Here is a 57671-nt window from a genome sequence, read left to right as displayed (position 1 = left end):
ATTTTCGTTAATTTCTTCAATAAAAGTCTCGCAACTTGTCTGATAACTGTTTTCTAAAAATAGTTCTTTTTTCATGTTCAATTCCTCCTTATGAATGAATAGTTGAATACATAATAAAGATGGCAAAATAAATTAAAATTGCACCTAAACAGCGATCAAACCAATGACTGTATTTATCATAAAAGTCTCTGAATTTTTGATAAGAAATAACGGTTGAAAGGAATGTAAACCATAGTCCAACTGCTACAATAATTTCTGTTCCATAAATCCAACGCATCCAGCTAGCCGTATCAGCTGAAATAAACTGAGAAAAAATACTTAAGAAGAAGAGTGCAGCTTTCGGATTTAATACATTACAGATAAAGCCTTCACGGAAACCTTCTTTAACACTTTTATCAGTGCTTACTTTTAATCCATTTTCTTTTTGTTCCTTATTTTGTTTAACGGATCGAATAGCATGAAATCCTAACCATAATAAATAAAGGGATCCAGCTACTTTAATAGCTATAAATATACCTGGGAATTTTTCGATAATATAAGTAAAACCTAAAATTGTGTATGTGACATGAACAAATAAAGCTGTAGCAACGCCTAATGCTGTTGCAATCCCTATACGTCGACCAAAACCCAAACTATTTTTCATCACAAGAAAAAAATCTGGTCCAGGAGAGAGACCAGATAAGATTCCGATTAAAAATATTTCTATAAACATATTAGGCCTCTCCCTTGTTATTCTTTTTATTTAAAAGTTCATTTGTCACAATATAGAAAAGATCTGAATCACCTTTCCAAATTCGATTCATTTTCTCTTCTGAAGAATGCTCACTCATTACTTTCATCATAATGTCGTGACGGATATACTCTTTAGCCAATAACACTAACATAGGATCTTGTGTATGCACGGCTGATGGAACCGTCTCTTTTGAAAAACCTGCAATCATCACTTCCTTGTTGTCACAAACGACAATCGTTAATCGTTGATTCATACGCTGTTCTTCGATGTCTGCGGTAGAAGGATGATGATAAAAAGCGCGCCCAAGGTGATCAGTAGGCTGACAGTTAAACAAAAGTGAATATAATTGTACATTTGATTCTGTTGCTTTTTTTGCGTAGGGTTCTATCTCATGTAACTCTGAATCCCATACAGATAACCATACTTCTTGATTTGCTTTTGAAATAAGGTCATTCATTCGGTCAATCACAGCTGACCTTTCTTGAATATGACGAATGACATGAACTTCTGGAGGATGTTGAATTTGTTCAAGATTCTCTTGCAAATAATCAAATGTTTCCTCTTTCTCGTGTCGCAAACGTCCAATAAACTCGTTCGGTGGTACAGGTGTATAAGTTAATGAATCAGAACGAACTTCATTTATAGCACCGTGTGAAACCAACTTATTGATGGATTGATAAATCATAGATCGTGGAACTCCACTCTGCTTACTGATCTCATAACCAGTAAGAGGCGATTGCTTTAATAGTGATAGATAAGCCTTACTTTCATTTTTTGAAAAACCGATTTCCATTAGAGAATCAATTAATTTTTCCATGATAGCCTCCTCTTAGTTGTAATGACCCTTACTACTATAAAGGAAAACAAAAAAAATAGCAAACTCATCGAATTTGCATGGTTTTTCTAACAGTATAGAGTATTGATTTTCAGTTAATATAATATGGCTTATCGGCACTAATTATTATCAAACTAAAAAGGTTATCAGTATTTTAAAATGAATACATAAGGTAGTTATAAAAAACAATAGATGAGGTGAATATATGGCTACCTTCGTCCTTTGTGATGGAGCTTTTGGTGGAGCCTGGGCATGGAGAGAAGTTGAAAAAGAACTAATAAAACAAGGACACGCAGTTTTTTCCTTGACTTTAACTGGATTAGGCGATCGAAATCATCTTCTAACACCTGATATTAACTTAGAAACCCATATTACTGACGTAGTAAACACCATACTTTTTGAGGATTTAAACAACATCTACTTAGTAGGGCACAGCTACGGTGGTGGGGTTATTATCGGTGCTGCAGATCAACTACTAAATCGGATTTCCAAACTAATCTTTTTTGACGCTCTAATACTTGAAGATAATCAATCAATTAATGATTTATATTCAAAATCATTCGTAAAACAAACGAAAGAGATTGTTCAATCAAAAGGAGAAGGATTCAGACTTCCAAAACCTGATAGTGGACCGATTTATACCACAGATCATCCTTTTAAAACATTTGAACAAAAGATTAAATTAATGAATAAAGTAGAACTGAGACAAATTCCTTGTGCATTTATTAATTGCACCCAAAAAAGTAGTCATCCTGTTATGGAGCCCATCAATCAATTTGCCGATAGAGCTAAACAAGAAAAATGGGAATACATTGAAATTTCCGCCGGACATAATGCGCATTGGGAAAAACCGGTGGAATTAGCTAAAATATTTATAAATTTGGCTGATAAGAACGATGTATATGATATGCAAAACCGGTCGACATAATGTTGTTTCTCGGTATTAAAAAAGCCTTATATTTCTATTGACCTTTTATTTCGATGTATGTTTTATCTACTCCCCAAAAATCATTAGTTGGCTTAAGATGATGCTGTGCTTGCTCATCTAATTCAGGACCATACTGAGGAAGCCCACATATGATGTGGTTGTATCAGCAATAGAAAGTTCGCTATCTTCCATTGTTTCAACTAAATCATAAAAACCAGGATTGTACTGTAGGTACCATTTGACGGTTAATAAAATAAGATTAGGTTAATACTGTTTTCACTTGAATAAATTCTCCTATTTTATACTGATACACTTGGTTTACAGATTACTGACGAGAATTTTAAAGATAGAAGTTAGAGGGCATTCAAAATTCATTTCCTCATTAATACCCTCGGCAGCTAAAGCATCTCCTCATCTATTGACATCCATAACTATAGAGCTGAATTGAGAAAAAATCATGATGAAGGGATAGAGTGACGTGGACCTTTTTGAGATAAGTTGGCGTACCGTAGTATTGTACGGAATCATTACCGTTGTTTTTCGGTTTATGGGACAGCGAGGGATAAGTCAGTTAAATGTGATTGATCTTGTTGTGGTTCTTATGATAAGTGAACTTGCTGTTGTAGCAATTGAAGATTCAGAAAAACCTTTATTATATCAACTTGTACCGATATTTATCCTAATGCTTATAGAAATAATTCTGGCTTATATCCAATTAAAGAGCCAAAAATTACGTAAAATACTGGATGGGGAGCCGGCTTTCATTATAAAAAAAGGGGAAATCGATAACAAGCAAATGCAAAAACATCGTTATAATTTAGATGACTTACTATTACAGCTTCGAGATAAAGGTATAGGAGACATTCAGGACGTTGATTATGCAATACTAGAGCCTTCTGGTACCTTATCTGTACTTGAAAAGTCAGAAAAAAAGGGTTCGACGTCTGTTTTTTTACTTCCTCTTATTATCGATGGTGTAATTCAAGAAAAACATTTAGAGTTGCTGAATAAGAACAAGCTATGGCTCCTTCAGAGCTTAAAAGAACGAGGATATGAAGATGTAAAGCATATTTTATATTGCAGTTTTCTAAACGGGCAATTTTTCATCGATATAAAAAAAGGATAGGAGTGGTTGGAGGGGAGGAGGAGAAGTTACATTAATATTATTAGCTTCCTCAGTAGCAATGGCTTAGTATCCTCATATCGAACTTGAAAAGTCAGAGAATGTATTCCACGTTCCTCAAAAAAATGAATTTAAAAATATATTTAGAGCAAACTACTCAAGATGTATAAAATCATCACGATTAACTTCTAATTACGTCACGAAAAAAGCTACTGGTCCCTGATGAGCCAGTAGCTTTTTTCTATTTTTAAGCTGTATATTGTATAAGTCTTTAGTTAACATAATGTGGATTATAGAAGATATAAAACCTGAAATTCCTTGTTCCATAATGGAAGGTATCTCAGGTTCTGTTGAAATTTATTGATTTTGAAAAAGATAAAGGCCAAATCCTAAAGTATCTCTACCCCATGTAAGGTAAGTACGTTTCCATGACCTAATTTTATTTAACATACTGTCACAATCAGGGTCGTTCGGGTTTTCATAACAATATTTTTCCATAGACATAGCGTATAGTCCTTCATACTCATCCCAATCATCGTCACTTGCAACAACTGACCAAATCGGCACAAGCCCCATACTTTCTCCCATAAAAACATTCTCATGGTGTTCTTTTAATTCTGACTCATCTGCTCCACCAAGTGCTTCTAAATATGCCTGACTAGGTTTCTTCTTCCAGTAGCCTTCTCCTACTAGAATAAAGCTGCCCTTTTTAACATTTCTTTTAAGAGATTGTAACGTTAATTCCAGACTACCCAAAGCATGAGTAGAACCAACACAAATTCCTACATCAAAATGATTGACGTATTCACTTACCACTTGTTTGGCATCTTTTACAATGTACGTAATTTTTTCTTTAGGAATTCTTTTTTGGGCCTGTTGCTTTGCCTCTAAAATAGAACCTTCATATAACTCTAGAGCTGTTGCTTCAATATCATATTTTTCAACTAAACGTATTAACAGTTCACACTTCCCAGCCCCGATATCTAACACTTTTGCAGGAGGTTCTAACTGAAGAAAATCTATAATTCTATTAATTTTAGTATCACTTATCGGGTTACTAAATAAATGGTTACGGTGGGCAATTGATGAGAATTTATTTCTGTCCATTGGTTGAACTCCCCTTTGTCCTTTTTAGATACTCTTTTTCTCATTAAATTAGTTAAGATAGAAACACTCATAGTCCCAGCCCCTTTCAGAATAAATATCTGCATGTAACAATAATTAATTCAATTTTCCGTTTATTTCACTACTCTAGATACCTCTTTAAGTTTATTGCTACTGATAAGTAATTCCTTAAAAATTGGAGAAACCCTTCCTCACTGGAACATAATTAAATGGGCAAGGTGGACAACGTATAGCTAGTTAACGTAACAGGTATTATCGGAAATAAACCAGATATTCATTCGATAAGCCTTAGAAGATTATGATAATATGTATATCGTAAACTAAAAGTAGGTTAATAATGGATAATTTGCACAAAATTTCTATAATCATGATCGCTATCTTAATCATACTGTCATATATAATTGGCAGAAAGAACTCTACCCTAAAATATGTAGTACCTCTAATGGTAGGAATACTGAGTGTTATTGTTTTTATAGTAAGTTTCTTTATCGGAGGATGGACTGGTATGGGAGTAGGAGCAATTAGTTTTACTGCTTTCATCTCATCACTTATCTCCCTAATAATCATATCTGTAGTGGAAGCTTTAAAAGGAAAAGGTAATAAGAATATTCACCAATAAAGCATGTATATAATATACAAATTCAGTTAACATAATCACCATTATCGAAACAAAAAAATACTGATACTTTAGGAGGAAGATTTATATGGCAGAAAGACAAGTTGGAACAGTTAAGTGGTTCAATCATGAGAAAGGATTTGGCTTTATTACACCAGAAAATGGACCTGATCTTTTTGTCCATTTTACAGCTATTGAACGGACTAAAGGGGCTGAAGGGGTTGTTATTAAAAGCTTAAAAGAAGGGCAAAAGGTTACTTTTGTAGTAGTGAATGGCCAAAGAGGTATGCAAGCAGAAATGGTACGGGTCCTAGGCTAATATCCTAAGGGAATTATTACACAGTAAAAAATGAGGTAAAAAGTGTATATCACGTGCAAAATTAGTTAACATAATCACAGTTCTAAGAAACAAAAAAGGTGTCCTTTAGTAAGTTAGGACACCCTTTCATTATTTAATTAACTAATTCTTCTTCATGAAACAAATTAATTCTTTTCTGCTAAGATTATTAAAAACATCGGTCTTCTAGTTTCATGTACCATTTCAGGTATACTTTCTAACATTTCATCAGAAGGCATTGGTTCCTTCACTGCTTTGATTGTAAAACCTGTACGAATCAGATCATTCATATAAGTAGAAATCGTACGATGATATTTTATTACATCCTCGGTTAAAAAGGACGTATGACGAATCCCTTCCTCCTGATAATGATCGATAGGCCAATGCACAGGGTGTCCATCATGATCATAGTACCAGTCTTGTTCATTCCGAGAAGTGAAAATTGGATGCTCTACTGAGAAAAGAAATGTACCACCTGGCTTTAAAAAGCTGCCTACCTTTTTAGCAACTTCCTCAAATGACTTGATGTAGTGAAAAGCTAACGAACTAATGACCACATCAAATTCTGATTTCTTAAAATCAATATCTTCAATCGGCATTTGGATATATGAAATAGAAGGGTCCTTTGTTTTTTCACGAGCTTTTTCAAGCATCTTTTCAGATATGTCAACACCGATTACTGAACGTGCTCCTTGTTCATGTGCAAACTGGCAATGCCAGCCGAACCCACAACCTAGATCCAGTACTTTTTTGTCTTTCATATCTGGCATTAATGCTTTTAATACATGCCATTCACCAGCGCCTTCAAGCCCTTTAATAGAACGTGGCATCTGCTCGTAGGCAGAAAAGAATTTTTCAACATCATATTTATTTTGTTTCATTACTGATAACAACTCCTATATAGTAAAATAGCCTCCTAAGATCACTTAAACGTCTATTACAGGAGGCTACCTATCTTCTCCTTACCATTATGACCACTCCATTTCTGTTCTAGAATACTACCAACAATCATAACATAAAGGCTGACTATTTGAGGACAGAAAAATTAGTCCATACCTTTAAGGTAATAATAGAATCTTTTTTAATTTATACCATATACATATTTAGTTAACATAATACGGCTTTCCGGAACACATGAAAAAGGAAACCCTTTGGCGTAGAAGGATTTTACCTTTTTAAGTCCAAGTAAGATAGTAATAGTGACTTATAAAGCAGTTAAAGGATGCAGAAATGGAGGGAAGTAAGTTGCCTAACAGAGAGTATCCATACTATTTTATGAAGGTAGGTAAATTATATTACGTATACCATTCGTATAAGAACGTAAAAAGGAAAGAGGTATCCAGTTACGAATTTACTAATGATGAATCGTTAGCATTTCCCATTGATGAAGAGTCTGCTAAACAATTGGCAGATAAATGTGGAGGTCATATTGTAATGAAGAATGCTACGTTTAATGATTATATTAGCCAAGGAGAAAGATGGAGTCATTTTATAGATAGCAAAAAGAAGAACATATGGAGAATCTATATCATTAATTGAATGATAAAACCTTTTAACTACTATTTATTTTGAAGAACAAGTTCATATTTGTCGTCACTAAGTGTAAATAGTAAACATTAATAATATATTAAATAAATTAGTATTTACTCAACTAATAACATTACTTGAATAAAGGTATTTTCTAATAAAAGAGGCAATTACACCGTTTATTTTTAAAGATATATGTATATGAATCTACAAATCTGGCCAGACTAATAACGTATTCCCCTATTCCAATAAATTTAAAAAACCTTTGCTTATATAAGCAAAGGTTTCTTTTTTTATTAAGCACAATTCATTTTTGCCTAATGTACCTTACAGATAGTGAAATTAAATATTAATAGCCACACCTAGAACTAGAAATTAGACCTAAATTCATATCGAACAAACATATGCTGGGTAACAGAGGATAGTATACGGTTGATGCAAAAGGGGGAAATACATGACATATCTTAAAGTATTGAAGGTATTTTATGTGCTTTTGGCTGTAGTGGGAGCCATTCTAGCTATCGTTTCTTACTTTCAGCATTCACTTTATTTGAAGTCATTTGGCCTTGTTTTGTTAGGGTCATCGCTCGTTTTTAATAGTTACACTACCTATTTAGAGTGTAAAGAAAGGGGACCCTTTCTTTACATGGCCATAGGTCTAATAGTGATTGTAATAGCTATAGGTGGTTTTACTAATGCATGGTAACTATATTTGTTAATGAAGAAAAAATCTATATAGTTAATATTATAGATTGAACATTTTAGCTTCTAACATCTAAGAACAACCAAACTATCCTCATTTCTAATAAAGTTGTCTTTCTAGGATTAATTTTAGTTAAGTCGGGTAAGTTAGGGGCATCACTGCCCCTTCCTTCCCTAAGAACCGTGCGAGTCCCTTTCAAGACACATCGGCTCAAGCCTCCCATTGCAGGTCCATTTGCTGTCGTATCCTCATCACACACCATATCGGTAAGTAAAACGTACGCCGACGCTCCAAATGGAGGTATACATAACAGTACGTTTCTTTCGTCAGAAGATAGCCACAACCTTATGTGCCTACGAGAGACCAACGAGAAGTCAGCTCCCTTTCGGGCCTATCATGGGTTTGTCCGTAAGGACGATAGTATCCATCCAGTTATACATTTTCCTGCTTTCCTGTTCCCTTTCGAGACAATGGCATTCGCTTTCTCTCGTATCCTTTACCCTCTGTCACATCGTTTGATCTTACGATCTCCCTACTGTTTATACAGATGACAAAGGGCTTACCAAGTTCCGCATCTTATAGATACGACGAGGTTAGGTGGGTTCTTTACTCCGGGCAAGATACGGGACGCGTCACAGCAGCATTATGAATCTACTTTTCCTCTTACCAATACCCAGGCAAATCTGTGCACTATCCTGAGCTAAAATTTACGAAGCTTACAAACCTTCACTAATGTTCACCATACTCATCTTCCCCTAGCAGTGTTCCGAGTCGTGCACTAACTCTCTGTTTCCGCATTTCCGCATGCAACCCACGAGTCCGTTACCAGACCCGCAGTTTTGGACGGGGATAGTTTTTGCGTCTAAACCAGTGGCGTAAGCCACACTATATAAAAGCGACTTCTTGTCGCACCATAATGAATTTTATCGGCAACCATAAACAAATAGCAGCTTAATTCAAGCTGCTATTTGTTATACATAATTTCCCTTTATCTGAGCATTCTAATTAACAAAAGCTAAAATATTTACTCTAATATAAAGGTGGATTTATATAAATGAATGGTAAAATTCATAAAGCCTTTCTTGCAATGTTCGGTGTTTATGCTATTCTCTTTGCTATTTTCTTTCTTACTGACTATTTAATTCAAATAACCCGTAGGAATTAAATTACATCTTTTCTCTAATTACAAACGTATAACAATTAGCAACTTGAGCAAAGTACTAAAGTCAACGTGATCTGTTCTTTATAAGAACAGATCACAACAGGTAGCTTTTTTCTATTTTCAGGCTGTATATGATATACAAGGTTAGTTAACATAATGTCTCTTTCCGGAATCAAGCAAGCAAAAGAACCCTTGAGGCAGTAGGGTTCCACCAAGGATTCTTTTTCCGGAATATGCAACTTTTTATACATCGTTGATATGACCACATTTTTTGAATAGTTGAAAGAAACGAGAATGTATAAAAAGCACACCTTTTATACATATGCCATAACCTCTGCAAAATAGTATCAAATAAATTGAAAGAGAAGTAGATAAAAAACTGTACATTCGTTATTCAACAATATAATGAAATGTAACTCTAATGATTTAGCTACTGTCATTACAATCTTTAATAAAAATGTATTGACATTAGATATAGTTCAGGGTATCATATCGTTAATCGACGAAATAACGATGTGTAAATGTGATGCGTTACTTTTAACGATAGCATATCTACATTTTGTTTCATTGGAGGGAAGATGCACTTATAGACAGAAGTAAATATGGTTTTCTTATTAAGAATAGTTTTAAAAAATGTATTGACATTGTGCATTGTTCGGTATAATATATCGTTAATTAACGATTTTACGATCTTTTTATTTTTTTGAATCTATATATCGCTTTTTAGCGAAATAACGATATTCATATTTTTTTACACCTATATATCGTTAATTAACTATATAACGATATATTATACCTTATTTCAAATTAAATAAGTTACACAGAGAAAGAGAGTGATTTAGTGAACATCAAAGATTTACTTGTAGGAATATTATTTACAGTTTTATATGCATCAGGAGCTGTTGTAATGAAATTTGGTATTCATTCAGCTCCGCCATTAACACTATCAACTATTCGTTTTATCATTGCGGGGCTCTTATTGCTTCTTTACCTTTACGGGTTCCAAAAAGGCAAATATCGAATGCCCAATAGAAAAGAATTTAAGGTTTTATTTTGGTTAGGTTTATTAAACACCTCCATATTTCTAGGATTCGGGTTAGTGGCTCTTAGAACGGTATCATCAGGAATATTTAATCTTTTCATACCTATAAATCCATTTCTCTTTGCATTACTTGCTCTAGTATTCATGGGGCAATCTATTCGTCTTAGAGAATGGGGAGGAATGGTTGTATCATTTATCGGTCTAATCGTAGCTACTTATCCATCCTTGGCAGGAAGTCATTCGTCGATAGGTGGTATCTTATTAATTATTTTTGCAATGATTGCGATGGCTGTAGGAAGTCTTATTTACAAAAAAGTAGATCTACAGCTGCCTACTATAGTAGTTAACACCTGGCAAGTGATGATTGGGGGAGTAATCTTACTTATCCCAACGCTCATTTTAGATTCTGGAGAGCCTATCACTATCGATTTTCATTTTATAGGCTACTTACTTTGGTCTGTCTTTGCTCTTTCAGTTTTCAATGTAAACCTTTGGTTTTATTTACTAAAAAAAGATGCGCTCAAAGCAAACAATTGGTTACTTCTTAACCCTGTCGCTGGCTATATTTTGGCTGCAATCTTTTTAGGAGAACCAATTACGCTTTATGCAGTGATTGGGACAGTCGTTGTGCTATTAGGATTATATATTTCAGGAAGTTTTCGTACAAAACCATCTACAAATGTTACTGCAAACATAAAAGAAACATAACTCACAGGTAGTATGTGCAGTAAATCAAATTTTAATTGAAAATGATCCCTTTGAAAGGAGGTGACAACGTGAAATTGGAAAATGAAGTTGAAACTCTCTATCAAAAGATGGTTTCAGGCCAATCTTTAGATATTAACCATAAAATGATTCAACTGGTCGATAAAGAGAAGTCAGCAATCTATTTTGCTTCTCTTCAACAGGATTTTGATGATATTAAACGTGTGATTCAAGCAGTAAGTGGAAGCTTACTTCTTATGCAACTAGGTGTTAAACAGGATGTAAGTATGACCTTATCATCAGCCAAAGAGTCATTAGTCCAAACTACTGATCGAATTAAAGATTTAGTCGTTCCTCATGGACTAAAAATACACTTTGATCATTTGATGTATAGCGTTCAAGCCCTTAATAAAATGTTTGCTAAGCATTCTTTAGGCGAAGACATTTATTTTATGAATGACAAACAATTAGAAGACATTCAGCGTACGTTAGACTTAGCGAATTCATATTTGAAAAAATCATCTACTTTCTCAATGGGATTAGGGATGATCTCTCTAGAAACAAGTTGTTTCTGTGGTGCACATTAATCAACAATAACATTTAAAGGAGTTTAAATTAAACATGAAAAATTATTCTATCTGGGTATTAGAGTATTCTCGCGTAGTTGACTATCATAAAAGTGGTGTAGTTTATGGAGCACACAACGAAGGATATATAAGACTACCTTACAGTTATGTAGTTATAAAAGGAAATGGCCATAATATTATGGTTGATGTCGGATATAACCATAAAGAGTATGGAAAGGTTCTTGGAGAGAGATTTAACGTAGTTGATTGGCAAAGCCCTTCAGTAGTTTTAAAAGAAGTTGGCTTGACACCTGAAGATATTGATACAGTTATTATCACTCACGCTCACTTCGACCACTTTGGTAACGTAGAAGATTTCCCAAATGCAACTTTTTATATGCAAGAAAAAGAGTTGTCTAAATTTATCTGGGCAATGTCATTACCACATCAATTCCAGTTCTTGATGTCAGGGGTCGATCCTTCGGATCTTCTACGAGGAGTACAACTTGCAAAAGAAGGACGCATGAAACTTTTAGATGGGGACGTCGAAGAATTCCTACCAGGAATCGATATATTTGCTGCTTTTGATACTCACACTTACGGTTCTCAGTTCGTTCGAGTAAAACAAGGTGGTTCCGAGGAAGATAGTTGGGTTCTAGCTGGAGATAATGCTTACCAATTTGAAAATATTGAAGGGAAAAACCAAGATGGTGTTCTTCTTCCTGTTGGATTGGCTACAGGAAGTCAAACAGAAATGATATTCTCCTTAGATAAAATGTTGAAGTTGGTAGGAAGAGATTCAAAACGTGTTATTCCAATTCATGAACAAGGAATCACGGAAAGATTCCCATCTCGCACTTCTGACAAAGATCTCTTTATTGTAGAGGTTGATTTAGCAGATGATGAGGTATCTAAAGTACAAAAGTAAAATAACTTCATAACATTTATTCAAATGGAACCATGGGATTTATTGATCGGAAGCACATCCTATGGTTCTACTTTCATTCTTTTATATATTGGAGTTGATACAATTGTCGATGAATAACCAATTCAAACAACACCGTGGTTATAATCAAATGTTTAAGGAAAATGAATTAACACTTGGTCTTTTATTTCCATTAGAATCTTATCAAGGTGATACCCCACAAATGGATATAGCTGAACAGATGAATTTAGCTAAAAAGGCTGAAAATTTTAAATTTGCCTCTTTATTTGTCCGAGACGTTCCTTTGCATGATCGTTGGTTTGGGGATGTAGGACAAATGCATGATCCATTTGTTTTTCTAGGTTATTTAGCAGCTCATACGGAGAAGATATCGTTAGGTACATCAAGTATATTACTGACATTACGTCATCCTTTACACGTTGCAAAGGCAGCAGCTTCTGTTGATAAGTTATCAGGAGAACGCCTTGTGCTTGGAATAGCGACAGGAGATAGACCCATTGAGTTTCCAGCTTTTAAAATAGATCCCCTTGAGAAAGCAGAACGTTTCCAAGAGTCTGTTATGGTTATGAGAAAAGTCTGGGGAGAACAGTTTCCTCGTATTGATTCACTAAGGGTCCATATGGCTGAAGGAGATTTGCTTCCTAAACCTACATTTAATAATATTCCCTTACTAATAACTGGACACTCTTCTCAGTCAGTTGAATGGATTGCAGAACATGGTGATGGATGGATTTATTACCCTAGAAGCGTAAATCAACAATTAAATCGGATACAGACATGGCGTTCTTCAACGAATGAATTTAAACCATTCGTGCAATCTTTGTACGTTGATTTAACGGAAGATCCTGACCAAGAACCTACTCCTATACATTTAGGATTTCGTATTGGACGTAATAGACTTATTGAATATATCCATCATTTAAAACTTACTGGCGTTAACCATATTATTATCGTTCTAAAAAATTCGAGAAGACCAGCTTCCGAAGTTATTCAAGAGTTAGGTGAAGAAGTCGTTCCCTTTTTTCCTTCGTTAACCATGTAATCGACTTAACCTATAAAGGGGTTTACCAAAATCTAAATAGAAATCCTCTGTCTATTTGTACTATATGCTAATGATCCTTATTAAGATATAGAAGAAATATAGAGAGTTTATGTTGAATCCATGCCTTTTCCATTTATAAATTAGAGCCTCCTAAAACACTATCACACAATAGAGTAGAGTTATCTCGTGAAGGCTGTTTGACATTTCGTGAAAGGACGATATAATGAACAGTATGAAACCAGTTGAAATTTTTAAAGCATTAGGTAGTGAAACCAGACTGCAAATATTAGATTGGTTAAAAGAACCTGAGAAACATTTTACGCCGCAACCCGCAGAAGTGAGTGACTTTCAAAAATCAGGGGTGTGTGTAACGCAGTTCCATAAGAAACTAGATGTGACACAATCCACGGCTTCTCAGCATCTTTCCATTCTACATCGTGCTGGACTTGTGACAGCAAAACGTCACGGGAGATGGACATATTATAAAAGAAATGAAGAAGCTTTCCAACAGCTGAAAGAGATGATTGGAAAGGACATATAGAAATATGCTGAACCTCCTGTTTATTTTTAAGGAGTTCAGTTTTGTTTCACTAGAATTATGGCAATAACAAATGAAAGCAGCATTCCATGTTATATTGTGGAGCGCTGCTTTTTTAACGTTAAAAGAGCTATTGATTAAACAAGATTAAAATAATTTAAAGAAAAACCTTGACTTTAACGTTTTGAAACAGAATCAAATACACCGTCCGTAAAAGTATACCTTTACGGACTTTTTATTTATATAAGAAATCTATCAGTTTTATCGTTCATTTAAGTTAGAAAACAAATTACGAACGTCTTGTGAAAATCACACACTTTTACGAACGTTTTTAATGGAATAATAGGGATAGAAGCACATACAGGAGGACTGGTTTCAGACTTCTTTCATTAGATTCCCACCTTTGCACCAGAAGCCTTCCATATTTCCATCAAGGATTATGGTATACCGTAAACAAAAAAAGACAGTCATATTGACTGCCTTCCATTATTATCTTTCGCAAGCGAAATTATCCTTATCTCTATCCATTTTCGCCTGATAAGCAGGGTGACTTGAAGGAACACCATTTGGATAAACGGTTCTCATATCCGTACAGTTTTGGAAAAACTCTGTAGATGGCGTTGGTTCCGTTTCTGATTTAGGTTGAGGTACAGGGTCCGGTTTTGGTATTGGCTTCTGAACAGGAGTTTGTACTGGCTCTTCTTTCTTCTCTTCCTGATAATGATATCCATGATTATGGTCAACATGAGCATAGCCAGGGATTGACCACACGCCAATTCCTTGATCCTTTGCAACATCTTGTGCTTTATGGAATTGATCTAACATCGATGTATCATTATACAGATAAGCTGTTCTCCCTAATCCTTTTTCCAGTACCATTTCCTGGTACGTTTTATCGCCTACCCATACATAAGCTAACAGGCGGCCATACTTATCTCTTTCTTCTGATCCAACCTGAATGCCAACTGTTTTACCTGATAATGTTTGTTTAGCAAAATTTGAAGCATCTTTTCCGAATGGCTCAACAGGTTTATTCGGCGCCACGGTCTCGGGTGTGTCTAATAATAACATTCTCACAGTTTCATCTTTTCCATTTAAAGAGACATGTATCGTATCTCCATCAACGACTCGTGTTACTGTAGCTTGTTCGCCATGAGAAGATGCAGGAGATTCTTTTTCATCTAACTTCACAACTTTTTTAACTGTATCCTTTGACTCTTCTTTTGTTTCATTAGTTGTTACTTCTTTTGAATCATCTTCTTTTATAGCTTGCTGTTCTTTCTCTTTATCAGCTTGCTTCTCTTCTTCTTTTGGAGATTCTTTCTTTTCGGCTTTTGAATCATCTTTTACATCTTCGGTTGCAACCTGTTCTTTCTCTTTCGTGACCTGTTTCGGGTCATTCGAACCATCGATAGTTGCCATTACAGCGAATAGAACAAATGAAGCAAGAGCAATCATGAAATCTTTCTTGAAATTCTTCTTTCTGAATACCGAAATAAATCCTTTAACAAGGAACATGATAAACAATAAAAATCCAATAATGCCAAAAAACATTAACATCTTTTCAATCCCCCTATATTTTATCTGTCAATTTATTGTACTATATTCTCAGAACTTTATTTGTAATTTATCCCTATGAAATAAGACTATCGAGTAGCATAGAAGAGATGCATATGATTAAAAAGAAGCAGGTTCATCAAGGGATGAAATCTGCCTACAATCAAAAAGAACTCATTGATAAAGTGAAATAGGAAAATAAAGAAAAAATAAGTGGCACCATTTTTACACCATATTGCTTGTAACAGTGTAACTGGAAGTGGTGCGGATAAAAACTAGCATAATTTTTGCGCACAAGTAATTATAAAAAAATAAATATATATACTAAGAGTAAATAAAAAACTAGCTTTTAATAGCTAGTTTTTTTGTGTGTTATTTAAATTCCTTTAGCTCAGTTATTAGCAAAGGGCCTACATGTAAGGCAAATTTAATTTGAGTTTCATCTAAGTCTCCACCATGTATCCCTCTTGAAGTTATTGCATATACTTCCTTAATAGCTTTGGTCATAGCAGAACCGATAATTCCATTTTCCTCTAATGTACGTACAAGTTTTGCGGGTGCAAATGTTTTATCCATATCAATATTAGGAAGGTATTTTGAAACCATCCGCCTTATCTCATTTTCAAGAGAATAACGAATCGCAAATAAAGATTTAAGGTGATCCTTATCTTTTAAATATACATCCTCAAGTTTCTCAGGGGGTATAGATGTCTTCTCATTCTTTAAGTTCAATCCTTCCTGTAAATCCTCTAATTGTTTGTCATTTAAAGTAGGTTGAGTAGACAAATAAATAGTATTGTTATTGCTAATAGTGGCAAGTAGGTTTCTTATATCTTGCATCCCGGTGTTAACACTATCTTTAACCTCTTGTATCTCTTTTTTTACCTTAAAGCCAAACATACTCATTTCAGAGAAGAAGGGCAGTATAGCTAGTACAATAAATACCGTGAAAATAATATAATCAAATGGTTTTATTTGATCTGTAGTAATGTAATCAAACCTTTTATATATTAGGCTTAATAAGACTATTAATAAAACAGCCCACCAAACAATTTTAAATTTGTTATTAAGTTGCATATTTTATTCCCCTTTAAATTTTTTAGTGCCATAACATAGATTTATAGCGCTAAAATATCTCCGATTACAAGATATGTATAGATAATGTATCGTTCAGCTTCATCTAACGTTACTTCTGCATGAGTACCCTTATTGGCAGCTTCATGAACACCGTCTAACCTTTCACCTATAAACTTTAAATGAGAACCCACAATAGAAGAAAACTTATCACTAGTTGATTTGCTATTAATATACTGAATTAACCTATTTATATATTGGTCTTCACCAATTTTAATAGGGTTTCGTCCTGGAACTCCAACAGGAATATCAGAAGAGGGATAAAGGGAATCAGCAACTTCTTTTATAATTCTTCTGCAGGTATGGACAGCATTAGCCCAGTCTTCGTCATTGTTTGATTTTAAATTTTCGTAGACAGAAATGAACTTTTGGATTGCTTCAGGGCATATGTCCTTAAGGTTAGTATCTACCGATTTTCTTTTACGTGTAAATATGTCTTCTGTAATTTCACCAAATTTCAATTCGTAATTTAGGTTAAATACATACTGATATAGCTTTGATTTTACCTTTTCAATCTTTTCGGTGTTCGATCTAATTAACTCTAGCAAATCTCTTCTTTCCCTTTGGTTTCCAGGCGGTACTGTGGGAAGATATGTGGAATGGGAAGAAATAGAAACGTCTCTATCATATGCAACTGCCATTCTTGCCTTTGCCCCATCTACTGCCGCCTCCATCACAGCTATACTTTGTGTAAAGGCCATTTCGACCTTCTTTGGCTTCGCTGCCTTACTCTTAGGATCATCAGTAAAATATCTTCTTCCTGATTTTGCAGATGCTGCCCAAGCCGTTTGTGTCATAAATCCCTTTGCATCGAAGTCAAATCCATTTGCTTCTTGATTTAGCCATTCTAGGGCTTCAAAATCGTTACTTATTCGAGCTAATCTTAAACATTTAAGAAGAATATGTTGTGTAGGTATTTCACTCAGCTCGAAGTTTTTTAATATTTCCTCTGATAACTGTAAGGCTTCTTCATTTCGATCTTTAGGCATTTTATCCCTCCGTTGGCGGTTAATTCCCCCTATATGCTAGCATATGGGGGGTGAAAGTAGACTAAGGTAAACGTCAAAAGTCTAAAAGCAAGCTTCGATGAATTTTACCCCGTAATCAGTTAGTGTAAAATGACCTCTATCCATTCCAATTCTCTCAAATTTTTCACTAACTATTAACTGGGTGTGCATGTCTTCTTTAGAAGGTTGATATAGTTCAGCTAACTCATCATAGATACGTGTCGGACTTAAAACACCTTCTGCCTGAAATTCTAAGATGCCAAGACTAGCAAGATTTTGGAAATACAACCCCATATTTTCATCAAACAGAAGGTTAAGCCCTTTTTCAATACCTGTTAAAGGGGCATCTATATATCTATAACTTTCTCCTTCAGGAGATGTAAAAAAAGCTCTGTAATTAATAAAAGGTATATATCGACCATGTGGCCAGTTTGTTGCTAACTTTTGAATAATTTTAGCTTCATCAATAGAGAGACTATCTATTATCTTTAAGAAACCTGGATGTCCTAATGAAGCAGTATCGGTAACAGATGCCTTAGCTAATAAATTAGCAAAGAGATTACTAATTTCTTCAGTACTTACATAAGTAAATTTATCAATAATAGGAACACCTATCTCTGGCGGGACACTTATTATTTTAGACTCATCTGTGTGTTCTAACTTTTTTCTTACACACTCCATATTATTCTCAAAAGTCATTCGTTTTTGCTCACTCCACCCTTTTAAAGGTAATGTGACTGCATTAGCCAAACTAAGAGTATTGCCTAGGGCTAGTCCAACTTGCTGTATTCCTGGTTGAGCTAAATCTTTATAAGCCATTTCTAGAACTTGAGTAGCATCTTTAAGAAAACCTAAAGGATTTGCCATCTTATTTCCAACCCCTTTCTTGTATAGATATATTTTACTACTTTTCTAGGTGTAATAGAGCAATTGACTAAAATATATTTGGTAAAATTGTAGGTTTATGGATATATAAAAAATTATTATGTTTAACTTTTTTTGTAGTTCACAAAAGTTTAAAAACACTTTATAGAATAATCTATTTTTATATCTTTGTTCCCCAAGTGCATTATTTTTAATTATCCTTTGATCTTATAAATATTCCCAAAAAATCTCCTGAAATCTTTATAAAAGTTATAAAATAATAGTTGAAAAATTAAAACCGAAAAAGTGACTTAGATAGGGGTAATAAAAGTGCAAATTGATTATTCAAAAATTATCACTGATCTTATTCAAAGAAATGTAGAAAAAATATTTAAAGGGGTGTATAAAAAAGGAGAAGAAAAATATCAAGAATTAATAATTCATACGAGGATAGCATTTGAAAAGTATCTAAAGAGCGCAGTGAACAAGTTTAGTAAAACCAAGTCTATTATAGACAAGCATAAACCAGTGTATATATATGACTTCTATGTTGATATAGATGTAAAATGCGGGGAAGACATAATTAGCACTGAAAAAGTGGACCAACTTCTTGAATATAGCAAAAAGATAACAATTTTTGGAACAGGTGGAATTGGAAAATCTACGCTTTTTAAACACTTATTTCTTAACACAATTAGAACTACTGATTTAATACCTATATTTTTAGAACTAAAGTATATTAATGATAAAAATATTAATGATAAAGAATACAATTTGGAAGATTTTATATACGAGTCCCTTGTCAATTTAAATTTTTCATTAGAGAAGGAATTGTTTATTAAGTCCTTATATAGTGGAAACTACATTATATTTTTTGATGCTTTTGATGAATTAAATTCAGATAAAAAAAGTTTTGTTCATAAAGAGATTGAACGAATAACTAATAAATATGGAGATAATTATTATCTCGTATCATCTAGACATAATGAAATGTTAGAAAGAGGGTGGGATAATTTTTATGACTTTAATGTCATTCCACTGGATAAGGAAAAGGCAATACAGCTAATAACAAACTTAAATTATCATGAAGATATTAAGAACAAATTTCTTTTTCAACTGAGAGAGGGCGACCTATTTGATACTCATTCGTCATTTTGTTGCAACCCTTTATTATTAACACTTATGTTGTTAACATATGAAGAATATGCAGAAATCCCGGCTAAACTACATCTTTTTTATGAGAAAGCTTTTAACACACTTTATGCACAACATGATGCAAGTAAAGGGTCATTTACAAGGGAAAAACGCTTAGAAAAAAAAGGATTAGCATCTGATGATTTTGAAAATATACTTAGCATATTCTCAGCATATAGTTACCTGGACTCTAAAAATACTTTTACAAGGAATCAGTTAATGGAGTATATAAGTGAGGCAAAAGAAGAAGCAAAGGAAGAGATAGGTATAGGCGTAGAGTTTAATTCTGATGACTTTAAAATAGATTTAACAGAAGCTGTATGTATACTTATTCAAGATGGTATTAATTACAGATATCAACATAGATCATTTCAAGAATACTTTACTGCTTTATATACTTGTAAGTTAGGTGACGAAGCACGACAAGAATTTTTAATGGAATTATTTGAAGAACAACCTGATTCTATCAATGAAGATACAGTTTTTGATATGATGTTTGATATGGGACGATCTAAACTAGAAAGAGATTTTTTAATTCCTACATTAAATGAATTAAAAAGTCTAATTATTAATCCCGATGAAGCAGTGATGGAGTTTAAATTTTTAGATTTAATTGGGACTAAGTTAAGTTTCATAATTGATGCCCGCATGGTCGAAGATCAAGTAATTCATAATGTGCGTGCTAGATTAGTGTATTCAAAACCTCTTAAGACCAAAAATAGCAGATACAGGTATCTGGTCGAATTTATTAATGCAAAATACAATGATTATTTCAAACATATACCTCAAAGTGATCTTATTACAACTTCCGACAAAAGAAAAATAGGTAAAGAAATGTACGAAAGAGTGGCCGGCGAAGGTGCATATCCAGATACCACAAGCACATTTCAACGTACACTCAATATGAATACTTTTACCAAAGAAGATGTAAAAGATGTAGTCCTCATTGACACAGTTATGATTGGAAAATTAAGAAACGCACTTTGGGTACTTGAAATGCTTAAAGAGAAATATGCAAACAAAAAAACTAGAAAAAGACGTTCAAAAATAAAATGAAGAATAGCAGATATAGTTTTACCTTAAGTATAAAAGGCAGCAAAATAATTTCCGGCTGCCTTTTTAGCAAAATTGCACAACTAGAATTACATTTTATTATCTTGGATTACTAATTACATTTGAAATATATCTGATTCTGTAGTCCCTGTCTTTTTCAACTCATCTTCAAGGGTCATTCCCTATTCAATTTTTATTTTTCTTTTCGTACCGTCCCTTAATATATAGATCCTAATTTGATACATTTTAAGTCTCCTCTTTAGTAATAAAAAGAGACAATTATTTTATCTTGTAATTTTATTATAAATTAATTACTTTTTAGCCATCATATCCTTCATCACTTACCAAGCCCTTAATAAAGGATTTAAACCTTGAACTGGTACACCTATCCTATTTATCTTGTTTATTTTTATTCTTTTCTCTATTATGAAATTTCATTATACCCGAGACTGTCTCAATGGCATTGAAAATTCTTAATGAGTCAATTTCTGAACTATTAAAAGCAGTCCTTCCATGTAATATCCAATGCCTATTTATTATCTCAGGTTCTGTTTTAGAGAAATCAGACTTTTTATAAAGTGCTGAAATAAAATGATAGCAAGAAGTCCACATTATTTTATCAATCAAAGATTCATCATCGGTTGTATTAAGCATATCTTTACAAACCTTCATCATCCGAATATTAGATTTATTACTTTCAAAAGTTGATAGGATTCCTTCTAGCACAGGTATTAGCGTACTGATCGATAAAATATACCTATTGTGTTTATGCGCATAAACACATTGTTTTATTGCCTCATGCCACTGATAGATATCCTTATTTTTAAGAATACTATTCGTCATTTTGTCAAATTCGTCATTATCAGAGGAATAATAATTATAAAAAAACTTATCAACATCTCTTTTAGTAAGGCTATCATTCTCAAAGTATTTTATATGAACAAGACCAAACGAAAACGGAACAGTCCATCCCCATTTTCCAATATTTTCAGATCCCCTGTAAAAAGATTCATAGTCTACCTCTCCTGATTTTATCTTGGGAATATTTAATTTAAGTCCATTTTTAACGACCTCAGGTACTTTAATCCTTGGTAAATCTGTAACGCCCTTAAGTACTTCAATCTTTGGTAAATCCGTAACGCCCTTAAGCACCTCAATCTTTGGTAAATCCGTAACGCCCTTAAGTACCTCAATCTTCGGCAAATCCGTAACGCCCTTAAGTACCTCAATCTTCGGCAAATCCGTAATGCCCTTAAGTACCTCAATCTTCGGCAAATCCGTAATGCCCTTAAGTACCTCAATTTTTAGTGCATCTTTAATACCCTTAAGTATCTCAATCTTTGGTGCATCTTTAGTACCCTTAAATACCTCAACCTTTAATGAATCACTAATGCTCTTAAGTACCTCAGTATTTGGTGTATCTTTAGTGCCCTTAAGCTCTTCAGTATTTTTTATATAATGATTTAATTCCTTCATTTTATCACCCAGTTACATTTTACCATGCTATGTGACACTTCCTAGAGTAAGTCTTATTCTTGAATTTTTCAGCATATTAAATATAGGTTTTTCAGCACAAGTTAAATTCTGAGCTTGTCTATATTAAGTGGAAAATTCAAGTAGATGAATAAATATATTTGCATTTCTTATTTCCTTGACTAACAGTATTAGAGTAACAATAATCGGGAAAACTTTAGAGTTTTTATTGAACAAAGAACGTTTGTTCGTATATAATATAGGGAACAAACGTTCTTTGTTGAGGAGTTCTTTTAATGGATGATGGTCAGCTACCAAACAGAGTTATTATATGTATCGACATGAAGGCGTTCTTTGCTTCCGTTTCTTCTGTCATACGAGGCTTAGATCCATTGAAGACAAAGCTTGCGGTTGTAGGAGATATCAAACGGTCGGGATCGGTTGTGTTAGCTGCCACACCTTTATTAAAGAAAGAAGGGATCAAAACAGGAAGTCGCCTCTTTGAAATCCCTAAAAGGAAAGATATCCATGTAGTGAATCCATCCATGGAGAGATACATCAAGGCTTCGAACTATATTTCTAGTCTGGTGTTACAGTATGTGGCTCCTGAAGACTTTCATGCGTATAGCATTGATGAGTTGTTTATTGATGCGACAGCTTCTTTGCATTTATTTGCTCGAACACCAGAGGAGCTAGCTCACCGAATACGTAATGAGATCTATCGCAAAACAAGACTGACAGCTACCGCAGGAATCGGTCCTAATCTCTTACTAGCTAAAGTTAGCTTAGATCATGAAGCGAAGCACAGCCCAACAGGGGTTGCGTATTGGCGATATGAGGATATTCCCTTTAAGTTATGGTCGATTCATCCAATGAAGGATTTCTGGGGGATCTCGTCAGCTACAGAAAGACGCTTAAACCGTTTAGGCATTTATACCATAAAAGAACTCGCTCTTTCTTCTAAAGAGATGTTACAAAGAGAATTTGGCATCATGGGGGAAGAGTTACACCAACATGCCAATGGAATTGATTTTAGTCGCATTTCAGATGTATACATTCCTAGTTCTCGATCATTCGGAAAGGGTCAAATTCTGTTTCGAGATTATACAAGCCGAAAAGAAGTGGAGTTATTGTTGTTAGAACTCTTGGATGATGTATGCTTTCGCTTACGTATGCATCAGGTCGTCGCGCAAACTATCCATTTATCCATTGGCTACAGCAAACAAACAGGTGGAGGCTTCTCAAGACAAAAGAAAATGGGGAGAGCTTCGAACTTAAGCCAAGATATTTTCCCTTATTGTTTAACCATTTTACATAATTTTGATAATGGAATGCCGATTCGCTCCATTGGAATTTCATTGTCTAATACGAGCATTGAAGAAGAGGAGCAAATGAGCTTATTTGAGGATATCGATCAGCGTGAAAGAGCCTATGCTCTTGCCAAAACGATTGATGAAATTCGGATGCGTTATGGGAAGAATAGTGTGCTACGGGCTTCAAGCTATCTGGATCACTCAACAGCTCGTTATCGAAATGGTCTTATCGGAGGCCATAAAGCCTAAAGGAGGATGATATCATGCATCACGATAGAGGAATGAAAAAATGGAGAGCTTTCGCAAGTATGCCAGAGCAATACATAGGATTACAGGAAGTCATAAACAAACAACTAGAAGTACCTAAACCTCTTTTAACAGAAGAGCAAATGGAACAAATCAATTTCACCGTGATTGAAGCCTTACATACAAATCAACAAGTATACCTTACATATTATAAGAACGGGCAACGCATAACTGAAACAGGATTCATACAATTTGTTGATTCCCTGGGGAATTTGTTTGTTTTTATCGATGAAGTATTTGAATTAAAGAACAAAATGAGGTTAAGTGAACTAATTGATGTTCGTTTTACATAAAATAATTCCACCTTCACTTTTTGGGGTAATCGAATAAAAGTCAATTAGAAAAGAGTGATTAATATGGAAGAGAAACAGCAGCAAGAAATAGATCTCACTAAAGTATATGATTATGCCGAATATCCAGATAAGGTCAGTGGCAGATGCGACAACTGCAACTCAGCTTACTTCAAAAGTTCTGTAAAAGGTGGCGTTTTCTTGCGTGAATGCCGAGAATGCGGAATGAAGAAGAGTATATAAAATATAAGTATATGATAACTGGGTCCTTCAGAATTTAAAGGGTCCTTTTTGTTTATGGTCAATAAGGTTGAGTAATAGATACTTGAGTTTAAGTGAGGAGGCTAATCATTCATATATCACGGTTTAGGCTCAATGTAAGAAGGAAACTCGGTAGGGTGGTGCATTCCTGTTACAATTAAAAGATAAGCAAACACAAAAGCTACAGTAATTATCCCTATTACTACAACGAAACGAAGAAACTTCTTGATTTTTCTGTGTCTGCGGAAATCATAAAAATTAATGACATTATTCATACAAATCCTCCTCGTCTTATTTGGAAGATAAACCTTCCTCACTTATAACTCATAAGGTAGTTTTATCTCCCACTATACCATTATTTCACCTTGATTATACTTATAATTTAAAATTGCCTGTTATTTGCATCGTTAGCAACATGGTACACCACATTGAGAATTAGCTCGTGTTATATTTGGTTTAATGAAAAGGTTTTAAATAATAACAAAAGCAAGTGTATTACACGTATAATCATATAATTAAATTTTCATATAACAATCAGGAGATTTTTCTTAATAGATACAAAAGCTTCAATCGAGATGGAAAAGGCAGCTCAGATTCTCAAGTTATTAGGAGATAAAACACGGCTACCGATGATGAAATTTTTACAAACAAATGAATGTTGTAAAAGTATACCAACTCTAGAAAATCAACTTTGTTTATAAATTTATATAGGCACTTTTAACTATTTATCTATATAATAAATAAAGGGAGAAATATTATAAATATATTAAAATCATCCAATACGTAATCCAGATTACTAAAGTTACTCAATAGTATTAATTATAAGGTGTTTTTTAAGTTTAACTCCTACCTATTTAAACCAAGGTCAGAAATTTTATGGAAAGGTTGTTGAATTTTTTTGTCTTTACTAAATATAAACGCGGTACATACTTTTCTCCAAATAGTACAGAATTCAAGAAAGCCGTTAGAAGTGATAAGAGAGGCTATAGCTAACGCATATGATAGTGGATCAGAAGATTTAAAAATTAAAGTAGAGTATGATAGAGAAAAAGAATGGATAAATCTTCTTTTTGAAGACAATGGAAATGGAATTTCCAAAAAAGATATTGAACATTATATATTTGGACTAGGAAATTCTACTAAGCTTAACGCTCGGGGTATTATTGGAAATAAGGGAGTTGGGACTCTTCTATTTTTAAAGTCTAAACGTATTATTGTCACATCTTTTAAAGATGGACAAGGTGCAAAACAAGAATGGATAAATCCCTATGAATCATTAGTTAATATCAGAAATAATGATGGAAATTATGATGATATAACTCGGAAAAAAATAGGTATACAAGAAGCCAAGGATTTTCCTTACAGTGGGAAAAATGGAACAATTATCGAAATTCAAGGTTTCTTACATAAAAATCCTCTTGAATATCATCACAAAAACCTTGTGGATTTTATTAAATGGTTCACTAAAACAGGGTCATTTGAAAAAGAAATGGGTATGATGCCTGAAAGAAACTTTAAAATTCATTTAAAAGGTTTAGAATTTAAGGAAGATAAAAAATTGGATTCTGTAAGTCCTAAAGATATAATATTAACAGGCAATGGTACTTATATTATTAAAGATAACATTACGACACGAAAAGAATTTAGCCAAATTGATTACGGCTTTAAATTTCCTGATGTATCCAAAGAAGAAGAGATTGTGGAAAATTATAGTTTATCAGAAATGAGTTCAAATTATACTGAAAAAGACCTTGACAAAGATTTGAAAAAATATATCAGAAAATATTTGGTGATGAAGTTCACTAGTAAGGATATGGATACAAAAGAGAAAAACTTACTAGAATTCACTTATAAAGATAGTCTTGGTAAAACACAAACTGCAATAATTGAATTTGTAGTTTATAGGATAGGTGAAGAAGCAAGGAAAAGTAATAAAATGATAAAGGACTTCACAAACCAACTACCTAGCTATAAATATATAGTAAGTAAGAGATATGGAATTTATCTTGCAAAAGATTATATCCCAGTTCAACTTATAAATGATGATTTACAAAGTGTTGGTGAGGGTGGACATGGTAAAACTCAATATTTAGGTTTCTTTAATTGCCAAAAAATCGACCTTACAATAGATCGAACTGGTGCAGCTACTATAGACGAAGAATTACAGACAAAATTAATTTCCAACATCAATGAACTTATGGTTATCATTGACAAATGTGTAAAGGAAAAAGTTAATGAATTAATTGAGAATATAAAACATAAAATTCCTCCAAAAACTTTAAAAAGTCTTTCTGAAAATGCTAATGAACTGGTAAATAAAGTACAGAATAACCCAGAGGATAAAAAGCAAAAACAGCGTGAAGATTATGCTGAAATTTCTATCGAGAATGAAAAGCAGAAAAAGAAAAAAAGACATTTAGACAGAATACAAAGAATTAACAATAAAAGAAAATTAATTTATAAAACCCAAAATGGTAATGACATAGTACTAAGAGAGCCTATGTCTGAATCTGAACTATATGGTACTCTTATGCAAGTTATAACTCTAGAACCTAATATTATTCCTTTCGAAATTATGGATTATGACACCATTAAAGGTTTTGATATTCTATCTGTAGATAGGATTTCTAATGAGGCTAAACCTAACGATTTCTTTTATGTGGAATTGAAATGGATGTTAACGGAGGATATGAATCATACTCTAGAAGATGCAAAATTTATTATTTGTTGGATGATAGGTGATAGTTTAAGAAAGAAAAATGTTCTTAGAGATAAAGCTCAACATCTCTATATCTTAGAGCAGAATAATGAAGGGTTTTTTCTTGAGCGTAATGAAAGTAATAAATCTAAACATTCAGTAAGGATAATTGAGCTAAAAGAGCTAATTCAACAACACTTTGGTCAATTTATATAATTCTTATAATATAAAATACCAAACCTTTATAAGAGACTAGAAATGGTTGTACCAACTCTAGTCTTTTAATATAAACCAATATATAAGAAATTTAAAAATTATAACTATGTTATTCTAATTTCTGAAATAAGTATACACGGTTATTTCCCTAAACTCATTCTCCCCTTATGATACACGTTTTTAGAATCGGTTTTGATACAAAATTTAGATAATCAAAACTTAAAATAGCTTATTATTTAATTATTCCAAAACTATCCTTTTTATTATAACTGAATTTGAGATAACCTAAAACGTAGAGGGGAGAGAGCGAGACATTTTGATATATAAGTGTTTCGCTCTTTTTATCGCTTTAATTTTGTTGTCAATAGTTTTATGCCCCTCTTAATTTAATGTCATACTATGCTTATTTAGGGTCCTAAAATTAAATAATCTGTAACCTTTACACCGAAACCTAAATTATTACAATTATATTATTAGCCTAAATTAGTTAATCTTTTAATCATTTTTTATTATAATATTTACATAGGTATATATGTTACCGAAAGAATGTTCTGAATTTTTAAAGTGGTCGAATTTTTTCCAGAGCCATAGTTTTTCATTTGGGTCTTGAAGCAACTAGAAGTTTCGCTGCTCTTTTGAGAAATCAATGGAAATCATTGTTTTAACCTTAATAATTAAGAATTAACCTAGTGAAAGTCTTTAACTTTTAATAGAGCAAAACTCGGTAAAACTTTGCTTATTAAAAAGAGAAAATTATAAAATTAGCTCAGCATTGCATGCATTTGATTATTAAAAAATAGAAAACATAGAATTATTTTTAGTTTAACTATTTAAAAGGGGATTTAAATATGAGAATTGAAATGGGAGAATCATTATTATACTCATGGCTTAGACATATAAAAGGGTGTCAACTTGTTCAAACAAATTGGAAAAAGCCTTCTTTGTCGTGGGAAATGAAGAATGAAGATACCATAAATACTTTATTGTCATCGTATATAGAAGTATTAAGAAAAGAGTATAATAAGCGTTTATATAAAAGTAAAGTTTCAGCTCCACAGTTGCTTCTGCAATCAGAAATTGATGTTCTTGGTGCAAGTTTTGATGGAGATACTCAGAATTTATATGCAATAGATGTAAATTTTGATGAATTTGAATCAAGTTATAATGATATAGATAAAGCTATTATTAAAGTGGCCCAAAAAATATTAACTACAGTGATGTTTTTATATGGACACTTTGATAAAAAAACTGGCGATATCATTTTTGTTTCTCCAAGAATTGATGAATCTGTAATTTCTCCATTAGATAAATTTATATCTGATATTCAAAATTTATTGTATAAGTTCGATTTAACTTATAATATACGTATTATTGCGAATGATGATTTTTATGACAAAATAATGCAACCAGTGATAGACGCATCTAAATCTGCAAATGATTCAAAAGATCTTTTTATGCGGAGTATACAAATTTACAGCTTGTTTTCAAATAATAGAAAAAGTCACACAGAAAATAATCTTGATAGCACAAGTAGTCCCAAGGCAAAAGATTTTAATAACATAAACGGATATAATGAAATGAAGATTGGCCTCCTTGTACGAAGTACTTTAACCAGAATGCTGGCTAATCATGAAATATCAAAAGAAGAAATTGAATTAATGCAAACAGCAGCATATTCCAAAAAGACGTTCCATTTACTACATCCACTATTGAGGAAAACTTCTCTTAGTAATGGAGAAAAAGTTACGAGGTATTGGTCCACCGAAGTTGAAGCTTACGGTGAAAAATACTTTATCTGCTCTGAATGGTACGAAACTCCTTCGAACAATGATCGTCCATATTTCATGAAATGGCTGGCTCTACGTCAGTAAGCAAATCCCATTGATTTTTATCCAAGTAATCAAGAAGAAACAAGTAGCCAAGTGCTTTTATAATAAAGCCTTGGCTTTTTCGCATATTTCTAGACCTCATATAATGACAGCAGATAAAAGACTGATGATTTCATCGCTATCCTAAATTCTAAAGAGGACAAAAGGATGTTTTAAAACCTTCAAATAGGACAAATAAAGCTTTAGAAGAAGATTGGATAAAGTTAAATGTAATTTATTCATCAACTATTTGGAATAGCTGCCTAGGTACAAATCTAAATAGATACTCATCTCGTTTTTTCAGGTAAGTATAATTTCCGCAATAGAACTATTACCTTTTATAAAAGGATTTGAACTTAAGGTTTAAAGTATTACATAGTAAATAATTTAAAATATTATTTATATGTTCGATTCTTAAATTTAACCTTGAAAGGTTAATTTTTTTATTGTAAAATAACCTTATAAGGTCTTTTAGTTAATAAGGTTTTATAAAGAGATGTATAATCGTAGCATAGTAATTAATAAAAGGATTATTGAAATCTGTCCTACATGAAAGAAAATTCTTTGCTAACTTAGGACTTTAACTAGGTAATATAGAAATGAATGCCAAAGAGGATGTAAATTATTCCTTTTGGCTCTTCTTTTTTTAAATAACATAAAAAGGAGAACAGTACGGTGAGAGAAATTGAAAAATATATGACGCCATTAGAAGCTTCTTATCTCTGGGGAGTACCAAGGGAAACACTAAAAAATAAATATAGTCCTTCTACTCTTAGCAAAAAAAGACAAGAAGAATTAAATAATATGATTGAACAAGGGTTAGTCAAATTTTTTAAGCATCCCGATAGAGAACGAAAAGAATGGATTATCAGCAAACAAGCCATGATTAGATGGTTTGGAAACCCTAAAAAATGAATGTTACATAAAACAATAAACTAGATATTTTAATACTTTTTGGTACATTGCTAAAAAGACTAAGGATTATAACTTAAACAAGCTGTGTGTTTTATGGGGATTTCTTTTTTAGTGACATGTAGCTGATAATTTTGGAAGATACTTCTTTGTTCATTATTCATTAAAAATCATTTATAATGAAAACACGTGTCAATAGGAAAGGATGTTCGCATTTATGATAGATGTAGTGGAATTATTCGCTGGAGTTGGCGGATTTAGAGTCGGTTTAGAACGCCAAGGCGGATTTAATATAGTTTGGGGTAATCAATGGGAACCTTCAAAGAAAGTACAGCATGCTTTTGATGTTTATAGTACAAGATTCGAAGGCAGAGGAATTCACAGTAATGAAGATATCTCTAAAGTAGATGAGACAAAAGATATCCCTAAACATGATTTACTCGTAGGGGGCTTTCCTTGTCAAGATTACTCTGTCGCACGTTCATTAAGTGGAGAATCTGGTATACAAGGGAAAAAAGGTGTACTATTCTGGGAAATCATGCGTATAGTAAATCACCACAAACCTAAATTTGTATTATTAGAAAACGTTGATCGATTATTAAAATCACCTTCTAAGTTACGTGGAAGAGACTTCGCTGTTATGCTAGCAAGCTTTAGAGATGCAGGTTATTTTGTAGAATGGAGAGTTATTAACGCTGCTGATTACGGATTTGCACAAAGAAGACGAAGAATTTTTATTTTTGCATCCAGAAATGATACTAACTATGCTAAAAAACAGTTAGATTACTCTCTACAAGAGAGTATACACGAAAATGGCTTTTTTGCTAGTGAATTTCCAATAGCTGAAACTTCTTTAAAGCATTCTGTATCAAACGATGTGTTACCTGAAGATATTGTAGAAGTATCAGATACTTTCACAGCAACTTTTAGAAATGCAGGTATAATGAGAAATGGAGAATTTTACACGGAGGAAGTTATTCCTCACACAGTTCCATCCATTACATTAAGGGACATTTTAATTAAAGCTAGAGATTATCAAGTAATTGACGAAAAATATTATGTTGATAGCGATGCAGTAGGAAAGAACGGCAAAACAACTTTAGAACACTTTACTTATCTTAAAGGACCAAAGCGTATTGAGCGAACTTCAAGCACAGGTCATGTTTATACTTATGCTGAAGGTGGAATGAAATTCCCCGATGATTTAGATAGTCCTGGACGAACTATGCTTACGAGTGAAGCTACGAAAAATCGCAGTACTCATGTAGTTGAAGATCTTGATACTAAGCGTTTACGAGTATTAACTCCAGTAGAATGTGAATTGCTAAATGATTTCCCTCCGAATTGGACCGAGCAATTAACGGATAGAGTCAGATATTTCTGCATGGGTAATGCTTTAGTTGTAGGTTTAGTAGAGAAAATGGGTAAAAAAATCAACGAGATATATGCTATGGAAACCCAAGAGATTTCAAAATAATTATATACAAAAGGCATCTAATTTTAATGTTAGATGCCTTTTGTATATAAGAAGAAAACTTAACATATTTTATTTATAGTTTTCCTTAAATTTGAGTAGGAAACGACTTTGCTGATTTTCTCTAGAGACTTTAAGGAAATTCTTTTTTGACAAGAGTAAAGGTTATTTAAAGTTTCTGTTGGCACAATATAAAAACTCCACTGCTCAGTGTTTAAAACATTAATTATACTTTCATCTTTTTCTTTTAAAAGACAAAAAACATAAATATCGGCACTTCTCACAGCATTTTCACTGTACGTATGAGTATCGTAACTATATGCTTTTTTGGCTCCGATATCAAAACTAATAGTAGAATATTTTCCTCTGTGCCAGCTCTGTATATAGGCTGATGATTTCACCTCGATTTTTTTATTGTTATAAACTAAATCATAGGCATCCCATTCAATTCTTGGACTTTGTAAGATACCTAAGGCACTTCCTACGAGAAATTCAGCAAATATTCCTCTTAACGAGTTCATGAGTAAATCTGAAAATCCCCATGACCAAAAATCTACAACAGAATAATTAGTTCCGGAAATTTTAGTATCAGCAGAAAGCTTCTTCACTTTTTCTCCTTTCAAATCCCTTAATATAAATATAACTGTATATAACTTTTGTACCTCAAATCTTATTAATTAAACTGTGTAATATTAAATGGAAAAGAAGAAAATAAGGCAGGAGACTTTTAATCCACTTAAAGAACATAATGCTTCCCTGATTTTACAGTAAAGATATATAAAACAGGATGTAAGTACTGGAAATTTCATAATTCCCCTTTATTCCTAATAACGTAACTATGTATTGTACTTGAACATATTATTATTTATTATTTTTAGCAATCTTATTAAGAGGATTCAAGAACACTATTTTTCATTTGATTCGAGTTCATCTACAACTTCTTCAAAAGAGTCCTCTATTTCTTGAACAATAGGTGTATCATATCCAATAACTAAAACACCTTTAAGTGGCAATTTTAATCTATCACTTGCATATAAAGCATCAAAAAATTTACAGACCTCGTCAAAGTTATTATTTGATTTATTTTTCGTCCTATATTCATTAAGAACTGCTATAGTTAGATACTCAACATCTTGCATCATACAGGCTTGAAATAGGTCTTTTAAAAACTGATTGTTCAACACGCCTCTTCCAGCTTCAACTTCAATAACAGATTTAAACTTCTCATTAAAAGCGTCTGCTCGAAAAGATTTCTCTAGTACATTATTTCTACCAAACAACACAGGCACTTCGATAAAATTACCATTGGTATTATGACTACCCTCTACTTTATAACCTATTCTTATTAGACCCTCTCTACACTCAGCCAAAATGTCGTTACTTTTGTATTTTCTATTCGTACTCGAAATTCTGTTATTCATTTCAGAGAATACTCGTACCACTTCTGTTAAAAAGTCCGGTAACCTATTATTTTTAGGATAAAACTGATAGTTAATCACATCTTTACCCCCATCATTATTTTATATTAATTTAATATTACTCAATAAATGGTTATTTACTTAGTTAACATGTTGAGATGCAATAAGCTTTAGTTACAGTAATTTAATTTTTTCCTTTTCATTTATAAGCAAATTTTGAATAATTGAGATTATTCTCCTTCATCAACCACTACCCATACTTGCTTTAAAGGAAGACTTGCTTGTATATCATCACTTAATTTATGGTAATTACGTAATGTAGCGTTAATGAGATCATTTGAGACCCATAATCTGATCTTAAAAAATTGTTCCTTGGCTTTTTTTCGGGCATCTCGGGTAAATCCACCCATAGAAACAATTAAACCGTAGGATGCTCCGTAGCTTGCTACCACTCCCAGTAGACTATTTACTACATCAATTCCAGATGGAGTCGATGTAGCTTTTACCTGTACACATATTCGTGGCTCTTCTAAGCCTAAAAGGCCTTTGCCTGCCAATATATCTACTCCTCCATCTTTTCCAGGAGGTGAAACAACTGTTGCATAACCTTCTACTTTAAAAATAGCAGCAACCAAATCCTGAAGCCTATGACCCGCAAACTGTTGATTAATAAAGGAACGTATTTGATCCTTTCCTAAAGTCTCTAAATCAGCTACTACACTTTTGTCATCCAGGCTTTCTTCTATAGTAGTCGAGACCTGAGGAGAAGTCGTGGAGACTTTACCGAGATAGCTTTGAACCGCAGCAGGTATTCTTGTTTCAGCATCGTTTCGTTGAATACGACATACAGTCATAAATGCACCTAAAGAATAAAGCAAATCTTGGTTTAAGTTAGTTCGGGGCATATCTTTAGTAATCCATTTAACTCTACGAGTATGAATTATATCTGGACCCAAAGTCTCGGTGAATTCATAATCACTTATGATCTCACCTACAGCAATAGAGGGTTCCTGTTTTAAAGGAAGTACAACTAAGTCTCCAATTTCTATTTCATTCTTGAAGCGCCACACTTGATTGGCTTTGTTCATAATAGCTTTTGGTTTTTCATTAGGATAGGTTGTTTCAAAAAATGCAAAAAAGTCTTCTTTATCTTGATAATTTGAAATATCTCCTAAATCATTCCAGCCAATTGTAACAATATCATTATCTAATGCTGCTTGTTCCTGACTCCCATAACGACCGGCCCTTACCAGCCATATTGCGTTTGCTTTACTAGGTGCGAATGTCATCTCTAACTCATCCCTCCTATATTTTTATAAAACCTATAACCTAGATTGAAAGTTATTAAAATGCATTTATTTTTAGACTAATGTTACAACATCAGGCGATGGTGGAGGTGGATTAATAAAAAGTTTATCTTTGGCTACTTTCCCAATCGTATTTGTACCTATAACATCGACAGTTGCACCAATTACTCCCCCAGCCACAGGAACTAGCTTGCCTAGATTAATAATTCCTTTTGAGCCAAATTTGGTCATTAACCTAAAACCAACTCTTTGATTTATCTTTTTTATTACTTCTCCTGGAACTTTACGTATTGCTACCTTTAAAAAACTTGTACTTGTTTTTATTCCAAATTCTTTTAAAATATCGCCTGCTGCCTGTCCTGTAAGAGCTATGAAGGCCAGAGTCTTAACTTGATCATCTTTTATATCGTATCCCCTCATATAAGCTATGGCAGCCACCATACGTAGCTGAACATAAAGGACGGAAGCTAAGTTAGCTGGAATAGCTATCGGTAAAGTAAAGGCGCCTCCTAATCCAGTTAAAAAGCCTGATGTTCCAGCTTTAGTATTTTGCCATGCTATAAGAGCATCAATTGCATCATCTATAGTATTATGTTTAGATAAATAACTCTCGGCTAGTTCTTGAGTAGATTGGGTTTTAGGTAGACCATTTAATGCTTTTTCATAGCTCCAGTCTAAAAACTGTACCATTTTGGATGGAGTTAACTCATTTTCTTTAGTCATTTTTACTACTCCTTAGTCTTTGACTTTTAAATTTATTTTCACCCATCCCCCATTAGGTAAATATATTTATGTCCTAAAGGTTTAAGTAGGTAATTTTTACTCTTTTAATCTATATTTTAGCATTTATTTTCTGTAATGCTAGAAATTAGCTAAAATATTAATACATATTTTAAAATAGAGTTGTTTGGGTTGAAAATATGTATCTAACAAGGTAACTAAGTTACTTCTTATTTATACTTTGTCAGAGTTTATAAACCAAAAGCTTTTACAGTTACTAATGTGGATAACGTTCAAAAGTCATTATGTTATAATATAGTGAGGCTTCTTCACGCCTCTTTTTTATTTGAAAAAAAGTAAGGGTGATAATAATGAAAACTAAAAAATACTCACTATATAAGAATGAGGTACATCTATATGATTTTGATACTTTAAAAGATTGTTCTATATGGTTAGAAAATATTATAGGAGGCTCTTTGTACCAAGGTTTGAGCAAAATTAGAGATAGAAAATGGATACCAAAAGAAAATTCTCAGTTATTTGGTTATGAAATTAAAATAAATAAGAGCGAGTAAGCTTTAAACTATTTAATGTGTAAATAAAAAAGAGAAGGGGTTTCCCTTCTCTTTTTTATTTTAATCCCGTTTTAATTCTTTGCAGAACCTACGGCCTATAAATTACAATACTATTTCTAACCTTACTACTCTTAAATAAGCATTTTTCTAACGTTTATGTGCTTTTTACTTTGGAGAAGAATGCTATGTCTTTCCATACTGATTCACTTATTTTTTAGAATACTAGTATCAATATGTCCAAGTTTTAAGGTTTACTTATAAGTGATTTGTAGCTATGAACCAGAACCCTAATATTTATCTAATTTCCAATCCTTGATATACTATATTTGAAAAATGTTGTTAGCTATATTGGAGGAGTGGGCTGATTTGAGCAGTATCTATGATACAAAGGAAAAAGTACATAAAAGAGCATTAGAGGCGGTTGGAAAAACGCTTGGAGAGATTGATGTAAAGGGCATTAAGAATGTAAAAAATAAATCTTATCCTGGTAATGTAATTGAGCAAATCTGGTTTGACCATCCAGCAGACAATTACACTGAACCAGATTTTCCGGAAGCTGGAGTAGAGTTGAAAGTTACTCCTCTAGATAAACAAACCACAAAGAAAGATGGCACAAAATTTATAGCTGGGGAGAGACTAGTTTTAAATAAAATTAATTACCAAAATGAATATGGTAAAAGATTTGAAGAAAGTTCATTTTGGCACAAGAATAAACTAATTGAATTAATTCAATATTATAGACGAGATATCTCTCATAAGAAAAAAATTTCTAGTGGCGAAATAATTGAAGATAAAACAAAATTTAAAGTATTATATGCAAACCTACTTTCAATGACAGAATTACAAGATTTTGACTTGTCTAAAGATACTGTAATTGAGATACCTGAGAAAGATTTAGAAATCATCAAGCAGGACTGGGAAAAAATATCTGAATATATAAACTCCGGGAAAGCTGAACAACTATCAGAAGGGCTTACAAATTATTTAGGAGCATGTACAAAGTCAGCAACGGGTGCTGATTTTACAAAACAGAAGCATACAGATGTTCCTGCAAAGCCTAGAGCCTATTCATTTAAATCGAAATTTATTAATCAACTTATAAATAACCATATTATTGGCCAAGATCATACCGAAGCAATTAATAGTATTGTAAAAGATGTTAGTGAGCTAGAAAATAAAACTCTTGAGGAAATTATTATTTCTCGCTTTATTCCCTATTATGGTATGAAACAAAGCGAATTGATTTCTAAACTCGGTATACAAGTAAATACAAGAAAGGCTCAAAAAAATATTAATAACATGATAATCCGTGGAATTCTTAACTTACCAACCACTACAGATGAAGTTACATCTGAAGAAATTGAAAAAGCAGAAATTAGTTTAAAAACAGTTACTTTAAGAAAAGGGAAGCCAAAAGAGCATTTTAAATTCATGGGAATTCCTTCATTCATAGAGCTTGTAGATGAGTCTTGGGAAGAGTCTAAAGTATATGATTTTTTAGATAAACAAAAATTTCTATTGTTAGTTTTTAATGACTTTAATGATAAAAAAAGTGGAAGTCAATCTTACGAAACAAATCCTGAAAAAATCATTTTAACAGGTGCTAAGTTTTGGAATATGCCACCTACGGACATAGATGGAGCAGTAAAACGAGTTTGGAAAACAGAAGTTGAAAAACTAAAAAACGGTGTTGAGCTAACTTTTTCAGAAAAAGAAAACAAAATAAAAAATAATTTTATTAAACCATCTCTTACAGATATTTTGCATCTGCGCCCTGATGCCCAAGAATCTCAATACAGACCAAAATACTTTAAAGAAGTTGTAAATAAAGGAATACCTAAAAAGAAATTAATGAATAATTCCAGAGAATTACCTCATCCAGCAAAGTGGATAGATCGTCCAGAGAGTGAAAAAGAAAATTTCACAGATAATTATATGACAAAACAAGCTTGGTGGTTGAGTAAAGAATATATTTATGAACAAATTAAAGATTTGTTATAAAATAATGCTTTAATCATGCTTACTAGAATGGTAAGCTTTTTTACCGTGATGGATTTGTTGTCATGTCAGAAGGAATAGGAATTCTAACCTTAGAATATTTATCTCACGCTTTGCGTAGAGGAGCGAAAATTTATGCTGAAGTCATCCGATATGGTGCAAGTTCAGACGCACACCATATGGTTGCTACACATCCAGAGGGTAAGGTGCTTATCTTTCGATGAGAACAGCTTTAAGAAATGCAAACATATCTCTTGAGGAGATTAATGTTATTAGTGCCCATGCAACAAGTATAAAGATGGGTGACATCTCCGAAACAAGGGCTATTAAGGAATTGTTTGGAAAACAAGCTTAGCAGATTCCAATAACAGCTAATAAATCTATGATTGGTCACGTGTGAGGAGCAGCTGGTGAAGTTCAAGCAATTGCTTTGGCAATGAGTCTTAAGGAGGGTATAGTTCCTCCAACAAGTAACTTAGAAAATCCCAATCCATTTTGTGATTAGATTATGTACCAGCTATAGTTTTAAAGAAATACGAGTGAATATAGATACATACGATATCCATAGTAACACAGTGAAATCTGTATTGAAAAATGCGTAAGCCAACGTTACGTGAGAATGCATAATGCAGATATTAAAAAGCTTTATAATAAATTCCAACTAAGTATATCGGTTGCTATTACTTAGTCTTATAAGAGTTTTGTATGTTTGACAAAAGTTTAGGTCTATAAATTTAAGAGTTATCGTATGAAAGGTAAGTAAATAAAAAAGGAGCATCCTCATATCTTAAAGAATGAGGATGCTCCTTTTTTGTTTACCTCAGTTACTATATATAATAAAATCAACATTTTATAAACTAATCAAGCTCGTGCTCTGCATAATTACACTTAAAAGCTTTGTTAATCATTCTAACTATACTGTTATATCTGTCTCCACCAATATCACCGTAGAGAAGACGATTCAAAATAACAAATATGCCGAATTGTTTCATAGCATTATGTTCGTCTTTATCTAGAATGCTCTTTTCCAGTTCTCTTATCATACTTGCATACTCGTCTTGAACCCAATCTCTTTCAACAAGAATCGAACTTTCTACATTTAAAAATTTGGTCACTTGGATCATCCTCCACAATTTTTTTACCTTACAAAGTAATTTGTTATTGCTTTGAGACATGTCCTACAAAAAATATACTACCATAATTGACAGAAAAATCAATCTTTTTGTTAAATTAGATGGAATAAGGCTTGACACTAACATTAGTATTAACATTGACATTAACATTAGTATTTTAAAAACATTTTACATTAACGATTTATAATCTTTTATAAGATGGATAAATAAAGTCGAAGGTGATCTAGTGGATAGAAATAACAAAAAAACAGCCAAGCTAATTTGCGAGGCTGTTTTTGTATTTAGTAATCAAAAACGTATGTAGAAATCTGTTAATTGATGATTCCTACCACGATTACTATTAACAACATTAATCATGGACTCAAGACGTTTATTTTCCATAACATCCAGTCCAAGCAAGTAATCTATAAAAGCTATTTTCGTTAAAGTAGCAATCATCAAAGTTTCTAAATCATATTGCTCCATAATTTCATTCACAAGTTTGTACAATTCATCCTTTCTAAATCTCACAGCTTTTTCCTCAATAAGCATAGAACGATCAATTTTTTGAACACTCATTTATTCCATCTCACTTTCATCTTTGTATATACGATATACAATAGAAAAAAGTTAGTTTTACTATCATCCGGTTGCTAAAGGTAAGGATTCATCACTACATTACTAGAGAAGAGAGAATGGTACCCGGATAATAATTTAACTAACTTTTTTCTATAAATAGTCGGATTTGTAAAATACAGGTGTGTCGCCGTTTTTTACATTTCCATTTTTCCCGAATAAAGGATTTTTATACCTGTTATTCAGTGTATTATATACCATAGGGAGCAAGGGATAGTATGATTGCCATTTAGTTGCGTAACAGAAGAACAAGCTAACTGCTATGAAGGGTATTGCGCCACTAAATTTAAGATTAACTATCCGTTGCTGGTGGACCTTAAGTAATTACCAGAAGTACGATGAAAGATACGTGGGCTAGACGTAATCTAAAGGTGATAAGCCTTCACCGTAATCTTATTATGTGAACTTGCAGAAATATTATACATTTTAAATACTTTTTTCTTATTAAGAAGGAAGTTATGGATTTATATAGAATTTTAGTCGTAGGTATAAGGGGGTGTTAACTATGAAGATAACTGAATTAGTTACAAATTACATTGATGAATGTGGTAACTGTGGAAACATGGTCGATCATCACAATGATAGATGCCCAGTCTGCAACCATAAACTTTAATAAGTAAAAACCTTAGAAAATAAAACCATATTGGTTATTAAATCATCATGGTTTTATTTTTTCTTTTGTATCTCACCACTTTAAGTATACTAAACTTATTGAGACGATAAAAAAAAGTAAAAGACGGCCGAAGCCGCCTCATACCATAAGTTTTATCTTATCTAGAACAAAACTAATGTAAATCTATTAACAAGAGATTTGAGTCTTTTTTCTATATATATATGCCGAAAGTTTACCACAAACTCCTCATTTTGTAAAATGTAAATTGGTTCCTATAATAAAACTTATGTAAACTTAAAAGGAAGAAGCCTGTATCTAAGGGGATACAGGCTTCTTCCCATACTGTTTAGGAATTTGTTCATTTGCCCTTATGAGGCCCTTTCGTTACATATATCGGTTCATAACCAAAGTGCCTTGTGTAAGATACGAATATCTACTTTCAATTTCAGGTAATACGTTTGTCGAAGTCGCTGTTAATTCTTTCAAAACTAATCAGTCCCTTCATAAATTAAGTATTTACCTTTTCACAACAATCAATAATAATATTGGCGTTGTACTGTATATGTACCACATGCTTTATAGTTAAAACGTTAATCAGACAAACTTTTATAAATTTCTTCTTAATAAAACGGCTCTTTTATATTAGAAGATGAATAACAGACTGAAGATTGAAAAGAGCTCGTTTATTGGGAGATTCTTTTTATAAAGGTATGGTATATGATTGTGTTATATTTGATGAGAAAATATAATAGTAAATAAACTCTTATACATAATCTGTTTAATATTGCACCATGATTTAGGTTTGAACAGAACCTGGAAGGTCTACGTTCCTATATTACTTTAACAAGGTAACCTTGATACCTTTACGTAATATATTCTCATAATCAATAAATTCATAAATATCTTCCTCTATAATCGAACTCAAACTACTTAATTCTTCTAAAGTTAATTCTTCAATTGCTTTTTTATGATCCTCACAATAGATTACAATGGAGCCCACGATACTATGCGCATCTCTAAAGGCAACACCTTTACTCACTAAATAGTCAGCGACCTCAGTTGCATTGAGAAATCCCTCTTTCACAGCTTTCTTCATGTTTTCACTATTTACTTCTATTGTGGAAATCATATTGGACATAATTTGTAAACAAGCCAATGTTGTATCTAGAGAGTCAAAAAAGACTTCTTTATCTTCTTGTAAATCTTTATTATAAGCTAATGGTAACCCCTTCATTGTTGTTAAAAGTGACATAAGGGATCCGTATACTCTTCCTGTTTTTCCTCTTGTTAGTTCTGCTGCATCAGGATTCTTCTTTTGAGGCATGATACTACTCCCAGTTGAGTAAGCATCATCAATCGTGATAAATTTAAATTCTTGACTACTCCAAAGAATTAATTCTTCACTTAATCTACTTAAATGCATCATGATAATAGAGAAAGCAGACATTAATTCAATAAGGTAATCTCGATCACTAACACCATCTAAAAAATTATCAACTGGTTTAGAAAAACCTAAGTCTTTTGCTGTTAATTCTCTGTCAATGGTATGCGTTGTACCTGCTAGGGCTCCACATCCCAGTGGACTTTCATCCATAATTTCAAGAGCATTAATGATTCTCTTTTTATCTCGATTCAGCATGTTATAATAAGCCATTAGATGATGTTGAAAAGTGACTACTTGAGCTCTTTGTAAATGGGTATAGCCTGGCATGATAACATTGTTTTCTTCTGCTTTTTTTTCTATATTGCCTTGAAGTTCATTAATGTATTGGAGAACTTCTCCAGCCTTGGTTTTAGCGTATAATCTAACATCTAATGCTACTTGATCATTCCTACTTCTCGCTGTATGCAGTTTCTTCGCTGTTTCACCAATTCGTTCAGTCAAATTAGTTTCTACAAAACTATGGATATCTTCAAACTCGCCTTCAACTATTAACTTTTCATTTTCAATATCTTCTAAAATAGAGATGAGACCTTTTGTAATATTTTCCCCTTCTTCGTCAGTCAATAATTGACACTTTATAAGCATTTTCACATGTGCAATGCTGCCTTTAATATCTTCAGCATAAAGTCGCTTATCAACTTGAAGAGAGCTATTAAAGTCTTCCATAAGTTTGTTTTCTTCTTTTCTAAAACGTCCTCCCCAGAGTTTCATAATAATTCTCCTTTTACATAATTTTTGAATTGCGTATTGTTTTTCAGATAAATAGGAATGTTCTTATGATGCATTTGTTATCTCATCTTGTAATTCTTTAATGTTCCCTTTTTTTCGCATATACCATACACCGTTGTATACTGCAAAGTAGTAAAAACATCCGCCTAAAGCAGCTACTATTAAGGACATAAATGGTTCAGGAATAAGACCTCTACCTCCGAAATTACCAATTGATGATATTAAGACAAGCATAAGAATATAAATAACTAAGTATATGCCACCTATAATTTCTATCGAACTATTTTTATTAATCATATGAACAACTAAGTACCATACAACGCCGATAACTAATCCCCAAATAGCAAGGTGAACTCTACTCCAGTTTGTCCAGTAAATCAGTAATGTAGCAAATATAAACGCTAATGGAGCTATAATTTGCATTCCGGGAATTCCTTTATCTTGTGACAAACCAACTCTGCGGAAAACCATCACTGTTACACAAGCTGAAGCATATTTGAAGATACCGATGGCTCCTACAATTGCTACAATTGCAGACCAACTTTTCAGTGGAAATAAGAAAAGTAAGCCAATAACAAAATTAAGGGTGAGAGCACGTGTGGGAACGCCGAATCGTTTATTCACCGTTGCAAAATAAGATGGTATGAAACCACTTTTCGCCATTCCAAAGACGTGTCTTGACGTTCCAGCTGTATAAGTAAGGGCAGAACCTGTTGGAGAAATCATAGCATCAGCTGTAATAATCCAAGAAAGCCACACCATATTCGCCATAAGAGCTAAATTAGCAAATGGAGAGTCAAACTTAATGCCACTCCAACCATTACTTAACATTTCTGCAGGAACAGCTCCAATAAAGACAATTTGAAGTAATGTATATAAGATTGTTGATACAACTAATGATGTAATTAAAGCTAGGGGAATATTACGCTTTGGTTTAACTACTTCACCACTCATCATGACTACATTACCAAACCCTGTATAAGCAAAGAATATACCACTGGTTAATATAGCGCTTAGTCCCGCGCTAAAACCATTAGGAGCAAAACCATGACTCGTATAATTTTCCGAATGAAATCCAGTCATAAAAAAAGCAATAATTGTTAGGACAGGAACTACAAACTTAATGGCAGTAATAATTGTATTAGTAACTGCAAACAACTTGACCCCAAAATAATTAACAACAACAAAAAATATCATTAAGACAGTTGAAGCTACTATCCCGGTTGTAGTTAACTGTTCTTTAGCTGCGTCATATAGACCTGGCCAAAATTGGTTTGCATATTGAATGACTCCTGCAGATTCTACGGGTGCGGTAGCACAATATCCCAGCCAAATGGAGAAACTAGTCACGGTAGCGAGCATTTTTCCATGAGAATAAAGAGGATAGCGTCCTAAACCTCCAGATTCAGGTTTTACACTACCTAGTTCAGCATAAACAAGAGCTATTAATGTAATCACAAATCCTCCTATAACCCAGGACGTAATAGCCGCCGGCCCAGCTAGCTTTGCAGTCTGCCAAGCACCAAAAAGCCAACTGGATCCTATAATTCCTCCTAAAGATAGTGCAGTAAGTGACCAAAAACCTATTTTCTTTTTTAGATACTGTTCCTCATTCATAAAATCCCCTCTTTCTTAAAGGTGTTTATAGATAGTTATTTGTTAAAAACCCGTACTACAAATTAATAGTTTGTTATTCATAATTGAATATTGCTATTTTAAGGTTAATAACAGGTAATTACCTTAAAGTGATTCTATTCCAATTATTAAAAATTTTCAATATATTTTTAGGGAATAAAAAATAACCATCACATAGTGAATGGTTATTTTAGTCGGTAAATTTTACTTGGCCTTCCCCGAGAAGTATAAGATTCTTCTCCTATGCACTCTGCTAGGTCCACCTCGCATAAACTGACAACAATGCGCCTTGCATTACTTTCATCCCAATAAAGCTGGCTCGACAAGTCTTTAATGGTAAAATCACTTGAGCTCATTCTTTTAACTAAGGCATATAGTTTATTATAATTTTTCACACTAATTTTAGCTTTTTTTAATTTACTTAAAAGATCTTTATCACTCATACGATAAGAAAAGCTTAACTCATCTTCTTCACCAACAGATTGAACGACCTTTCCATCTTCTTGGATAATAATTATTCCATATTCTGATTTATCTTTTGACAACTGAATGGCTTTTTGAGCATTTACTTCTGCTGAATGAACGGTTTCCCCATACCCTATACCTACACTAACCGTAGTACTAGACTCGTTTGCAAGTTGAAAAATAGTATCTCGTAACATTCCGATTTCTCTTTGAATTGTCCCACGTGAACTAAAGATTATATATCGACCATTTCCTTTTTCCAGTAAAGAACCATTTAATCGTTCACAAAATCTAAGTAAAATCTCCTTTAGATTAATTTCTAAATATTGCAAGCTATAAGAGCTCTTAGCTTTCTCCGATAGCTTTTCAAAATTGTCTATTTCAAGAATTTGAACACCAATTTGTGTATCCTTAAAATAAAAAGTTCTTGTCTTTTCTGCAAGAATTTTTAAAGACTGCTTAATTTCCATCTCTGTTGTAGAGATTCGATAAGCAGGAATTCCTCTTTCTTTTAAAGCTAGATATACGGCTTCAAAACATGTTAAAGCTCCTTTTGTTTTTTTGCTTTCCCATAACTCAGTATGAAAAGCTATTAATTCTTTAGTCGTAGAGTATATGTCAAAGGTTTTAACGTATATATCTTTAGGTTTAAACTCTATTTGTTGCAACGCTTGTTGTAGATGAGAGGTTGTTAGTTCATCAATGCTTATCTGGTTTAAAAATTCTTTTTGATCATAGGCGACATGTAAAAGGCTTTTATAAATTCCTGATTCGGTATGTTGAATAAATACTAACTTTTCTGCAGGAATATTAGTATTTCTAGCAATCATATATGAAATTTGACTAGAAAAAAGCCATACATCAACATATTGATCATATTCTAAAATGATTCTTTCAGTATCCTTAAAATCATTATAAGGGTAACCAATAAAGTTTATAATCAGCTCATATTCCTTACCTAAATTCATAATTTGTTCTACAGATGAAGTAGGTCCTATAACCCCAACTTTATACATTATTCCCTCCGTTTTAAAATCTGTATTTTTAATTCTTATTTTGGATGTAAAAACTTAAACTGTAAAGATAGAAAGCCTTCATATTGTATTTACGGAGACAATCCATAATGAAATCTTAAATGGCCTTAAAATAATCCTAATAGGAATTTTAAAACTTTTTTCGTACAATCTTAACCTTAATATGTATATTAAAAAGAAAAAGCCTGTATCTCCTCTGATACAGGCTTTTTTTAACCCATTTTTAAAGTGCTGATTACTTAAAAAACAGGGTTTGAGTGGAGAGTTAGTTGCCTATTTTAAATTTATGGTTACTTCCTTATTTAGATATGGAGATGTAAAAGTTACTGTTTGTTCATTTTCCCATTGGGCATCGTGAGCTCCTAAAATATTTAAATCGCTCATATCTGTACCTCGTGTCATAACATGAAGAGATTCTTGATTTAGTCGTTTTTTTATCAAAGGGAATCTCGTTTGTTTATAAAAGTCATAGTAATGGTTAGTTTCGCCTAACAATACCCAATAACAAGTTTTTGTGTATTGTTAGGCGAACTTAGATCGTAATAGTCAGCTTTATCATTATAAAAGAATATGAACCACCCAACGAGTGCTATAGGTACAATGAAGAATGGTCCAATTACGCCCCAAAAAACCTTAGATTCCTTTGTTTTGCTAACGGTTATAAGGACTATGTATAAATAGATAAAGTGCACGACAAATATCAGAAGATATATTGAAACCCTTGACGAGAAAACTTATAAGTTCTTTAGTACTAAAAGATAAAAAAGTAAATCTATAGCAAGTAAGATGATAGCTGACACTTTTAATATACTCTTTATATTTTTATATTTCATTGAAATATAAATTCTCCCCCTTTTAATCTAGTAATGTTAAATATCGCTGCTATTAATATCAAGTGAGTAATAACGAGGTATATAATTTTGGACTTTTCCAGGTGAGTTAAATAGATCACTCTTACTGAATATTGTAAATCCAACCTCTTCCACATCTATAAATGTATCGACTTTATATATATCGATATTTTTAAATTCTATAGGGTTATTCCATTGTCTTGAAGGTATTAAATCCTGCTCCACAATACCTTCTCCGTAGAAAATGAATATACTCAGCCCATTATTAACTAATACCTCTGCTAATCCACTAACAAGATCCAATTTTTCTACAGAATCAACTTTAACAATAGCACCATCCGATGAAAACTCATAAAAAGGAACATTATTTTCAACTAAAGTCTCTTTTTCGTATCCAAATATCATTGACTCTAAAACAAAGAAAACTGGTAAACGGAACATTTTTTGAACTAAGGAAGTAATCAGATCATGCGTGATTTCACTAATTCCTACAGTAATAGATACAAAATTATCCTTTGGAAAGTCAAAGCTATTAATTATACTGTGGTCTGAATATTGCACATAATATTCTTTTTTCAACTTCTAGCCTCCTTTAGTATTTAATCCTTTTGAACTCTTACTTTTACGTTATACCGCCATTGACCCTTTTAATGTACCAATAAACTCTTTATAAGTGATAGCAATAATCGGGAAAACTTTAGAGTTTTTATTGAATAAAGAACATTGAAGTATTTGAATTAAAGAACAAAATGAGGTTAAGTGAACTAATTGATGTTCGTTTTATGTAAGGAAAAAATAAAAACGTATTTAAAATAAGCACTAACTAAAATAGGAAATAGTCAGTGCTTATTTAGATAAAGTATTAGTTATCAACTTTCACATTATTACCTTTTAGAATTTTTGAATGATAATAACTCCAACAATGATTAAAACTATTCCTATTACTCTAGGAATGCTTAAAGAGTGCACATGTACTCCTATTAATCCAAAATGGTCAATTAAAGTAGAAGCAACCATTTGACCTGCAAGAATATAAGCAACTGTAGCAGTAGCTCCTAGACGAGGGATAAGTACAATAGATGCAACTACATAAAAAGCTCCTAAAAGACCTCCAGTCCATACCTACCACGGTGCTGCGAACCATTCTTTGTTTACACTCATACCTTTTCCGAACAAAGATATAATAAGCAAAATGATTGCACCAACTATAAAAGAAATAGTCGAAGCAATGATCGGGGAATGTACGACAGATCTCAATTGAGCATTGACACTAAATTGAGTAGGTAAAGCCATGCCAGCTAATAATGCAAATATAATTAAAAAAATTATCATTATAGTCCTCCCATAACTCTTTTATATTCAACAGAGCTAATTGCTACTATTTCTTCTATATTTAATGTTTAAATAGGCGTAAATTATTAATGTCTATTCTAGTATTTCAGACATCTCTTCATTAAGACTTTTATTTGCTTCTTCAATAGTTTTAAAATAGGGTGGTTAGCTATTCATCGTGACTTCTTTGGCAACATTTATTTATTCAACAAATAAGATATATGGTTACTATTTCAACAAACAAAAAGCGCATTCCTATATTGACTTATAGAAATGCAGCTTTTTAAGTTGTTACTTTATATTTTAAGTCATCAGATTAGCTATTAAGGCGTGAAACGTTTTGCTTCACTCTCTTCTGGATAATCTAATCCATTTGGTGTATAGCTAATGAGTTCGATTAACATTCCCCAAGGGGCACGACCATATACAAAATGTCCTGTTCCATCTTCAACATCTCCTAATAACTCGCCAGGATCATTTAATAGTTCTCCGCCTGCTTCAACGAAACGATTAGCAGCTTCTTTTATGTCATCCACATAGAATCCGAAATGTTGAACACCGTAATCAGAAGCAATAGAAGGTTGTCGTTGATCAGTGTCTACGAATTTGAATAGTTCGATACTAGCACTATTTTCGAAAGAAAGTATACGCATATGGACAACTTTTGTTCCTTTTTTGATGCCTAATGTTTTTTCTACATCAGGTCCGGCTAAAGGTTCATCTTCTAATTTTTTATTATCATAAGCAATTTTAGCGTCAAAAGCTTTTTTAAAGAAAACTGTAGCTTCTTCGATATCGGGTACTGTGACTCCAATATGGTCAATGCCTCGTGTAATGTTAGTCATGATGTAAAGTCTCCTTTGTTAAATGTTTTATTAGTATCAGTCTTGTTTTAAAAGCGTATGCACACGCTTTGACACAAGAATATAGAGTTATTTAAGAAAGAAATGCTTTATAAAACGTTATCGGATTGCTCTCTCGTACTGTACAGGAGGTGTTACTGTTCGAGCTACTGCTTTTATAGCATGCAATCCCCAATATGGGTCATTTAACATTCCTCTTGCTACAGCTACAAGATCCGCATCTCCATTTGCAAGTGTAGCTTCTGCTACCTGTGGGTCACTCAAGTTCCCTACTGCAATAACAGGAATATTTAATGCTTCTTTGAATGCACGTGCAAAAGGTACTTGATAACCCGGATGGTTCGCTGGTTTTAATTCTCCTGGAGGTCCTTCTCCACCACTTGAAATATGGAACATATCGACACCGGCTTTTTTAAATTCTTTAGCCATTAGAATAGCGTGTTCAATTTTATAGCCACCATCTATATATTCAATAGCCGACATCCTCATAATAAGGGGCATGTCCTTTGGCATAATACTGCGCACAGCTTGAACAACTTCCACTCCAAATCTAGATAGGTCTTGACCATACTCATCCGTGCGATTGTTAATAGCAGGTGATAAGAATTGATGCATTAAATAACCATGTGCACCGTGAAGTTCAATTGTGTCAAATCCAGCTTCAACAGCTCGACGTGCAGCCTCCTTAAATTGAACTACTGTTGCTTTTACTTCTTCTGTTGTCAAAGCTTTTGGTGGTTTTAACTCTCCATTTTTACTTTCTTCTGGTAAAGGTTCCACCGCGATCTCTGAGGGTCCTACTGGTTGATTTGCATCTTCAGCTTTTCGACCAGCATGTGCAATTTGAATTCCAATCTTTGCTCCATATTTATGAACTTCATTGACAATTCTTTTATAAGCAGGAATTTGTTCGTCTGACCACAACCCTAAATCTCCATTTGTAATACGCCCCTCAGGATTAACACTTGTCATTTCAACGATGATAAGTCCTGTTCCACCTACTGCTCTTGAAACATAATGAACAAAGTGCCAGTTGTTTGGCGTACCATCCTGTTTATCTACTGAATATTGACACATAGGTGCCATCACGATTCTATTTTTAAGTTCTAATCCTTTTATGGTAAATTGCGTTGGTAAAGTTGCCATAAAAATTACCTCCTTTATTTATTTGTTTGCGCAAGCAAGTAAATTACTATAATATTGCTTGCGTGTGCAAATAATATAATTCAATCCTATATGTTTGTCAAACATTCAGTATGGTAAATAAAAAATTAGAAAACATAACATATGACATGTTATAGTGATTTTATATTTAGTTGTAAAGTAGGGTGAATTATTTGAAGAATTCTGACCATATAGTTGATTCATGGGTTAATTATGCCAAGTTTTATTCAAGACTACAAAGTAGTCTTGATTATGTATTACAACAGCAATACCAACTGAGTTTAAACGAATTTTATTTTCTGTATTACCTTTCCAAAGCAGATAATAAAACACTAAGATTGACTCAACTTCCACCTAAAGTTGGCCTTAGTCTTAGTGCAATATCTAGGATGGTAACACGCATGGAAAGTTATCATAATAACCAAATTGTAAAGAAATCCACATACTTAGAAGATAAACGGAGTAGCACTGTTATGCTAACAAATGAAGGAGAAGAATTGCTCTCTTTAATTGAAGTGACGTTAAACGATAAATTACGCGAATCTTTAACAGATGGGGACTTAGAACACATACTAAAAATTGCAAATGACTAAACATTAGATAGCTGTTAGTTTACTCCAATGGATATTCCTGTAGTGAAAGAAGCTGTGAATTAATTCACGTAAACTATTTGGGGCTTTACTTCAATAAGGAGTAAGGCTTTTTTCTTGCACTAAAATTACTTCAACTAACAGATGCTTTACTTCAGTAAGAAGTAAAGCACCCTTGGCTGTGGTAATCTAATAAGAGTCAATTAGAAAAGAGTGATCAACCTGGAAGAAGCAAAGGAGCAAGAAATCGATCTTAATAAAGTGTATGACTATACTGAATTTCCGGATAAGGTATTATCAAGACCTAAATCATAAAAAGTCTAATTAAACTATAGTGATAAACCTACTTAGTTTAATTAGACTATTGTAAACAAAGAAAGAAGGTATTTCTATGAAATCAATATTATTAATTGGACAATCAAATATGGCAGGCAGAGGATTTATTGAGGATGTACCGCCGATTTATAATGAGCATATAAATATGTTGCGAAACGGTAGATGGCAAACGATGGCAGAACCACTTAATTTTGATCGTCACATATCTGGTGTTGGACCGGCAGCCTCTTTTGCTCAAGATTGGACAGAGGATCATCCGGGCGAGTCCATTGGGCTAATACCATGTGCCGAGGGAGGAAGCTCAATTGATGAGTGGACAATTGACGGACTATTAACAAGACACGCGATTTCTGAAGCAAAATTCGCAATGGAAACAAGTGAGTTAGTGGGAATTCTGTGGCATCAAGGAGAAAGCGACAGTTACGGAGAACGTTATAAGACGTATGAAGATAAATTGCTTTCATTATTTAAATACTTGAGAAAAGAATTGAATGCACCAAATATCCCGATTATTATCGGTGAGTTGGGACATTACCTTGGAGATGTCGGATTTGGAAAAAGCGCTGTAGAATATAAACAAATAAACCAGATATTATCTAAAGTTGCCCATACTGAAAAAAATTGTTATTTTGTAACATCAAAAGGCTTAACAGCAAATCCAGATGGCATTCATATTGATGCCGTCTCCCAAAGAAAATTTGGATTAAGATACTATGAGGCTTTTTCAAAACAAAAGCATGTTTTAGATATTTTGGACGTTGAGCATGAATGGATTGAAAAGGAAGCAAAGCGTGAACTAACTAAAAATGAACGTATATTTGTTGAAAGTATGAAGTTTGCCTTGGGACAATTAAGTTTTGAGGAGTTTTCTATTAAGGTCTCTAATATTAATGAAAGTAAGTAAAGCAAAATTAATCCCATTTTATGAGGAGAGATCAATTGATTCCACTTTTAATCTTAGGTTTGTTAAAAGAAAAACCCGGTTCATATGGATATGAACTTTTGGCAATTATGAATGAGTGGAGTTAGTATAGATTTGTTAATTATTAAAACTAAAAGAAGGAGAATCCTTTAAACAGGAACTTCAAAGAGCAGGTATTCAAGAAACTCAAATTTTCCAGATGCAACTAGTGGAAACACCCGAGTAATTCTAATATAACCCTTTTATATGGATGTAATTGGGTTAGGCTTATAAAAGGAAAATAGAAAATTAACTTAGCTATGCTTCAAGAAGGCATGGACAATAAAATACTAGATAAAATGACAGAACTTATACAAGCAGAGATTATAAGCTTCTTCAGCAATAGAATAAAAAGAAACCGCGTCCCATATACACGGCTTCTTTTTATATTTCGTTAAAATAACTAATTTTATTTAGAAAGTTGTTGTTTAGGAGTAAACATATAATTTCTAACTAAGATAGTAAGTAAGCTGAATACCAATGAGAGAATTCCTACTAATACTACGTATTGTGTGCCCATCCCTGATATAAATAACCCACCTGCAGCTGCACCAATTGTTGTTCCTACGTTACAGGATGATATGAATAAACCATTGGCGAAATCAGGTGCTTCGGGAGCTGAAGACGCAATTAGATATTGATTAATGTTTGCCATTATTCCTCCAGCTAATATTCCCCAAATAAAAGTGATAATAGGCGTTGGGACGGTAAATTGTCCTGTGAAGAATAATGCGACGTAAACAGCAACTAATAATAAAGGGAAATATACAACAGACTTAGTTGGGCTATGGGTAAGTAGTTTTCCTGCGACGATGTTTCCAATGATATTAGCTCCACCGAAGATAAATAACGTTAAACTTATAACATTGGCAGACATATTCGTTACGGTTTTCAAATATTCAGTAAGGTAACTATAAACCCCAAATACGGCTGAGTTTAATAAAATAACTGTCACAATAGAAATCCATATAATTGGTTTTTTTAGTACAGAAAGTTGTGTACCATAAGAAAGCCTTTCTCCAACAGGCATAGAAGGTACAAATAGTAATGTAGCAATAAATACAATAACATTTACAATAGCAAAGAATGCCATCGCCATTTCATACGAAAGGGCATTATCAATAAAACTTGCGATTGGTACGCCGGCTACCATACCAGCAGATACCCCTATAAATACTTTAGCCACAGCTTTTGGAGCTTCTTCCTTCCTAACAGAGCCAGCTGCCACTGTAAATGTCAAAGAACAATAAATTGGATGGAAAATGGCTGGAATGATACGAGCAATCAATAGAATACTAAAATTAGATGTGAATAAGGATAGAATGTTACCTAAAATGAAGACACCCAATACAAGTAACATGACTTTCTTCCGATTTAGACCAGAAAACAATAACGGCATCGTTGGTCCTGATACAGCCACCACAAGGGCAAAAACACTCACCAACCACCCTGCTTTTGATATGCTCACATTAAAGCGATTGGCAATAGAAGGCAACAACCCAATTACCCCCATTTCAGTATTTAAGATACCGAAAACCCCTACGGTTAATATGAATATAAGTAACTTATTTCGTTTAGCCAAAAAAACAACTCCTATCTTTATTTGTGCGTAAACTAAGGTGAATAGTTGTACATGTACTTTTTCAAAAGGAAACATCACCAAAACCTACATTCAGAATTTGCACTTCTATTTTTTTCTCACTATAGTTCAAATAATCAATAAATATAGAAAGTAAAAACATTTATTTCTAAAATAACGTTAAGAAGGTTAAAAAAGAAAGAGCCCGATTTCTCAGCAAAAAAATGGAGAACTGGGCTTTTTCATCATTTTATTTTTCTTAGTAAAACAAAAATTTATAACGTCTTTAATGCTTCTAGAATTGGCATTTCTCCATTGATCATATCAAAGGACTTGCCAATAGTTTCATTATTTTCAAGAGAGGTAATAATAGCTGAAGCGACATCTTCACGAGAAATTTGTTTATGTGGAAGGTCATCTGCCACTGTTACCTTTCCAGTCCCAATATCATTGGTCAGACTTCCTGGACGGATAATGGTATAATCAAGATCACTTCTTTCTAACCAAGCGTCCGCATAATACTTTGCAGCACTATAGACGGGTGAACTATCCATCCAGTCTAAATGGTTGGTATCATGCCATCTATGAACGCCAATTCCACTAACCATGATAAATCTCTTTACACCAGCTTGTTGAGCTGCTTTCATTGATTTAATTGCTCCATCTAAATCAATCAACATGGTTTTGTCAGGACCGGTATGACCGCCTGAACCAGCTGTAAATACAACTGCATCCGCATCTTTCGCTACATTGGCAATATCATCAATGCTTCCTTCTAGGTCAACGAGTGCCGTTTTGACTCCTTGTTCCTCAAATTTTTTCAATTGCTCTTCCTTACGAATCATGGCAATAGGATTATGCTTCTTTGATTCTTGTAGCTGTCTCACAAGACGTTCGCCAATTTTTCCATTTGCTCCTATGACAAGTACATTCATGTTTATATCCTCCTGTCACTATTAATAGTCATATCGTTTTTCCCCTTTACTTCCTGATGGTGAAAATAATTAATGTCCAAATCCCTTGAATGCTCTTCAGCCACTTCCTGAAGTGTTATATTTATGTGAATTTAAGCATTATCCTTTTTCTATGCTTAATAAAAGGAGATAAATCCCATCTCATTACTTTAAGAGATAGGATTTCTTGAGGTGTTTTATCTTACCTTGTCATTATTACCAAGGTTGATTTGTTGGCCCAATTGTAAACTCATTAACGTTCGTATCTTCTGGCTGATCAATTGCAAAGGCCACAACATTGGCAACTCGATTAGGAGAAATACCATATTGTTCGTACAATGCAGTCATACCTTCTGAAACGTTCTTATCAGTAATCGTCTCCAACAATTCCGTGTTGATCGCTGCTGGATAAATAGTTGCTGTGCGAATGTTAGTGCCTTCTTGGGCAGATTCCATACGTAAAACTTCCATTAAATCACGAACAGCCCACTTTGTTGCACCATAAACCGCACCGCCTGGGTAAGCTTTAAGCCCAGCTACTGATGAAGTAGTGATGATGTGTCCAGACTTCTGGGCTGTGAATGTTGGTAGTACTGCGGCGATACCATTCAATACACCTTTAATATTAACGTCAACCATACTGTTCCACTCGTCAGTTTTTAGTTGGGAAAGGGGTGAATTAGGCATTAATCCAGCGTTTAAGAAGATTACATCCACACCTCCAAAAGTGTCTTTAGCTAGTTGAACCAGCTGCTGACTATCATCTGGATTAACAACATCCGTAACACGATATGCCACTTGACCACCATTCGATTTGATTTCTTCAGCTAATTGTACTAAACGCTCTTCACGTCTTGCACCGAGCACAACTTTTGCGCCTTTTTCAGCTAACAACTTAGCTGTAGCTTCACCAATACCCGAACTTGCACCTGTAATTACGACTACTTTGTTTTCGATTGTCATTTTGTTTTCATCCTTTCAAACTTAGTTGGTTATAATAAGTCTTAGAGTTAAATTTAAAGAAACTATTTAAGTGAATGTTTATTCTAGTTAAGAGTTTCCTCAGAGTGTTGTTTTATGCTATCTCTCTGGGAAAGGTAATCTCTAGGCTATCAACCTTTGGCTTTAATAAACCTAGACTTTTTACTTATAACCCCTTAGGTTCATTTTGGCGCCAATGTTACTTCAAATTTCCTGTAAAGAATGCATCCAACTTGTCAAATGGAATGAAATCGGTTTTATCATATAAATCAATGTGACCGGCATTTGGAACAACATATAGCTCTTTTGGTTCTGCTGCCATTTCATATGCATCTTCACTAAAATAACGTGAATGAGCATGATCCCCTATAATGAACAAGATTGGTCTTGGCGAAATTGATTTAATATGCGTAAGCAGTGGGAAGTTCATAAACGACATACTGCTTGTCATCGTAAATTGTGTAATTGAATTCGGGTGGTATCCGCGAGGTGTGGAATAGAACTCACCAAACTCGCGACCGATAGGATCTGTATTATCGTCAAATCCAATTGGCGCTCCTCTTGGAGTCAGCACTGGTTGGTTGCCCTCAAATTCTGAATACCGTTGCTCAGCAATTGCATCGAGCATCTCATTACGCTCTTTTTCCGTTAATGTGTCATTAAAACCTTGGGATTGCACGCGCGAAATATCGTACATGCTAACTGTAGCAACGGCTTTAATACGTCGATCAACTTGAGCTGCACTAATCGCGAAACCGCCACTACCACACATACCAATAGCCCCAATTTGATTTCTATCTACAAATGGACGTGTACCTACATAATCAACGCCAGCACTAAAATCTTCTACAAATAAATCAGGCGAAGAAAGATGGCGTGGTTCTCCCCCACTATATCCGTTGTACGATGGGTCAAATGCAAGAGCTACAAAACCACGCTCTGCCATATTTTGAGCATAAATACCAGCTCCTTGTTCTTTCACACCACCATAAGGCGAACCGATAATAACCGCAGCATGCTTCTTTGATTTGTCAAAGTTTTTTGGCAGATAAAGGTCTGCTGCAATTTTAATTCCAAATCGGTTGTTGTATGAAACTCCTTCCCTTGTTACTTTATCGCTTAATTCAAAAATGTAGTTATCTGTTTGTGCCATTTCTTGTAACCCTCTCTTCTTCTTATTTATTTGAAATGAACCTCTTTGTTCGTAACATCTACATGAGAGCTTGCTTTGTGAGCAACAACCTACTGTTATACTGATACGGGTTTGGGTATTTATAATTTTCATAAACGGTAATGAATCAACAATGCCCTTTAACAGATTTGCTCACGGAGTCATCCTGACTAATTTTTCTCCTTATTGTGCAATATTAAATTAATCACATAAAGATACAATTGATGTTTTAACAACAACTGTCTATAATTTATAATACAATCATAAACAAAACAAGGGATAAAAATCGTTGATTTCATGGGATTTGTTGCTTAGACGACAGATCGTTAAAAATTGTCGATTATCTCAAGGAAGGTATGGTATTTAGAACATGGTAAAAGTGGATAGAAGAATAGTACGAACGCAAGAAGCGATTAAAAAGGCATTTCTTGAGTTGTTGTCAGAAAAAAACTTCGATAGTATTACAATTCAAAACATTGCCGATCGTGCAAACATTAATCGTGCAACTGTATATCTTCATTATTTAGATAAATTTGATTTATTGGATAAAATTATGGAAGAACATATCGAGAACATGAGTGACTTTTGTGAGTCGGAAACTGATTTGGATTGGATTGATTCGACGGTACATTGCATGGAATATCTTGAAAATAATTATTTGTTTTTTTCTACGATGTTAGCAAGTGAAGGGGCTCGTTATTTCCGTAACAGATTTCTTCAACACAATATCGAAGAGTTTAAAAAAGACGTTGATATAACAAAAGGCAAGAACCTAGGGCAAAACGAAGATATTGTTGTTGAATTTGTTGCCAATGCTTACGTAGGTGTAGTGGAGTGGTGGTTAAAAAATGAAATGCCTTATTCTCCAAAAGAAATGGCTGAGAAAGTGGGGAATCTCTTAGAAAGGAACCTATAATTATGGGAGATTTCTTTGTTTCAACACAGTGGACAAAGAAATCTCCATAGGAGTATAATTTCATCTTCACTTTTTGTGGTAATCTAATAAGAGTCAATTAGATAAGAGTGATCAACCTGGAAGAAATAAAGGAGCAAGAAATCGATCTTGATAAAGTGTATGAATACGCTAAATATCCAGATTAAGGTAAGTGGTCGCTGTGACAATTGTAATTCAGCTTACTTCAAAAGTTCTGTAAAAGGTTGAATTTTTTTACGTGAATGTCGAGAATGCTGCATAAAGAAGAATATCTAAGTATAGAGGATTATATAGTAAAAAGAGAAGGATAAAACCGAGGCCACTGAAAAAGTCTATATATCTTAATTAAGCGAAGGCTTCCTTTATAAAATTGAGGAAGCCTTCGCTACTTTCATTTATAATAGCTATATAAACTTTAGGTGGTGTTACGGATGATTTCCAATCAACAATCTCTTACTCTTAGCCCGTTTATGGCTATTTATGATATCGTCGTTCCCAAAGATAATATGCTTCGTCAAATTAACGAACTAGTTGATTTTTCATTTGTTCTAGATGAATTACGGGATAAGTATTGTCTCGATAATGGTCGCAATGCAGTGCCGCCTGTTCGAATGTTTAAATATTTATTGCTAAAATCTATTTTTGACCTATCTGATGTTGATGTTGTTGAACGCTCAAAATACGATATGTCTTTTAAGTATTTTTTAGATATGGCTCCTGAA

At 33.3% G+C, this 57671-nt stretch carries 52 protein-coding genes and 5 pseudogenes (1 of these 57 running past the window's edge); 28 read left to right on the top strand and 29 right to left on the bottom strand.

Annotated elements, in window-relative coordinates:
- The 3 genes in view from SB717_RS21935 to SB717_RS21925 are tightly spaced (at most 13 nt apart) and all read right to left on the bottom strand, a layout consistent with a single transcriptional unit that may run on beyond the window.
- A protein-coding gene (locus tag SB717_RS21935; protein ID WP_410904699.1) for an alanyl-tRNA editing protein crosses the window boundary here: on the bottom strand, positions 1-75 show its 5' portion. Its footprint begins 642 nt before the window's first position; only the first 75 of its 717 coding nucleotides appear in the window; the start codon lies at positions 73-75; its stop codon lies beyond the left edge, outside the window.
- A gap of 13 nt (positions 76-88) precedes the next feature.
- Positions 89-712, bottom strand: a complete 624-nt coding sequence (locus SB717_RS21930; protein ID WP_410904698.1) for a LysE family translocator — start codon at positions 710-712, stop codon at positions 89-91.
- Position 713: 1 nt separating this feature from the next.
- Positions 714-1550: a TrmB family transcriptional regulator gene (locus SB717_RS21925; protein WP_410904697.1), complete on the bottom strand. Its 837-nt coding sequence runs from the start codon at positions 1548-1550 to the stop codon at positions 714-716.
- A gap of 223 nt (positions 1551-1773) precedes the next feature.
- Between SB717_RS21925 and SB717_RS21920 the strand changes: the two genes are divergently transcribed.
- Complete coding sequence (locus tag SB717_RS21920; protein WP_410904696.1) at positions 1774-2496, top strand: alpha/beta fold hydrolase; 723 nt, start codon at positions 1774-1776, stop codon at positions 2494-2496.
- A 37-nt stretch (positions 2497-2533) separates the two neighbouring features.
- Here the strand turns inward: SB717_RS21920 and SB717_RS21915 are convergent.
- Positions 2534-2751, bottom strand: a pseudogene (locus SB717_RS21915) (transposase domain-containing protein); the annotation flags it as partial.
- Positions 2752-2974: 223 nt separating this feature from the next.
- Between SB717_RS21915 and SB717_RS21910 the strand changes: the two are divergent.
- On the top strand, positions 2975-3622 hold the full coding sequence (locus SB717_RS21910) for a DUF421 domain-containing protein (RefSeq protein ID WP_410904695.1): 648 nt from the start codon (positions 2975-2977) through the stop codon (positions 3620-3622).
- Positions 3623-3976: 354 nt separating this feature from the next.
- Here SB717_RS21910 and SB717_RS21905 read toward each other — a convergent pair whose 3' ends face one another.
- Positions 3977-4726, bottom strand: a complete 750-nt coding sequence (locus SB717_RS21905) for an SAM-dependent methyltransferase (RefSeq protein ID WP_410904694.1) — start codon at positions 4724-4726, stop codon at positions 3977-3979.
- A gap of 355 nt (positions 4727-5081) precedes the next feature.
- On the opposite strand from SB717_RS21905, the gene SB717_RS21900 reads away from it, so the two are divergent.
- Positions 5082-5363 (top strand): YesK family protein, encoded by a 282-nt coding sequence (locus tag SB717_RS21900; protein WP_410904693.1) that lies wholly within the window; start codon positions 5082-5084, stop codon positions 5361-5363.
- Positions 5364-5448: 85 nt separating this feature from the next.
- Complete coding sequence (locus SB717_RS21895) at positions 5449-5679, top strand: cold-shock protein (protein WP_410904692.1); 231 nt, start codon at positions 5449-5451, stop codon at positions 5677-5679.
- Positions 5680-5843: 164 nt separating this feature from the next.
- Here the strand turns inward: SB717_RS21895 and SB717_RS21890 are convergent, their stop codons facing one another.
- Positions 5844-6578 (bottom strand): class I SAM-dependent methyltransferase, encoded by a 735-nt coding sequence (locus SB717_RS21890; RefSeq protein WP_410904691.1) that lies wholly within the window; start codon positions 6576-6578, stop codon positions 5844-5846.
- 349 nt (positions 6579-6927) lie between these two features.
- Here SB717_RS21890 and SB717_RS21885 point away from each other — a divergent pair, with 349 nt between their 5' ends.
- The 7 genes from SB717_RS21885 to SB717_RS21855 all read left to right on the top strand — a co-directional run bounded on the left by SB717_RS21885 (position 6928) and on the right by SB717_RS21855 (position 13931).
- Positions 6928-7236, top strand: coding sequence for a hypothetical protein (locus SB717_RS21885; protein ID WP_410904690.1), 309 nt, complete (start codon positions 6928-6930; stop codon positions 7234-7236).
- A 442-nt stretch (positions 7237-7678) separates the two neighbouring features.
- Positions 7679-7930: a hypothetical protein gene (locus tag SB717_RS21880; RefSeq protein WP_410904689.1), complete on the top strand. Its 252-nt coding sequence runs from the start codon at positions 7679-7681 to the stop codon at positions 7928-7930.
- Between the two features lie 2000 nt (positions 7931-9930).
- Positions 9931-10839, top strand: coding sequence for a DMT family transporter (locus tag SB717_RS21875; protein WP_410904688.1), 909 nt, complete (start codon positions 9931-9933; stop codon positions 10837-10839).
- A gap of 68 nt (positions 10840-10907) precedes the next feature.
- Complete coding sequence (locus SB717_RS21870; protein WP_410904687.1) at positions 10908-11423, top strand: hypothetical protein; 516 nt, start codon at positions 10908-10910, stop codon at positions 11421-11423.
- A gap of 34 nt (positions 11424-11457) precedes the next feature.
- Positions 11458-12330, top strand: a complete 873-nt coding sequence (locus SB717_RS21865; protein ID WP_410904686.1) for an N-acyl homoserine lactonase family protein — start codon at positions 11458-11460, stop codon at positions 12328-12330.
- 109 nt (positions 12331-12439) lie between these two features.
- On the top strand, positions 12440-13390 hold the full coding sequence (locus SB717_RS21860) for an LLM class oxidoreductase (RefSeq protein ID WP_410904762.1): 951 nt from the start codon (positions 12440-12442) through the stop codon (positions 13388-13390).
- Positions 13391-13613: 223 nt separating this feature from the next.
- Positions 13614-13931: an ArsR/SmtB family transcription factor gene (locus SB717_RS21855; protein WP_328126668.1), complete on the top strand. Its 318-nt coding sequence runs from the start codon at positions 13614-13616 to the stop codon at positions 13929-13931.
- Positions 13932-14417: 486 nt separating this feature from the next.
- On the opposite strand, the gene SB717_RS21850 is transcribed toward SB717_RS21855, so the two are convergent.
- The 4 genes from SB717_RS21850 to SB717_RS21835 all read right to left on the bottom strand — a co-directional run bounded on the left by SB717_RS21850 (position 14418) and on the right by SB717_RS21835 (position 18493).
- Positions 14418-15488 (bottom strand): thermonuclease family protein, encoded by a 1071-nt coding sequence (locus SB717_RS21850; RefSeq protein ID WP_410904685.1) that lies wholly within the window; start codon positions 15486-15488, stop codon positions 14418-14420.
- Between the two features lie 369 nt (positions 15489-15857).
- Complete coding sequence (locus tag SB717_RS21845; RefSeq protein ID WP_410904684.1) at positions 15858-16562, bottom strand: hypothetical protein; 705 nt, start codon at positions 16560-16562, stop codon at positions 15858-15860.
- Between the two features lie 41 nt (positions 16563-16603).
- Positions 16604-17608, bottom strand: a complete 1005-nt coding sequence (locus SB717_RS21840; protein WP_410904683.1) for an AbiTii domain-containing protein — start codon at positions 17606-17608, stop codon at positions 16604-16606.
- Positions 17609-17689: 81 nt separating this feature from the next.
- Positions 17690-18493 carry a DUF4393 domain-containing protein gene (locus SB717_RS21835; RefSeq protein ID WP_410904682.1) on the bottom strand — a complete coding sequence of 268 codons (804 nt, stop codon included), beginning with the start codon at positions 18491-18493 and terminating at the stop codon, positions 17690-17692.
- 327 nt (positions 18494-18820) lie between these two features.
- Between SB717_RS21835 and SB717_RS21830 the strand changes: the two genes are divergently transcribed.
- A complete protein-coding gene (locus SB717_RS21830; protein ID WP_410904681.1) occupies positions 18821-20740 on the top strand; it encodes an NACHT domain-containing protein in 1920 nt (639 codons plus the stop codon).
- Positions 20741-21127: 387 nt separating this feature from the next.
- Here the strand turns inward: SB717_RS21830 and SB717_RS21825 are convergent, their stop codons facing one another.
- Entirely contained in the window at positions 21128-22213 is a 1086-nt protein-coding gene (locus SB717_RS21825; RefSeq protein ID WP_410904680.1) for a hypothetical protein, read from the bottom strand.
- A 293-nt stretch (positions 22214-22506) separates the two neighbouring features.
- Between SB717_RS21825 and SB717_RS21820 the strand changes: the two genes are divergently transcribed.
- From SB717_RS21820 to SB717_RS21810, 3 genes are all read left to right on the top strand, one after another.
- Positions 22507-23772, top strand: a complete 1266-nt coding sequence (locus SB717_RS21820; RefSeq protein WP_410904679.1) for a Y-family DNA polymerase — start codon at positions 22507-22509, stop codon at positions 23770-23772.
- A 14-nt stretch (positions 23773-23786) separates the two neighbouring features.
- The gene (locus tag SB717_RS21815; protein ID WP_410904678.1) at positions 23787-24122 is read left to right on the top strand and encodes a YolD-like family protein; all 336 of its coding nucleotides are present in this window, start codon (positions 23787-23789) and stop codon (positions 24120-24122) included.
- 63 nt (positions 24123-24185) lie between these two features.
- Positions 24186-24362, top strand: coding sequence for a DUF8096 family protein (locus tag SB717_RS21810; protein ID WP_410904677.1), 177 nt, complete (start codon positions 24186-24188; stop codon positions 24360-24362).
- A 116-nt stretch (positions 24363-24478) separates the two neighbouring features.
- Here SB717_RS21810 and SB717_RS21805 read toward each other — a convergent pair whose 3' ends face one another.
- Entirely contained in the window at positions 24479-24655 is a 177-nt protein-coding gene (locus SB717_RS21805) for a hypothetical protein (RefSeq protein WP_410904676.1), read from the bottom strand.
- Between the two features lie 276 nt (positions 24656-24931).
- On the opposite strand from SB717_RS21805, the pseudogene SB717_RS21800 reads away from it, so the two are divergent.
- The 5 genes and pseudogenes from SB717_RS21800 to dcm all read left to right on the top strand — a co-directional run.
- Positions 24932-25042: pseudogene (locus SB717_RS21800) on the top strand (ArsR/SmtB family transcription factor); the annotation flags it as partial.
- Between the two features lie 236 nt (positions 25043-25278).
- Positions 25279-27294, top strand: coding sequence for an ATP-binding protein (locus SB717_RS21795; protein WP_410904675.1), 2016 nt, complete (start codon positions 25279-25281; stop codon positions 27292-27294).
- 848 nt (positions 27295-28142) lie between these two features.
- Positions 28143-29165 carry a hypothetical protein gene (locus SB717_RS21790; RefSeq protein WP_410904674.1) on the top strand — a complete coding sequence of 341 codons (1023 nt, stop codon included), beginning with the start codon at positions 28143-28145 and terminating at the stop codon, positions 29163-29165.
- 672 nt (positions 29166-29837) lie between these two features.
- Positions 29838-30077 (top strand): helix-turn-helix domain-containing protein, encoded by a 240-nt coding sequence (locus SB717_RS21785; protein WP_251569211.1) that lies wholly within the window; start codon positions 29838-29840, stop codon positions 30075-30077.
- Between the two features lie 214 nt (positions 30078-30291).
- Complete coding sequence (gene dcm, locus SB717_RS21780) at positions 30292-31551, top strand: DNA (cytosine-5-)-methyltransferase (RefSeq protein WP_410904673.1); 1260 nt, start codon at positions 30292-30294, stop codon at positions 31549-31551.
- A gap of 59 nt (positions 31552-31610) precedes the next feature.
- Here the strand turns inward: dcm and SB717_RS21775 are convergent, their stop codons facing one another.
- From SB717_RS21775 to SB717_RS21760, 4 genes are all read right to left on the bottom strand, one after another.
- Positions 31611-32156 carry a hypothetical protein gene (locus SB717_RS21775; RefSeq protein ID WP_410904672.1) on the bottom strand — a complete coding sequence of 182 codons (546 nt, stop codon included), beginning with the start codon at positions 32154-32156 and terminating at the stop codon, positions 31611-31613.
- 297 nt (positions 32157-32453) lie between these two features.
- Entirely contained in the window at positions 32454-33047 is a 594-nt protein-coding gene (locus SB717_RS21770; RefSeq protein WP_410904671.1) for a hypothetical protein, read from the bottom strand.
- A gap of 149 nt (positions 33048-33196) precedes the next feature.
- Positions 33197-34255, bottom strand: coding sequence for a restriction endonuclease (locus SB717_RS21765; protein WP_410904670.1), 1059 nt, complete (start codon positions 34253-34255; stop codon positions 33197-33199).
- Between the two features lie 72 nt (positions 34256-34327).
- Entirely contained in the window at positions 34328-34996 is a 669-nt protein-coding gene (locus tag SB717_RS21760; protein WP_410904669.1) for an EcsC family protein, read from the bottom strand.
- 368 nt (positions 34997-35364) lie between these two features.
- On the opposite strand from SB717_RS21760, the gene SB717_RS21755 reads away from it, so the two are divergent.
- The 3 genes and pseudogenes from SB717_RS21755 to SB717_RS21745 form a co-directional block, all read left to right on the top strand.
- Entirely contained in the window at positions 35365-35568 is a 204-nt protein-coding gene (locus tag SB717_RS21755; protein WP_410904668.1) for a hypothetical protein, read from the top strand.
- Positions 35569-35934: 366 nt separating this feature from the next.
- Positions 35935-37569 carry a Sau3AI family type II restriction endonuclease gene (locus SB717_RS21750; protein ID WP_410904667.1) on the top strand — a complete coding sequence of 545 codons (1635 nt, stop codon included), beginning with the start codon at positions 35935-35937 and terminating at the stop codon, positions 37567-37569.
- 44 nt (positions 37570-37613) lie between these two features.
- A pseudogene (locus SB717_RS21745) lies at positions 37614-38109 on the top strand (beta-ketoacyl-[acyl-carrier-protein] synthase family protein); the annotation flags it as partial.
- A 314-nt stretch (positions 38110-38423) separates the two neighbouring features.
- Here SB717_RS21745 and SB717_RS21740 read toward each other — a convergent pair.
- From SB717_RS21740 to SB717_RS21700, 9 genes and pseudogenes are all read right to left on the bottom strand, one after another.
- Positions 38424-38681: a hypothetical protein gene (locus SB717_RS21740; protein ID WP_410904666.1), complete on the bottom strand. Its 258-nt coding sequence runs from the start codon at positions 38679-38681 to the stop codon at positions 38424-38426.
- A 306-nt stretch (positions 38682-38987) separates the two neighbouring features.
- Positions 38988-39257, bottom strand: a complete 270-nt coding sequence (locus SB717_RS21735; RefSeq protein WP_410904665.1) for a hypothetical protein — start codon at positions 39255-39257, stop codon at positions 38988-38990.
- 1505 nt (positions 39258-40762) lie between these two features.
- On the bottom strand, positions 40763-42082 hold the full coding sequence (argH, locus tag SB717_RS21730; RefSeq protein WP_410904664.1) for an argininosuccinate lyase: 1320 nt from the start codon (positions 42080-42082) through the stop codon (positions 40763-40765).
- A 63-nt stretch (positions 42083-42145) separates the two neighbouring features.
- On the bottom strand, positions 42146-43717 hold the full coding sequence (locus SB717_RS21725) for an APC family permease (protein ID WP_410904663.1): 1572 nt from the start codon (positions 43715-43717) through the stop codon (positions 42146-42148).
- 203 nt (positions 43718-43920) lie between these two features.
- A complete protein-coding gene (locus tag SB717_RS21720) occupies positions 43921-45216 on the bottom strand; it encodes a hypothetical protein (protein WP_410904662.1) in 1296 nt (431 codons plus the stop codon).
- 887 nt (positions 45217-46103) lie between these two features.
- Entirely contained in the window at positions 46104-46664 is a 561-nt protein-coding gene (locus tag SB717_RS21715) for a hypothetical protein (protein ID WP_410904661.1), read from the bottom strand.
- 312 nt (positions 46665-46976) lie between these two features.
- A pseudogene (locus SB717_RS21710) lies at positions 46977-47417 on the bottom strand (DMT family transporter).
- Between the two features lie 323 nt (positions 47418-47740).
- On the bottom strand, positions 47741-48262 hold the full coding sequence (locus SB717_RS21705) for a VOC family protein (protein WP_192100956.1): 522 nt from the start codon (positions 48260-48262) through the stop codon (positions 47741-47743).
- Positions 48263-48379: 117 nt separating this feature from the next.
- Positions 48380-49426 carry an NADH:flavin oxidoreductase/NADH oxidase gene (locus SB717_RS21700; RefSeq protein WP_410904660.1) on the bottom strand — a complete coding sequence of 349 codons (1047 nt, stop codon included), beginning with the start codon at positions 49424-49426 and terminating at the stop codon, positions 48380-48382.
- Between the two features lie 182 nt (positions 49427-49608).
- Here SB717_RS21700 and SB717_RS21695 point away from each other — a divergent pair, with 182 nt between their 5' ends.
- Together SB717_RS21695 and SB717_RS21690 are read left to right on the top strand one after the other, a co-directional pair.
- Positions 49609-50037 carry a MarR family winged helix-turn-helix transcriptional regulator gene (locus SB717_RS21695; protein ID WP_410904659.1) on the top strand — a complete coding sequence of 143 codons (429 nt, stop codon included), beginning with the start codon at positions 49609-49611 and terminating at the stop codon, positions 50035-50037.
- Positions 50038-50425: 388 nt separating this feature from the next.
- Entirely contained in the window at positions 50426-51274 is an 849-nt protein-coding gene (locus SB717_RS21690) for a sialate O-acetylesterase (RefSeq protein ID WP_410904658.1), read from the top strand.
- A 466-nt stretch (positions 51275-51740) separates the two neighbouring features.
- Here the strand turns inward: SB717_RS21690 and SB717_RS21680 are convergent, their stop codons facing one another.
- From SB717_RS21680 to SB717_RS21665, 4 genes are all read right to left on the bottom strand, one after another.
- Positions 51741-52913 carry an MFS transporter gene (locus SB717_RS21680; RefSeq protein WP_410904657.1) on the bottom strand — a complete coding sequence of 391 codons (1173 nt, stop codon included), beginning with the start codon at positions 52911-52913 and terminating at the stop codon, positions 51741-51743.
- A 272-nt stretch (positions 52914-53185) separates the two neighbouring features.
- Positions 53186-53845, bottom strand: a complete 660-nt coding sequence (locus SB717_RS21675) for an SDR family oxidoreductase (RefSeq protein ID WP_274582835.1) — start codon at positions 53843-53845, stop codon at positions 53186-53188.
- 234 nt (positions 53846-54079) lie between these two features.
- Positions 54080-54826, bottom strand: a complete 747-nt coding sequence (locus SB717_RS21670; protein ID WP_192100962.1) for an SDR family oxidoreductase — start codon at positions 54824-54826, stop codon at positions 54080-54082.
- Between the two features lie 217 nt (positions 54827-55043).
- Positions 55044-55997 carry an alpha/beta hydrolase gene (locus SB717_RS21665; RefSeq protein ID WP_410904656.1) on the bottom strand — a complete coding sequence of 318 codons (954 nt, stop codon included), beginning with the start codon at positions 55995-55997 and terminating at the stop codon, positions 55044-55046.
- 388 nt (positions 55998-56385) lie between these two features.
- On the opposite strand from SB717_RS21665, the gene SB717_RS21660 reads away from it, so the two are divergent.
- From SB717_RS21660 to SB717_RS21655, 3 genes and pseudogenes are all read left to right on the top strand, one after another.
- The gene (locus tag SB717_RS21660) at positions 56386-56931 is read left to right on the top strand and encodes a TetR/AcrR family transcriptional regulator (RefSeq protein WP_274582837.1); all 546 of its coding nucleotides are present in this window, start codon (positions 56386-56388) and stop codon (positions 56929-56931) included.
- A 116-nt stretch (positions 56932-57047) separates the two neighbouring features.
- Positions 57048-57174: pseudogene (locus tag SB717_RS40270) on the top strand (DUF8096 family protein); the annotation flags it as partial.
- 206 nt (positions 57175-57380) lie between these two features.
- A partial coding sequence (locus SB717_RS21655; RefSeq protein WP_410904655.1) for a transposase occupies positions 57381-57671 on the top strand: 291 nt, incomplete at its 3' end.

The sequence above is a fragment of the Priestia sp. SIMBA_032 genome (genome assembly GCF_046535215.1).
Taxonomy (GTDB): Bacteria; Bacillota; Bacilli; order Bacillales; family Bacillaceae_H; genus Priestia; species Priestia aryabhattai.
Note: the sequence above shows the minus strand (reverse complement) of the source record. Positions and strands in the feature narration are given on the sequence as shown.

Excerpts from the sequence above, each read along its gene's own strand:
- SB717_RS21930 (WP_410904698.1), bottom strand. The coding sequence starts at position 712 with ATGTTTATAGAAATATTTTTAATCGGAATCTTATCTGGTCTCTCTCCT.
- SB717_RS21925 (WP_410904697.1), bottom strand. The coding sequence starts at position 1,550 with ATGGAAAAATTAATTGATTCTCTAATGGAAATCGGTTTTTCAAAAAAT.
- SB717_RS21920 (WP_410904696.1), top strand. The coding sequence starts at position 1,774 with ATGGCTACCTTCGTCCTTTGTGATGGAGCTTTTGGTGGAGCCTGGGCA.
- SB717_RS21905 (WP_410904694.1), bottom strand. The coding sequence starts at position 4,726 with ATGGACAGAAATAAATTCTCATCAATTGCCCACCGTAACCATTTATTT.
- SB717_RS21900 (WP_410904693.1), top strand. The coding sequence starts at position 5,082 with ATGGATAATTTGCACAAAATTTCTATAATCATGATCGCTATCTTAATC.
- SB717_RS21895 (WP_410904692.1), top strand. The coding sequence starts at position 5,449 with ATGGCAGAAAGACAAGTTGGAACAGTTAAGTGGTTCAATCATGAGAAA.
- SB717_RS21890 (WP_410904691.1), bottom strand. The coding sequence starts at position 6,578 with ATGAAACAAAATAAATATGATGTTGAAAAATTCTTTTCTGCCTACGAG.
- SB717_RS21885 (WP_410904690.1), top strand. The coding sequence starts at position 6,928 with ATGGAGGGAAGTAAGTTGCCTAACAGAGAGTATCCATACTATTTTATG.
- SB717_RS21880 (WP_410904689.1), top strand. The coding sequence starts at position 7,679 with ATGACATATCTTAAAGTATTGAAGGTATTTTATGTGCTTTTGGCTGTA.
- SB717_RS21865 (WP_410904686.1), top strand. The coding sequence starts at position 11,458 with ATGAAAAATTATTCTATCTGGGTATTAGAGTATTCTCGCGTAGTTGAC.
- SB717_RS21860 (WP_410904762.1), top strand. The coding sequence starts at position 12,440 with ATGAATAACCAATTCAAACAACACCGTGGTTATAATCAAATGTTTAAG.
- SB717_RS21855 (WP_328126668.1), top strand. The coding sequence starts at position 13,614 with ATGAACAGTATGAAACCAGTTGAAATTTTTAAAGCATTAGGTAGTGAA.
- SB717_RS21850 (WP_410904685.1), bottom strand. The coding sequence starts at position 15,488 with ATGTTAATGTTTTTTGGCATTATTGGATTTTTATTGTTTATCATGTTC.
- SB717_RS21845 (WP_410904684.1), bottom strand. The coding sequence starts at position 16,562 with ATGCAACTTAATAACAAATTTAAAATTGTTTGGTGGGCTGTTTTATTA.
- SB717_RS21840 (WP_410904683.1), bottom strand. The coding sequence starts at position 17,608 with ATGCCTAAAGATCGAAATGAAGAAGCCTTACAGTTATCAGAGGAAATA.
- SB717_RS21835 (WP_410904682.1), bottom strand. The coding sequence starts at position 18,493 with ATGGCAAATCCTTTAGGTTTTCTTAAAGATGCTACTCAAGTTCTAGAA.
- SB717_RS21825 (WP_410904680.1), bottom strand. The coding sequence starts at position 22,213 with ATGAAGGAATTAAATCATTATATAAAAAATACTGAAGAGCTTAAGGGC.
- SB717_RS21820 (WP_410904679.1), top strand. The coding sequence starts at position 22,507 with ATGGATGATGGTCAGCTACCAAACAGAGTTATTATATGTATCGACATG.
- SB717_RS21815 (WP_410904678.1), top strand. The coding sequence starts at position 23,787 with ATGCATCACGATAGAGGAATGAAAAAATGGAGAGCTTTCGCAAGTATG.
- SB717_RS21810 (WP_410904677.1), top strand. The coding sequence starts at position 24,186 with ATGGAAGAGAAACAGCAGCAAGAAATAGATCTCACTAAAGTATATGAT.
- SB717_RS21805 (WP_410904676.1), bottom strand. The coding sequence starts at position 24,655 with ATGAATAATGTCATTAATTTTTATGATTTCCGCAGACACAGAAAAATC.
- SB717_RS21790 (WP_410904674.1), top strand. The coding sequence starts at position 28,143 with ATGAGAATTGAAATGGGAGAATCATTATTATACTCATGGCTTAGACAT.
- dcm (WP_410904673.1), top strand. The coding sequence starts at position 30,292 with ATGATAGATGTAGTGGAATTATTCGCTGGAGTTGGCGGATTTAGAGTC.
- SB717_RS21765 (WP_410904670.1), bottom strand. The coding sequence starts at position 34,255 with ATGACATTCGCACCTAGTAAAGCAAACGCAATATGGCTGGTAAGGGCC.
- SB717_RS21760 (WP_410904669.1), bottom strand. The coding sequence starts at position 34,996 with ATGACTAAAGAAAATGAGTTAACTCCATCCAAAATGGTACAGTTTTTA.
- SB717_RS21755 (WP_410904668.1), top strand. The coding sequence starts at position 35,365 with ATGAAAACTAAAAAATACTCACTATATAAGAATGAGGTACATCTATAT.
- SB717_RS21735 (WP_410904665.1), bottom strand. The coding sequence starts at position 39,257 with ATGAGTGTTCAAAAAATTGATCGTTCTATGCTTATTGAGGAAAAAGCT.
- argH (WP_410904664.1), bottom strand. The coding sequence starts at position 42,082 with ATGAAACTCTGGGGAGGACGTTTTAGAAAAGAAGAAAACAAACTTATG.
- SB717_RS21725 (WP_410904663.1), bottom strand. The coding sequence starts at position 43,717 with ATGAATGAGGAACAGTATCTAAAAAAGAAAATAGGTTTTTGGTCACTT.
- SB717_RS21720 (WP_410904662.1), bottom strand. The coding sequence starts at position 45,216 with ATGTATAAAGTTGGGGTTATAGGACCTACTTCATCTGTAGAACAAATT.
- SB717_RS21705 (WP_192100956.1), bottom strand. The coding sequence starts at position 48,262 with ATGACTAACATTACACGAGGCATTGACCATATTGGAGTCACAGTACCC.
- SB717_RS21700 (WP_410904660.1), bottom strand. The coding sequence starts at position 49,426 with ATGGCAACTTTACCAACGCAATTTACCATAAAAGGATTAGAACTTAAA.
- SB717_RS21690 (WP_410904658.1), top strand. The coding sequence starts at position 50,426 with ATGAAATCAATATTATTAATTGGACAATCAAATATGGCAGGCAGAGGA.
- SB717_RS21675 (WP_274582835.1), bottom strand. The coding sequence starts at position 53,845 with ATGAATGTACTTGTCATAGGAGCAAATGGAAAAATTGGCGAACGTCTT.
- SB717_RS21670 (WP_192100962.1), bottom strand. The coding sequence starts at position 54,826 with ATGACAATCGAAAACAAAGTAGTCGTAATTACAGGTGCAAGTTCGGGT.
- SB717_RS21665 (WP_410904656.1), bottom strand. The coding sequence starts at position 55,997 with ATGGCACAAACAGATAACTACATTTTTGAATTAAGCGATAAAGTAACA.
- SB717_RS21660 (WP_274582837.1), top strand. The coding sequence starts at position 56,386 with ATGGTAAAAGTGGATAGAAGAATAGTACGAACGCAAGAAGCGATTAAA.